At 62.3% G+C, this 51,495-nt stretch carries 45 protein-coding genes, 1 tRNA gene and 1 rRNA gene (1 of these 47 cut by a window edge); 20 read left to right on the forward strand and 27 right to left on the reverse strand.

The window, feature by feature from the left end:
* Positions 1-152, reverse strand: the 5' portion of a protein-coding gene (locus tag OC537_RS14670) for a sensor domain-containing diguanylate cyclase (RefSeq protein WP_262112329.1). It extends 850 nt beyond the left edge of the window; 152 of the gene's 1,002 nt are visible here — the first part of the coding sequence; its start codon is at positions 150-152; its stop codon lies beyond the left edge, outside the window.
* Positions 153-552: 400 nt separating this feature from the next.
* Here OC537_RS14670 and glnK point away from each other — a divergent pair, with 400 nt between their 5' ends.
* Entirely contained in the window at positions 553-891 is a 339-nt protein-coding gene (gene glnK / locus OC537_RS14675; RefSeq protein ID WP_025328566.1) for a P-II family nitrogen regulator, read from the forward strand.
* A gap of 25 nt (positions 892-916) precedes the next feature.
* Positions 917-2,158 (forward strand): ammonium transporter, encoded by a 1,242-nt coding sequence (locus OC537_RS14680; protein WP_262112331.1) that lies wholly within the window; start codon positions 917-919, stop codon positions 2,156-2,158.
* 62 nt (positions 2,159-2,220) lie between these two features.
* Here OC537_RS14680 and OC537_RS14685 read toward each other — a convergent pair whose 3' ends face one another.
* Positions 2,221-3,156 (reverse strand): helix-turn-helix transcriptional regulator, encoded by a 936-nt coding sequence (locus OC537_RS14685; RefSeq protein ID WP_262112333.1) that lies wholly within the window; start codon positions 3,154-3,156, stop codon positions 2,221-2,223.
* A 75-nt stretch (positions 3,157-3,231) separates the two neighbouring features.
* Between OC537_RS14685 and OC537_RS14690 the strand changes: the two genes are divergently transcribed.
* Positions 3,232-3,642 carry a VOC family protein gene (locus OC537_RS14690; RefSeq protein WP_262112335.1) on the forward strand — a complete coding sequence of 137 codons (411 nt, stop codon included), beginning with the start codon at positions 3,232-3,234 and terminating at the stop codon, positions 3,640-3,642.
* Between the two features lie 234 nt (positions 3,643-3,876).
* Here OC537_RS14690 and OC537_RS14695 read toward each other — a convergent pair whose 3' ends face one another.
* The 8 genes from OC537_RS14695 to OC537_RS14730 all read right to left on the reverse strand — a co-directional run bounded on the left by OC537_RS14695 (position 3,877) and on the right by OC537_RS14730 (position 16,800).
* Positions 3,877-4,356 carry a GNAT family N-acetyltransferase gene (locus OC537_RS14695; RefSeq protein WP_234676137.1) on the reverse strand — a complete coding sequence of 160 codons (480 nt, stop codon included), beginning with the start codon at positions 4,354-4,356 and terminating at the stop codon, positions 3,877-3,879.
* A gap of 506 nt (positions 4,357-4,862) precedes the next feature.
* Positions 4,863-5,894, reverse strand: coding sequence for a hypothetical protein (locus OC537_RS14700; RefSeq protein ID WP_234676139.1), 1,032 nt, complete (start codon positions 5,892-5,894; stop codon positions 4,863-4,865).
* A gap of 94 nt (positions 5,895-5,988) precedes the next feature.
* A complete protein-coding gene (recD, locus tag OC537_RS14705; protein ID WP_262112341.1) occupies positions 5,989-8,028 on the reverse strand; it encodes an exodeoxyribonuclease V subunit alpha in 2,040 nt (679 codons plus the stop codon).
* Between the two features lie 8 nt (positions 8,029-8,036).
* Positions 8,037-11,639 carry an exodeoxyribonuclease V subunit beta gene (gene recB / locus OC537_RS14710; protein WP_262112343.1) on the reverse strand — a complete coding sequence of 1,201 codons (3,603 nt, stop codon included), beginning with the start codon at positions 11,637-11,639 and terminating at the stop codon, positions 8,037-8,039.
* Positions 11,639-15,040: an exodeoxyribonuclease V subunit gamma gene (gene recC / locus OC537_RS14715; protein WP_262112344.1), complete on the reverse strand. Its 3,402-nt coding sequence runs from the start codon at positions 15,038-15,040 to the stop codon at positions 11,639-11,641. Before recC ends, recB begins: the two co-directional genes overlap by 1 nt.
* Positions 15,041-15,271: 231 nt before the next feature.
* A complete protein-coding gene (locus tag OC537_RS14720; RefSeq protein WP_289980842.1) occupies positions 15,272-15,730 on the reverse strand; it encodes a DoxX family protein in 459 nt (152 codons plus the stop codon).
* Between the two features lie 18 nt (positions 15,731-15,748).
* Positions 15,749-16,435, reverse strand: coding sequence for a pirin family protein (locus OC537_RS14725; protein ID WP_025328577.1), 687 nt, complete (start codon positions 16,433-16,435; stop codon positions 15,749-15,751).
* A gap of 32 nt (positions 16,436-16,467) precedes the next feature.
* Positions 16,468-16,800, reverse strand: coding sequence for a hypothetical protein (locus OC537_RS14730; RefSeq protein ID WP_262112348.1), 333 nt, complete (start codon positions 16,798-16,800; stop codon positions 16,468-16,470).
* Between the two features lie 257 nt (positions 16,801-17,057).
* On the opposite strand from OC537_RS14730, the gene OC537_RS14735 reads away from it, so the two are divergent.
* Entirely contained in the window at positions 17,058-17,972 is a 915-nt protein-coding gene (locus OC537_RS14735; protein ID WP_111911758.1) for a LysR family transcriptional regulator, read from the forward strand.
* Positions 17,973-18,408: 436 nt separating this feature from the next.
* Positions 18,409-19,173, forward strand: coding sequence for a helix-turn-helix domain-containing protein (locus OC537_RS14740; protein ID WP_005330085.1), 765 nt, complete (start codon positions 18,409-18,411; stop codon positions 19,171-19,173).
* 44 nt (positions 19,174-19,217) lie between these two features.
* On the opposite strand, the gene OC537_RS14745 is transcribed toward OC537_RS14740, so the two are convergent.
* Positions 19,218-20,030: a UTRA domain-containing protein gene (locus OC537_RS14745; protein WP_262112353.1), complete on the reverse strand. Its 813-nt coding sequence runs from the start codon at positions 20,028-20,030 to the stop codon at positions 19,218-19,220.
* A gap of 182 nt (positions 20,031-20,212) precedes the next feature.
* Between OC537_RS14745 and OC537_RS14750 the strand changes: the two genes are divergently transcribed.
* The 6 genes from OC537_RS14750 to OC537_RS14775 are packed head-to-tail and all read left to right on the forward strand — an operon-like array spanning position 20,213 to position 25,483.
* Positions 20,213-21,259, forward strand: coding sequence for an ABC transporter substrate-binding protein (locus OC537_RS14750; protein WP_047440511.1), 1,047 nt, complete (start codon positions 20,213-20,215; stop codon positions 21,257-21,259).
* A 9-nt stretch (positions 21,260-21,268) separates the two neighbouring features.
* Positions 21,269-22,102, forward strand: coding sequence for an alkaline phosphatase family protein (locus OC537_RS14755; protein WP_262112357.1), 834 nt, complete (start codon positions 21,269-21,271; stop codon positions 22,100-22,102).
* Positions 22,102-23,001 (forward strand): ABC transporter permease, encoded by a 900-nt coding sequence (locus OC537_RS14760; RefSeq protein ID WP_262112359.1) that lies wholly within the window; start codon positions 22,102-22,104, stop codon positions 22,999-23,001. Before OC537_RS14755 ends, OC537_RS14760 begins: the two co-directional genes overlap by 1 nt.
* The gene (locus OC537_RS14765; protein WP_042053433.1) at positions 22,994-23,770 is read left to right on the forward strand and encodes an ABC transporter permease; all 777 of its coding nucleotides are present in this window, start codon (positions 22,994-22,996) and stop codon (positions 23,768-23,770) included. Before OC537_RS14760 ends, OC537_RS14765 begins: the two co-directional genes overlap by 8 nt.
* A gap of 6 nt (positions 23,771-23,776) precedes the next feature.
* Positions 23,777-24,784 (forward strand): ABC transporter ATP-binding protein, encoded by a 1,008-nt coding sequence (locus OC537_RS14770; protein WP_262112363.1) that lies wholly within the window; start codon positions 23,777-23,779, stop codon positions 24,782-24,784.
* A gap of 39 nt (positions 24,785-24,823) precedes the next feature.
* Positions 24,824-25,483, forward strand: a complete 660-nt coding sequence (locus OC537_RS14775) for an HAD family hydrolase (protein WP_262112365.1) — start codon at positions 24,824-24,826, stop codon at positions 25,481-25,483.
* Between the two features lie 23 nt (positions 25,484-25,506).
* Here OC537_RS14775 and OC537_RS14780 read toward each other — a convergent pair whose 3' ends face one another.
* Positions 25,507-27,117 carry a sensor domain-containing diguanylate cyclase gene (locus OC537_RS14780; protein ID WP_262112367.1) on the reverse strand — a complete coding sequence of 537 codons (1,611 nt, stop codon included), beginning with the start codon at positions 27,115-27,117 and terminating at the stop codon, positions 25,507-25,509.
* A gap of 109 nt (positions 27,118-27,226) precedes the next feature.
* Here OC537_RS14780 and OC537_RS14785 point away from each other — a divergent pair, with 109 nt between their 5' ends.
* Both OC537_RS14785 and OC537_RS14790 read left to right on the forward strand, forming a co-directional pair.
* Positions 27,227-27,670 carry a DUF2214 family protein gene (locus OC537_RS14785; protein ID WP_262112369.1) on the forward strand — a complete coding sequence of 148 codons (444 nt, stop codon included), beginning with the start codon at positions 27,227-27,229 and terminating at the stop codon, positions 27,668-27,670.
* Positions 27,671-27,790: 120 nt separating this feature from the next.
* Positions 27,791-28,702, forward strand: a complete 912-nt coding sequence (locus tag OC537_RS14790) for a DMT family transporter (RefSeq protein ID WP_106885589.1) — start codon at positions 27,791-27,793, stop codon at positions 28,700-28,702.
* 226 nt (positions 28,703-28,928) lie between these two features.
* Here OC537_RS14790 and OC537_RS14800 read toward each other — a convergent pair whose 3' ends face one another.
* The gene (locus OC537_RS14800; RefSeq protein ID WP_163149403.1) at positions 28,929-29,786 is read right to left on the reverse strand and encodes a GyrI-like domain-containing protein; all 858 of its coding nucleotides are present in this window, start codon (positions 29,784-29,786) and stop codon (positions 28,929-28,931) included.
* A complete protein-coding gene (locus tag OC537_RS14805; protein ID WP_262112409.1) occupies positions 29,783-30,271 on the reverse strand; it encodes a GNAT family N-acetyltransferase in 489 nt (162 codons plus the stop codon). The genes OC537_RS14800 and OC537_RS14805 overlap by 4 nt, the downstream gene beginning before the upstream one ends.
* Positions 30,272-30,434: 163 nt before the next feature.
* Here OC537_RS14805 and OC537_RS14810 point away from each other — a divergent pair, with 163 nt between their 5' ends.
* Positions 30,435-31,883 (forward strand): catalase, encoded by a 1,449-nt coding sequence (locus OC537_RS14810; RefSeq protein WP_262112374.1) that lies wholly within the window; start codon positions 30,435-30,437, stop codon positions 31,881-31,883.
* 664 nt (positions 31,884-32,547) lie between these two features.
* Here OC537_RS14810 and OC537_RS14815 read toward each other — a convergent pair.
* Entirely contained in the window at positions 32,548-32,865 is a 318-nt protein-coding gene (locus OC537_RS14815; RefSeq protein WP_262112376.1) for a YnjH family protein, read from the reverse strand.
* A gap of 223 nt (positions 32,866-33,088) precedes the next feature.
* Here OC537_RS14815 and OC537_RS14820 point away from each other — a divergent pair, with 223 nt between their 5' ends.
* Entirely contained in the window at positions 33,089-34,402 is a 1,314-nt protein-coding gene (locus tag OC537_RS14820) for a hypothetical protein (protein ID WP_262112378.1), read from the forward strand.
* Positions 34,403-34,479: 77 nt separating this feature from the next.
* On the opposite strand, the gene OC537_RS14825 is transcribed toward OC537_RS14820, so the two are convergent.
* Positions 34,480-34,857: a hypothetical protein gene (locus OC537_RS14825; protein ID WP_106885584.1), complete on the reverse strand. Its 378-nt coding sequence runs from the start codon at positions 34,855-34,857 to the stop codon at positions 34,480-34,482.
* A gap of 195 nt (positions 34,858-35,052) precedes the next feature.
* Between OC537_RS14825 and OC537_RS14830 the strand changes: the two genes are divergently transcribed.
* Positions 35,053-36,432: a bifunctional NUDIX hydrolase/phosphatase PAP2 family protein gene (locus tag OC537_RS14830; protein ID WP_262112380.1), complete on the forward strand. Its 1,380-nt coding sequence runs from the start codon at positions 35,053-35,055 to the stop codon at positions 36,430-36,432.
* Between the two features lie 10 nt (positions 36,433-36,442).
* Complete coding sequence (ydiK, locus tag OC537_RS14835) at positions 36,443-37,531, forward strand: AI-2E family transporter YdiK (RefSeq protein ID WP_171275278.1); 1,089 nt, start codon at positions 36,443-36,445, stop codon at positions 37,529-37,531.
* A 273-nt stretch (positions 37,532-37,804) separates the two neighbouring features.
* Here ydiK and OC537_RS14840 read toward each other — a convergent pair whose 3' ends face one another.
* The 5 genes from OC537_RS14840 to OC537_RS14860 all read right to left on the reverse strand — a co-directional run bounded on the left by OC537_RS14840 (position 37,805) and on the right by OC537_RS14860 (position 43,151).
* Entirely contained in the window at positions 37,805-38,344 is a 540-nt protein-coding gene (locus OC537_RS14840; protein ID WP_262112384.1) for a hypothetical protein, read from the reverse strand.
* Between the two features lies 1 nt (position 38,345).
* Positions 38,346-39,401 carry a YaaC family protein gene (locus OC537_RS14845; RefSeq protein WP_262112386.1) on the reverse strand — a complete coding sequence of 352 codons (1,056 nt, stop codon included), beginning with the start codon at positions 39,399-39,401 and terminating at the stop codon, positions 38,346-38,348.
* A 402-nt stretch (positions 39,402-39,803) separates the two neighbouring features.
* Complete coding sequence (locus tag OC537_RS14850; RefSeq protein ID WP_262112388.1) at positions 39,804-40,925, reverse strand: agmatine/peptidylarginine deiminase; 1,122 nt, start codon at positions 40,923-40,925, stop codon at positions 39,804-39,806.
* A gap of 18 nt (positions 40,926-40,943) precedes the next feature.
* Entirely contained in the window at positions 40,944-42,056 is a 1,113-nt protein-coding gene (locus OC537_RS14855) for an extracellular solute-binding protein (protein WP_262112390.1), read from the reverse strand.
* 42 nt (positions 42,057-42,098) lie between these two features.
* The gene (locus OC537_RS14860; RefSeq protein WP_262112392.1) at positions 42,099-43,151 is read right to left on the reverse strand and encodes an agmatine/peptidylarginine deiminase; all 1,053 of its coding nucleotides are present in this window, start codon (positions 43,149-43,151) and stop codon (positions 42,099-42,101) included.
* 115 nt (positions 43,152-43,266) lie between these two features.
* On the opposite strand from OC537_RS14860, the gene OC537_RS14865 reads away from it, so the two are divergent.
* Positions 43,267-44,166 carry a LysR substrate-binding domain-containing protein gene (locus OC537_RS14865; RefSeq protein ID WP_262112395.1) on the forward strand — a complete coding sequence of 300 codons (900 nt, stop codon included), beginning with the start codon at positions 43,267-43,269 and terminating at the stop codon, positions 44,164-44,166.
* A gap of 247 nt (positions 44,167-44,413) precedes the next feature.
* Positions 44,414-46,315 carry a dihydroxyacetone kinase operon transcriptional regulator DhaR gene (gene dhaR / locus OC537_RS14870; RefSeq protein ID WP_262112411.1) on the forward strand — a complete coding sequence of 634 codons (1,902 nt, stop codon included), beginning with the start codon at positions 44,414-44,416 and terminating at the stop codon, positions 46,313-46,315.
* Positions 46,316-46,366: 51 nt separating this feature from the next.
* On the opposite strand, the gene dhaM is transcribed toward dhaR, so the two are convergent.
* The 4 genes from dhaM to OC537_RS14890 all read right to left on the reverse strand — a co-directional run bounded on the left by dhaM (position 46,367) and on the right by OC537_RS14890 (position 50,388).
* Positions 46,367-47,083 carry a dihydroxyacetone kinase phosphoryl donor subunit DhaM gene (gene dhaM / locus OC537_RS14875; protein ID WP_262112397.1) on the reverse strand — a complete coding sequence of 239 codons (717 nt, stop codon included), beginning with the start codon at positions 47,081-47,083 and terminating at the stop codon, positions 46,367-46,369.
* A gap of 1 nt (position 47,084) precedes the next feature.
* Positions 47,085-47,714, reverse strand: a complete 630-nt coding sequence (dhaL, locus tag OC537_RS14880; RefSeq protein ID WP_033129740.1) for a dihydroxyacetone kinase subunit DhaL — start codon at positions 47,712-47,714, stop codon at positions 47,085-47,087.
* Between the two features lie 15 nt (positions 47,715-47,729).
* The gene (gene dhaK / locus OC537_RS14885) at positions 47,730-48,800 is read right to left on the reverse strand and encodes a dihydroxyacetone kinase subunit DhaK (protein ID WP_262112398.1); all 1,071 of its coding nucleotides are present in this window, start codon (positions 48,798-48,800) and stop codon (positions 47,730-47,732) included.
* Between the two features lie 229 nt (positions 48,801-49,029).
* A complete protein-coding gene (locus OC537_RS14890) occupies positions 49,030-50,388 on the reverse strand; it encodes an NCS2 family permease (RefSeq protein WP_025328604.1) in 1,359 nt (452 codons plus the stop codon).
* Between the two features lie 201 nt (positions 50,389-50,589).
* On the opposite strand from OC537_RS14890, the gene OC537_RS14895 reads away from it, so the two are divergent.
* A complete protein-coding gene (locus OC537_RS14895) occupies positions 50,590-50,922 on the forward strand; it encodes a cupin domain-containing protein (RefSeq protein WP_033130088.1) in 333 nt (110 codons plus the stop codon).
* A gap of 305 nt (positions 50,923-51,227) precedes the next feature.
* On the opposite strand, the gene OC537_RS14900 is transcribed toward OC537_RS14895, so the two are convergent.
* Together OC537_RS14900 and rrf are read right to left on the reverse strand one after the other, a co-directional pair.
* Positions 51,228-51,304, reverse strand: a tRNA-Asp gene (locus tag OC537_RS14900).
* Between the two features lie 97 nt (positions 51,305-51,401).
* Positions 51,402-51,495, reverse strand: a 5S ribosomal RNA gene (rrf, locus tag OC537_RS14905); the annotation flags it as partial.

Here is a 51,495-nt window from a genome sequence, read left to right on the forward strand (position 1 = left end):
TAGCCCAGCATCTGATACCAGCCCGGATTGCGATAGACGAAGCCGGTGTTGGCATTCCAGTCCCAGATCCCGTCGCTGATGACCTCCAGAATGCCGTGTACCGCGGCCTCATTGAGATCCTGGATCCTGATAGTGTCATTGTCCTGCAGCATGGAAACCATCCTTGTTCTGCTCCCCCGCGCCACTGCGGGTGACTCGAGTCCAGCGGTTGAACATCATTGAAAAATGCGGCCGCCTGCCGGGCTACCCGATGGCGACTGCCTGCCTGCAATCCCTGTCATGACAAGGTTATCGGCCGCCCCCAGGCTCCCCTGAATAACAGTAGCAGCAGGGCCTGCCGCCAGTCTTGAGCGCCGTCACGCCTTCCCGCTTTTGTCTGCCCACCCCCTTGCACCAGGGTGGTGCACCCCCTTGGCGCAGCCCTGCCCAAATGGGGCACCTCTCGTCACTCCTTCGGGCAGTGATTAAATAAATCATTGAATAAATAGGGAAAAATTCTTGGCGCAATATTTGCCTTTGTCTTGGTGAACCACCAAGGATTGGGGACATTGCATGAAGTTAATCACTGCCATCATCAAGCCGTTCAAACTCGATGACGTTCGCGAAGCCCTCGCCACCCTCGGCGTAGAGGGGCTGACGGTCTCCGAGGTCAAGGGGTTTGGCCGCCAGAAGGGGCACACCGAGCTCTATCGGGGCGCCGAATACCAGGTGGATTTCCTGCCCAAGGTGAAGCTGGAGATCGCCACCCAGGCCGACAACGTCGAGCCCATCATCGAAGCCATCAGCCAGGCTGCCCACACCGGCAAGATAGGTGACGGCAAGATCTTCGTCTGCGACCTGCTGGCCGCCGTGCGCATCCGCACCGGCGAGACAGACGCAGACGCCCTTTGATACGACTGGAACCGAGGAACACGACATGGAAGAGTTGATCACATCCGTCAGCGAGCTGCGCTATGCGCTCGATACCTTCTACCTGCTGATCTCCGGCGTGCTGGTCATGTGGATGGCCGCCGGGTTCGCCATGCTGGAGGCGGGCCTGGTCCGCGCCAAGAACACCACAGAGATCCTGACCAAGAACATCCTGCTCTACGCCATCGCCTGCGTCATGTACCTGCTGGTCGGCTACAACATCATGTACGTGGACAACGGCGCCGGCGGCTGGTTGCCGAGCTTTGGCAGCCTGATGGGCAGCCAGGCCGAGGATGCCGGCCACTCACTGCACGCCGACTTCTTCTTCCAGGTGGTCTTCGTGGCGACCGCCACCTCCATCATCTCGGGGGCGGTGGCCGAGCGGATGAAGCTCTGGTCCTTCCTCCTGTTCTGCGTGGTGATGACAGGCTTCATCTACCCCATAGAGGGCTACTGGAGCTGGGGCGGCGGCTTCCTGAAAGAGGCGGGCTTCTCCGACTTCGCGGGCTCAGGCATAGTCCACATGGCGGGCGCCGCCGCGGCCCTGGCCGCTGTGCTGCTGCTCGGCCCCCGTCGTGGCAAATATGGCAAGCAGGGGGAGATCCATCCCATCCCCGGCTCCAACCTGCCGCTGGCGACCCTGGGCACCCTGATCCTCTGGATGGGCTGGTTCGGCTTCAACGGCGGCTCCCAGCTGGCGCTCTCCAGCGCCGCTGACGCCACCGCCATCGGCACCGTCTTCGTCAACACCAATGCCGCCGCAGCCGCCGGTGTGGTCGGCGCCCTGCTGGTCAGCAAGCTCACCTGGGGCAAGGCGGATCTCACCATGATCCTCAACGGTGCCCTCGGCGGTCTGGTCGCCATCACAGCCGATCCGGCCTCCCCCAGCCCGCTGTTCGCCAGCCTGATCGGCGCCCTGGCCGGAGCCCTGGTGGTCTACGCCATAGTCGCTTTCGATCGCCTGAAAATAGATGACCCGGTCGGCGCCATCTCGGTACACGGGGTCTGCGGCCTGTTCGGCCTGATGGTGGTGCCCTTCTCCAACGCAAGCGCCACCTTCGGCGCCCAGTTGCTGGGGGCCGCCATCATCTTCGGCTGGGTCTTTGCCGTCTCCCTCATCGTCTGGAGCCTGCTCAAGGCCACCATGGGCCTGAGGGTCAGCGAAGAGGAAGAGATGCTGGGCGTGGATGTCCACGAGTGCGGCGTCGATGCCTATCCCGAGTTCGTCAGCATCAAATCCAGCAGCTGACACAGACTGCTGCTTACGGGGCCCGGGGGACACCTCGGGCCCCGCTCTTTTTTGGGGTGCCCTCAGCGCCCCTTGAAGGCGGGGTGATGCAGTTGGCGATAGTGGCTCGGGGCCAGCCCGTGCTGGCGCTTGAAGGCGGTGGAGAAGTGGTATTCGTTCTTGAAGCCGCACTGGGCGGCCAGCAGCTTCACCGAGTCGGCCCGGCTCGCCAGCAGGAGCGCCGCCCGCTGCAAGCGCAGCCGTTGCAGCAGCGCCATGGGGGCCAGCGCGAAGTGCTGCTGACAGAGCCGATGGAGCTGGCGCTCCGAGAGGTGCAGGGCGGCGGCCATGCGATTGATGTCCCAGCACTCGGCCAGGGAATCTTTGAGCATCAATTCGAGGCGCAGGGCCAGCCGCTCGCCGCGACTCTGCCCCTCCCCCTTTTGCAGCAGGCGGCGCAGATAAAAACCGAGCTGCTCCACCAGCAGCGCGCTGAGCAGCGGGTCCTGATGGCGCTCCTGCTCCGCATAGAGGTTCTCCAAGGTGCGCAGCAGGGTTCCCTGCTGGGAGGTGCACCCCAGACGAGGGCGACTGGCGAAGGCATCCCAGGGGGAGTCCTTGTGCAGCAGCAGCCACACCAGATCCCAGCCGCCCTTTGCCGTCGGCTGTTGCTGCTCCGGCGCTGGCAACTGCGTCTCTGCTAGTCCCGTCTCCGGTAACTGCGTCTCTGGCAACCGATAGCAGAGCGGCTCCCCCGCCGGGATCAGGGCCCACTCCCCCACCGGCAGCCGCACGAAGCCATCCTCCAGCCGCACCTCTCCCTCGCCCCCCAGGGTGAGCAGGAAGCAGTGCACCTCCCCCAGGCGGCGCTCGATGCGATAGCGGGTGCGCAGGCGGGAATAGCCCGCCAGCCAGACCCGCTCCTGTACAAGGGCGGGCAGCAGGCTGTCACAGCAGATCTGCTCGCGGCAGTCGGGGGAGATATCGATGAGATCGGGGTTGGCAGTTTCAGACATCATCAGGACGGGCTCAGCCATGTCGAAGGATTAGGCCAGAGCATAACATCAAGGGCATAGAGTCACAGGAGACAAGCCATGCACATACATCACGTCGCCATCTGGGCACAGGATCTGGAGGCACTCAAGGCATTCTACTGCACCCTGTTTGGCGGGCAGGCCAATGAGCGCTACCACAACCCGACCAAACAGTTCTCGTCCTACTTCGTGCGCTTCGAGGGGGGCGCCAGTCTGGAGCTGATGCACAGCCCCAACCTGTTTCCGGCAGATCTCGGCCCGCACTCCCCACAACCATACCCGCTGCAGGGGCTGGCTCATATTGCCTTCTCCCTCGGCAGCGCGGAGGCGGTGGACCAGATGACGGCACGTCTCAAGCTGCTCAAGGGCGCCGAGGTCAAACACCTGGACGGCCCCCGCTGGACCGGCGACGGCTATTACGAGAGCACCTTCCTGGATCCCGAAGGCAACCGGCTGGAATTGACCCTCTAATGCCTGAATGCTCCCCTCACCCTGGCCCTCTCGTAAGTTCGATTAGCGAAGCGTAATCGGACAGCGGTAACGGCATTGCTCCCCTCTCCCGTTTATTAAAAAAGGAGGAAAAGGGCTGGGGATGAGGGGGCGGAAAAAAGAGATTACGCAGTAAACGTTGGGCTTCGCTTCGCTCAACCACAACCCACCCAATCGGTAGGTTGGTGCTGAGCCAGCGAAACCCAATAGCAGAGCTTATTTTGCCAGTTCAAGTCGATAAAAATCCGTCTCTTCGTGTTTTGGATTGGAACGCAAAAATGTCCAGCCCGAACGCCGGTAATGGTTCAGCGCCCGCAAATTGGTACGACTAACGGATAGCAACGCCCATTTGCAGCCCGCCCCCAGCAACTGCTGGCGGATATACGCCTGCAACTCGGCGGCCAAGCTGGTGCCACGATACTCGGGAAACAGATAGATAAGCTGCACATAGCCGGTCTCGGGCTCATCGGAAAAGCTGCGAAATTCCAGCTGACCCACCAGTTGTTCACCCACCCAGACATGGATGTAATGCCATTGCGCTTGCCCCAACCTTTCATGGATCCGCTCCCGATAGCCGCAGATAAAGTCGGCAAAGCCATTATGGGTATGAAAGCTGCAAAAATAGGCATCCCTGCGCGCCAACAAACAGTATTCGTAATCCCGATCCAGATCGATGGTTTTAAATTCGAGTCGCAATCAATAAGATCCTGTCGCGTGTAGGTAGGGTGTAAAAAGCGAAGCGCATTAAACCTTTTGACAGATAAATAGCAGCGGTGCAATTCACTTCGTTCATTGCACCCTACCCGTCCCTCACCCTGCCCTCTCCCAAAGGGAGAGGGGATCATCCGACATCGAGGATATAGCGTTGGCAATCGGGAAAAGTTCGGGAGTGGCGGATTGCACGAATTTTCGATGATGCAATATTCGATTGCATGATGCTTGATTACGCGATCGTCCGATTACGCTTCGCTAATCGAACCTACAAATATCCGATAAACCTGTGGTGCAAACCAACTCAAAGGGAGTCAAATCTCCCTTCTCCCCTTGCGGGAGAAGGGCCGGGGATGAGGGGAAGGAAAAAAGAGATGATGCAATAAACGTTGGGCTTCGCTACGCTCAGCCACAACCTACGCAATCGGTAGGTTGGTGCTGAGCCTGCGAAGCCCAACATTCGGGATGAAATAAATGTGTCATTTGTCGAATCAATATGCACATGTAGTTTGTGAGCCCAGTAATTTCCTTCGAGATATGAAAATGGCATCTGTTAATTTACGTAAATAACTCCCAAGCTCCATATCAACCTGATCTATTCCAGGCCAGAAAAATGGCACTTTTTCATTTTGAAGACTTTCAATAAACATGATATGTGTTAGTGCCAAAATTATCCTTGGAAAATTTGATGGTTCGTGAAAGTCATTTTTCAAAAGATGAACAATCAAATGTCTATTAAAACCGTTCAGTGTTCTATCTGAACCACTTGGCTTATATAAAACTGATGAGAAGAATATTCTAAATGCATTTATTACATCGCATTGGGGATTAACATGTGTTAGAAAGTCTATTTCTACCTCGCTGTTATAACCTTTCCCTGGATGCCAGATATATGGCGACATGTAATTCCTACCCCGTTGCATTATTAACTCTTTAAGACCTTTTTCAAACTCTGCTGTACTGACAGTATTTATCCCTTGATTGAGGATACTGACCTGAATATTCCTCAACCCAGCTTCAAAAACAGGGAAAAGAGACATGATAGCTATGTGGTCCAACCCCATATGATGGGCTTCGATGGCTTCAAATATTATTGTCTTATAGTCTGCTAATGAGTCACTTACAGAGAAATACTTATTGAAGTATGCTGCATAAACATCAGGCGTGAAGTTTTCATGCAGCCATTCACTAGCTGATTTATATGGATCATCAGTTTTATTAATGCGACCTATATCTCTTACAATTGTGCCTTCTCCAATAAAAAGTGGAACTGGTATTAACAAGTTAAGCATTCGTTCCTGAAGCGCTGTTACCCTGCCCCACTTCTTGTTCAAATCTGATATTGGCCGTTCTGTTACATAACATCTGCCTTCATCAGTTTGAATGTCAAACCCATCTCGACCTAAATTTTTCTTTGTTACTTCCACATCAACCGAATCCCGTTTTTTGAAAATCAACTTAATCTGTTCTTCAGTTAGTTTAGGTGTCTGACAAAGAGATTTTAAGGTCTTCTCATACTTCATATATGATATTTATCCTATGAATTAATTTAATGGCAGCTTAAGTTATTCAAGCGCAATTGAACGGCGATCAATCTCTTTACCGCCCCCCAATTCATCACTCCCCCAACCTCTCCGCCAATCCGGAATAACGCTCGGTCTTCTTCCGCACCGCCTGTGCCAGCAGGGCGCGATCGCCGTAGAGATCGAGGCGCGCCTTGGCCCGAGTGATGCCGGTATAGACCAGCTCGCGGGTCAGCAATGGGCTGGGGCTGTCGGGCAGCACCAGCACGGTATGGGCAAACTCGGAGCCCTGGGATTTGTGGATGGTCATGGCGTAGACCGTCTCGTGAGGCGGCAAGCGGCTTGGCAAGAGCGCGCGCAGGCTGCCGTCCGGCTGCTCGAACCACACCTTGAGGCGGCCGGTTTCATCGGGCAGGCAGAGCCCCATATCGCCGTTGTAGAGGCCGATGCCGTGGTCGTTGCGCACCACCATCACGGGGCGGCCCGCATACCAGTCGCCATCCCGGGCAATCAGCCCGGCCCGAGACAGGGCCAGTTCGAGCCGCTCGTTAAGCCCCAGCACCCCGAAGGGGCCGTCCCGCAGGGCGCAGAGGATCTGGAAGCCGTTGAACGCCTTGAACACGGCAGACGCCTCTTCTCCGGCGCGGGCCGCCTTCAGATAGCTGCCGTAGCCGGCCACCCCCTGGGCAATCAGGGCCTCGTAGGCCTCTCCCGCCCAGGGGTGCAGGCTGATGTCCTTGAATCCCGCACTCCAGACCGATTCCACCGCGGCGGCATCGCCGTCGTTGCAGGCCCGCGCCAGCTGGCCTATGCCGGAATGCTGATCGAAGCGCCAGCTCTTGGAAAGCAAACAGAGGCTGTCGCGCACCGGTGCACCGGCAGGCGAACCCTGCAGGTGGTAGCCGGTCTGGCGGGAGAGCCAATCCGCTTGCGCTGGGCTGATGCCCTGTTCGATAAAACTGCAGATATCCCCGAGCACAGCCCCCGCCTCCACCGAGGCGAGCTGATCCTTGTCGCCGAGCAGGATCAGGCGGGCGTGGCTCGGCAACGCATCGAGCAGGCGCGCCATCATCGGCAGGTCGACCATGGAGGCCTCATCCACCACCAGCAAGTCGAGGTGCAGCGGGTTGCCCGCGTGGTGGCGGAACTGGCTGCGCCCCGGGATCACCCCGAGCAGCCGGTGCAGGGTGCCCGCCTCTGTGGGGATGGCCTGGGCCCACTCCGGGGGCAAGTCCAGCGCCTGCAGGGCGGAGCCTATACTCTCGGTGAGGCGCGCCGCCGCCTTGCCGGTGGGGGCCACCAGCCGGATCGCCGGGGCCTTGCCTGCTTGCAGGCCTGTCTCCACCAGGATGGCCAGGAGCTTGGCGACAGTGGTGGTCTTGCCGGTGCCGGGGCCGCCTGAGATGACTGCAAAGGGGCGCGCCGCCGCCGTGGCTGCCGCCAGCTTCTGGCCATTGCAGCAGAGCGACTCGGGCACCAGGGTATCCAGCTTGCCAAGATCGCTCGCCGCCTGGGCGCTGGTCAGCAGCGCCTCTATGGCGGGCCAATCCACTTCATTGGGGAACACCAGATCCAGATACTTCTCGACGAAGTGGCGGGCCGAGAAGTCGGGGGCGAGGCGGGCCTTGAGCAGCGCCCCGAACACCAGACCGTGGTCGCGGGCAAAGAGGCGCGACAGGGCCGGGGCTATCTCGGGCCATTCGGCGCGTTCACTTAACGCGCGCAGATGGCGAGCCACCCCCAGCTCAAAATCGTGGTAGCGGGTGAGGTAGAGGCGCCCGTGCCAGAGCCGCAGCGGCCAGCGGGGGGCCTCCCCCTCATGCTGTTCAGAGCCAACCAGCGGACTTGCCGCAAAGAGGGCGGGCCAGCTCGCAGGATCCGCCAGATCCCCCAGCAGATCCCGGCTCTGCTGGGGATCCAGCCCGAAGGGGCGCAGGGATCCGGCAGCGAGCATTTCCAGCGGCAGGCAGACATGGCCGCGCCCCAGCTCGAAGCAGGCGAGCGCCGCCCCCAGTACCAGCTCGGGGCTGCCGCCCAGATCGGCCACCAGTTTGGCAAATTGCAGATCCAGCTGGCGGATACGCCCCGCCAGCGCCAAGGCTTTCAGCCGTTCGATCATACCGTCGCTCTTCATCTCGCCCCTCATGCCTCTGCCTTGTTTGGTTTTTCTAAACGATGATCGTCAGGCATCACACCTTTACTAAACAACTTGTCGAGCCCCAGCACCAGTTCACGGCTCGGACGGGTATGGAATACCCCCCCTTGCGGCATGCCGCGCAGGAAGAGATAGAAGACCCCGCCAAAGTGCTGGTCAAAGTCGTAGCCCGGCAGCCGCAACGAGAGCAGCCGATGCAGCGCCAGGGAATAGAGCTGGTATTGCAGGTCGTAGCGATGATCACACATGGCCCGCTCCAGCGCCGGACGGCTGTAGTCGGTCGGGCTCATGCCGAGGTGGTTGGATTTGTAGTCGAGCAGATACCAGCGCCCCTGCCACTCGAACACCAGATCGATAAAGCCCTTGAGCATCCCCTGCACTGTGGCGAAGCCGAGCGGCTTGTTGCCCCGGGACAGGGGGTCGTGCTGCTGGCAGAGGGCGGTCAGCGCCGGTGCCGTCACCCGCCCCATGGGCAGGAAGAACTCCAGCTCCACCTGCTTGCGGTCGGCGCTCAAGTCCCTCAGCCGCACCGGCTCGTCAAAGCCGGTATCCAGCGGGGTATCGAGCACCGCCTCCACCTGCTGTTGCAACACAGGCGCCCAATTCTCGTCGAAGCCATCCTGCGCCAGCAGGGTGGCGATATGCTGTGCCAGCGGCTCACCAGCGGCGCTCTGAAAGTCGATGGTCTCGAACAGGCTGTGCAGCAAGGTGCCGGGGCGGGCCCCTTTCGGGAAGGTGAAGATGGAGGGCTGGGGCGCCTCCTCTTCCTGCGCAGCGGCAGCCGCCTCGGTGACGACCTCGTCATCGAAGCCGGGGTTCGCCAAGACCCCCTTGCCGTGGCCGTTCCCCTGGGCAGCCAGCCCGGAGTAGGAGCTGATCCACCAGTCCCGCTCCAGCCGACCGGTAAAGTGGCGCACCTGGTGCTCGCCCAGCTGCTCTTCCTCTGGCGGCAGTGGGGCCGGACGGGTGAGCGAGGGCTCATAGACCACCACCCCGGGCAGCGCCTGGGCAAGCTCGGTGAGGGCGGTCGCCAAGGTTTCGGCGTCCCCCTCTTCCCCCTTTTGCAGCAGGTAGCCGATGGCGGTGTGGTGCAGCTCTGTCTTCTCCGACTTGCCGTTGCCCGAGCGCACCGGGGCCAGCCCCAGCCAGGTGGCGTAGACGCCCCGGGTCAGTGCCACGTAGAGCAGACGCAAATCTTCGGCGAGGCGCTCTTTGTCCGCTTCGGCCAGCGAATGGTCGGCACCGGTCAGATCGAGAATGGTGCGATTGCCCGCCTCATCCGCCTCGTGATAGAGCGGGGTCTCGGCGGTTCTGTGGCTGCAGATGAAGGGCAGGAACACCAGGGGGTACTCCAGCCCCTTGGATTTGTGGATGGTGACTATCTGCACCAACTTGCGCTCGGATTCGAGCCGCAGTACCTGCTCCGCATCCTGGCCGCCCGGGCGGCTCACCGCCTCCCCCAGCCAGCGCAGCAGGGCATATTCCCCGTCCAGCTCGCTGCTTATCTGTTGCAGCAGCTCGCCGAGATGGAGGAAGTTGGTCAGCCGCCGCTCGCCATAGGGGCTCGCCAGCAGGGAGGAGGCGAGGTTGCGCCTGTGCAGCAGGGCCCGCAGCATGGCCAGCACGCCACGGCGATGCCAGATCTGGCGGTACTCCATAAACTCCTGCACCGCGCTCTCCCAGGCCCGCTCGTCCGAGGCCAGCGCGTCGAGCGCCTTGGCATCCAGATCGAACAGCCCGGTGGCCAGAGCCGCCCGCAGGCTCCGCTCTTCACTCGGGTTCTGGCAGGCGTGTAGGATCAGCAAAATCTCCCGCGCCTCCACCTGCTCCAGCACGCTCTCGCGATTCGACAGGTAGACGGAGGCGATGGCGAGCCGTGCCAGCTCCTGCTGCACCAGCTTGCCCTCGGCGCCAGTGCGCACCAGCACGGCGATATCCCCGGCCTTCACCGCCTTGTCACCTATCTGTGCCTTGCCCTCGCGGGCCAGGGTCAGCAGGCGGTGGATCTCGGCGGCGGTGGCGCGGGCCATCTTGCTCTGGTAATCCCCCCGATTGAAGGTGGGCTGGCCGGTCAGCTGCCAGCAGTGGAGCACGGGTGCGGTAACGCCACCCAGCAGCAGCGCCTTGCTCTTGCCCTGCGCCTCCACCGGCAGGAAGGGGATGTCCGCTTCGTAGATAAAGGGATCCCTGGCCCGCTCGAACAGGCCGTTGACCGCCCCCACCAGCGCACCGCTGGAGCGCCAGTTGCGCCCCAGGGTGTAGTGGGCACTCACATTTCGCCGCGCCTGGATGTAGGTAAAGATGTCGGCGCCGCGAAAGCCGTAGATGGCCTGCTTGGGGTCACCGATCATCAGCAGCGCCGTGTCCTGGTGGCCGCCGTAAAGGCGATGGAAGATGCGGTACTGCTGGGGGTCTGTATCCTGAAATTCATCGATCATCGCCACCCGGTAGGTGGCGCGAATGCGCTCGCAGAGCCGCTCGCCCAAGCTGGAACCGAGCGCCCCGTCGAGGTCTTTCAGCAGGTCATCGAAGGAGAGCTGATGAGCCTGGCGCTTGCTCGCCTGCATCCGGCTGCGCACCACCCTGGCCGCCCGTTGCAGGATAAGGTCGCGAATACCGGGGCGGCTCGCCAGCAGCTCGTCGATCTGGCTAAACAGCGGCAGGGTCGGCACCGCGCCCCCCTTCTTGAGGTTCTCCTCCAGCACGCGTTGGCCGAAGCGCTCCAGCTCCTTGGGGATGGCGTAACCGCTCCCCTCGTCCTGTGCCCAATCACCTATCTTGGCGAGCCACCCTTCGTAGTTCTTGCCGGTGTAGCGGCTGATCTGGCCGTCGGTCTGGCGGCGGATCTCGTCCCTTTGCGCCAGCCATTCGCTCTTCACCGCAGCGATGCGACTCATGGCCGCCTGATGGCGGGCGGCGAGGGTCTCATCCCCCAAGGCCGGGTGTATCTCCAGCTCGCTATTGTCGAGCCAGCCGTTCATCTCCCGCAGCAGGGCGGCGGGGCTAGGCCAGAGCGCGCGCACCGAACTCGCCAGGGTTTTATCCACCGGATAGAACTCGGCGCGCCAGTAGTCGCTCACCGCCTGCAGCCTGAGCTGGCTGTCGTCGGTCAAAAATTCTGTCTCGAACAGGGCGCCCGACTCGAAGGCGTTTTGCTTGAGCATCCGCTGGCAGAAGCCGTGGATGGTAAAGACAGCCGCCTCGTCCATCTGCCGCTCGGCGGCCAACAGGCGACGGGCCGCAAGCTCGTGATCCTCCACCTCGATCAGCAACTGGGCCAGCAAGTCATCCTTGCTCTCACCCCGCATAAAGGCGAGCCGCGCCTCGTGGATGCGGGCGCGGATCCGCCCGCGCAGCTCGGCGGTGGCGGCCTCGGTAAAGGTCACCACCAGGATCTCGGTCACCGAGAGCGGCCGCTCGTGGGCGCTGGACTGACCCACATCGGCCCCCTCTTCGATCAGCGGGCCGTGCCCCAGCAGCAAGCGCAGGTAGAGGCCGGCTATGGTGTAGGTCTTGCCGGTGCCGGCGGAGGCTTCGATCAGTCGTTCACCATGGAGGGGAAAACGCAATGTATTGAGCGGGTTGGCCATTATTTCAGCTCCTCCAGGGTCTTGAGCAGCGGGGTCAGATGTTCCCGGGCCAGGGTCTGCAACTGGCCCAGCACGGCGTCATCCAGCTCGGGGAAGCAGCGGGCGACGTAAACGTCTTGCCCCTCCCCCGTCACCATGTAGCCCCCGTTGAAGCGGGTGAGGGCCGCCTTGTCGGCCGCCTCCGGTTTGTCCGGATCCTTCTCGATCGCCCTGAACCACTCCCAGGCAGTATTGGGGAAAAACGGCAGCGGCCGCTTCATCCCCTGGGCCCAGAGGGAGACCAGGGCCGCCAGCCTGGGGCGCGCCTCCTCGGCCGGAAGAACTGGCAGCCGCAGACTCTGCTTGGCATCGAACAGCAGGGTGTCGCCAGGGGCGCAACTCAATGAGAGGCAGAGGTGCTGAACCCAGCCCAGCAGCAGATCCTTGCCGTTGAAGCTGCCGGGTTTGACCACCAGCAAGCGCCCCTTCTGGGTGTCTATCCACCCCTGCAGCTGGCCCTGGGTCAGGGAGATATCGATCTCCACCGCCCGTTTTTCTGCCTCATTGGCCGCAACCCAGGGGCGCAGCCGATCCGCCAGCTTGCCCATCTCGGCGTCCAGATCCTCCAGCAGCAGGCTGCCGAACCAGCCTTGGGGCAGCAGGCCGGTGAGCTGCAACCGCTCGCGACGCACTGAGCTATCCCCCTGTGCCAGATGGGCATCGAGCAGCAAGGCCTTGAGCTGGTAGTGCTGCAGGCCGTCCAGCTCGAACGGCTCGCTGTCTTCGATGTTGGCTTCGTTCAGCTCGAACCACACCTTGAGGCGACGGTTGAGGAAATACTTGGTGGGCTGGCGATAGAAACGCAGCAGCTCCGCCAGCTCCAGCCCCTGCTCCTTGCCCCATTCGGGAGGTAAAGGCAGCTCGCCGCTCTGGAAATTCGCCGCGCCGCGCACCGGATTGAGGGCGGGCAGCCAGTCGGCGGCATAGGTAAAGAGGCCGGACCCCGCCTGTGGGTAGAAGTAGTTGCGGCTGTAGGGGGTGAGCGGGTGCGGCACTATCAGATGTTCGAGCAGCCGCTTGCCGGAAGTTTCATCGTCGAGGCTCTCATCCCCCGCCAGCACGAAGCCCTGTCGCACATAGTCGATCAGCTCCGCCAGCAGCACCGAGGGCACCTTGTCGCTGTTGTCCTGGGCGCTGAAGCCCTGATAGCTGATATAGAGCCCCTGCTGGGCGCTGAGCAGCGCCTCGAGGAAGAGGTAGCGGTCGTCATCGCGGCGGGAGCGATCACCGCGCCGCGATGCCACCGCCATCAGATCGAAGCCCATGGGGGCCAAAGTGCGCGGGTAGACGCCGTCGTTCATGCCGAGCAGGCAGACCTGCCTGAAGGGGATGGAGCGCATCGGCATCAGGGTGCAGAAGTTGACCTGACCGGCGAGGAAGCGCTGGCTGGAGCGGGACTCCCCCAGCACGCTGCCGAGATAATCCTGCAACAGGTCGGCGGTGATGGGCTGATCGAAGCGAGCCTCCCCGAGCTGGGTCTGCCAGTCGGCCAGCTGGCTGCGAATGAGCTGCAGCTGACGCTCTTCATCCTCGTCGGCCAGATAGAAGCGCTCCAGCAGTGCCAGCAGGCAGGCGTTCCACTCTGCCAGCGGCTGCGCCTGTTGCAGCCGGGGCAAAAATTCCGCCAGGGAGTCGACAAACCAGGCGAGCTTGCCGAGCGCCAGTCCCTGCTGACCCTCGATCTCGGCGTAGGGCAAGATGCTGGCCAAGGGGCCCTGCTGACCTGCACCATGATCGGCACAGGGCAGGATGCCAGCCACCGGCTCCCCATCCCCCATGGCAAAGCCGAGCAGCATGCGGCGCAGGCCGAACAGCCAGCTGTTGCCGGACATGGGCGGCAGATCGAAACGCGTGGGGTAACTGTCATCCAGCCCCCAGCGAATGCCGGTCTCCTGCACCCAGACCCGCAGCTGGTTGAACTCGTCGTCATCCAGCTCGAAACGGCGCAGCACGGCGGGCACCTCGAGAATGGCGAGCAGCTCGCCGGCACCGAGGCGGGCGTTTGGCAGGTGCAGCAGAGCGAGGAAGCTTTGCAGCAGCGGGCTCTCCTGGCTGGCGGCTCTGTCCGATACAGCGAAGGGGATCTGGCCACGGGCGCCAAACACCGCCTGAATGTAGGGGCCGTAGCTGTTCACGTCCGGCATCATCACCACCACATCTTTCGGAGTGAGGGACGGGTCCTGCTCGAACAGCGCCAGCAGCCGGTCGTGCAGCACTTCAAGTTCCCGCATAGGGCCGTGGCAGGCGTGGATCTGCAGGGATCCATCCGCCGGACTGATGGGACTCTTGTGGTGGCTGCTGTCGAGATCGAACTGACCGGCGCCCCGTTCTGCCAGCTCCAGCACATCCTGCTGGATGGCGCGCAGCAGGCTGACATGGCCCTGCTCATCCACCTCGTCGATGTCGACGAAGGCCTCGATTTGCGGCACCTCCAGCTCCATCAGCTGATGCAGGTAGTCGCGCCCCAGCTTGCCCATGGAGGCGAGTAGCGGGTTGGCAGGGCCCTGCAAGGTCTCGATATCGGTACCGGGCTTGAGCCTGGTTTCGAGCCGCGCCAGGGTTTTTCTGTCCAGCAGATCCCCCCAGTAGTAGCGGCAGGGGTTGGTGACGAATAGATGCACCTCCACCTCGGGTCTACTGCCGAGGGCCAGCAGGGCCTCCACATAGCGGGGTGGCAGCGCCGAGATGCCGAACACGAAGACCCGCTGGGGCAGCTTGCCCGGCAGATCCCGGGTGCGCGCCAGCTCGTGGATAAATTCCTCGTAGAGGTTGGCTCTGTGGTAGCCGCTGGGCGCGAGGGCCAGGGTGCGGGCCACCAGCTCGCGCCACAGCTCCGGCTGCCAATCCTGACCGCTCACCCCAGACAGTTCCAACCCCAATCCCTCCCCCTCTTCCCAGCGGGCTATCCAGTCCGGCCGATAGACCAGATATTGGTCAAAGAGATCCGCCACCTTCTGGCAGAGCTGCCACAGCCTTACTTGCTCGGGATCCTGGGCAGGGTCCTCGTCATCCCCCCCCAGATAGGCGGCCAGCGGCGCGAAGGCGGGCCTGTCCAGCAGGGCGGGCAGAATGGTCATCAACTGCCAGCTCATGGATCCCTTGTTATAGGGGCTCTGGCGGGGCACGTCTGCCAGCACCTGGGTGAACATCTCCCAGATGAAGCTGGCTGGCAGCGGGAAGTCGATATTGGCGGCGATGCCGAAGGCCTTGGCCAGCTCCAGCTTGAGCCACTGGGCCATGCCGGGACTCTGCACCAGGATCTGCTCGTGCTCGAAGGGGTGAGAGAGGGGCGCCTGCCGGATGCGGCTCACCAGCAGCTCCTTGAGCAGATCCAGCTGATTGGAGTGGTAGAGGGTAAACATGGACGACTCCCGCCAATTTCATGAAGAGGGGTGCGCGCCGGAAAAGGCGAGCCATTTCCGTCACTTCACACGAAATGGGATTGTCGGGGATCGGGGGGTAAGATGCAAAAGGCGCTTGCCACCGCCAGGCTGGCCTCGTCACAGTACCGGCATTCGCCACTTGGCGGGCATAAAAAAGCCGGTGCTGCAGCACCGGCCGAAAGGCGTTGGAAAACTTGAACTATCAGGGTATTACCAGCACTTGCCGAGGCGGGCATCCAGGCTGAAGGCACCAGGACCGGCTGCCGCCAGGGCCAGGAAACCACCGGCCACCGAGAGGTTCTTCATGAACATCAGCATCTGCATCTGTTCTGCAGGCTGATAGTGGAAGATGAAGGCGGCCATCAGGGTGAAACCGGCCAGCAGCACAGAGAGGCTGCGGGTAAAGAGACCCAGCACTATGGCCAGACCGCCACCCAGCTCCAGCAGGATCACCAGGGGCAGCATGAACCCGGGCACGCCCATGGCTTCCATGTAACCCTGGGTACCGGCATAACCGCCGATCTTGCCCCAGCCTGCCATCACGAACATCAGCGCCAGCAAAATACGACCCGCCAGCAGTGCCACATCTTTCATCTTGTCCATCGTCAGATTCCTTTGATTACCCATCTTGGTAATAACAGTGTAAGTGCTAATTGTTAACTCATTCATTTCGCCGAGATTTATCTATCAGGGCAGATCAAACAGCAGGGCTTCACTCCCCTCTGAGGCGGTGAGCGTCCAGGACGCCTCATCGCGACTGAGCAGGCCGTCGCCGGGTCGGGCAGCCAGACCGTTGCCAGTCAGCTCCCCTGAAATCATATGCAGGTAACCATGACGCCCTTGCAATGCCCATTCGAGGGTTTCCCCTTCGGCAAGCTGCAGTCGCCAGATGCGGGCCTGCTGGCGGATCCTGAAGGATCCCGCCTCCCCATCCGGTGACGCGACCAGCGTCAGCCCGGGCTGGGTGGCTATCTTCTTCTGCTGATAACCCGGGGTAGTGCCGACCTCATTCGGCTCTATCCAGATCTGCAACAGGGAGAGGGGCTCGGTCTGCGAGGGGTTGTACTCGCTGTGCCGGATGCCGGACCCTGCGCTCATCAGCTGGAAATCCCCCGCCGGTATCTGCTCGGCATGACCGAGGCTGTCCCTGTGCTCTATGGTGCCGCTCAGCACGCAGGTGAGGATCTCCATGTTGGCATGAGGGTGGGTAGCGAAGCCGCCACCCGGCGACACCAGATCCTGGTTGATGACCCGCAGGACAGAGTGCCCCATCCAGTCCGGGTCATAGTAGTGACCGAACGAGAAGCTGTGGCGTGCATCCAGCCAGCCGAAGTTGGCATGACCCCGTTCAGCTGCGGCTCTCAATTTCATCATGGTGTGCTCCTCCAATACCTGTAAACGGTTGATTAACGCTGGCGACCGTCACCCAGACCGAACGGGATGCGGTAGCTGCTGCTTTCGCTGCCCAGGCTGACCGTCAGGTTGCCCTGGGTGCGGCTCGGGATCTTGACCTGCTGGGTGCCCATCAGGTTGGCGTGAACCGATGCCAGCAGATCGCCAGACTCATCGCGCACCTCCAGCATGGGGTTGGCCTTGCCAGCCATGGCGGCGGTCGCGTTCCAGTTCACAAACAGCACGCCCGGGGCGGCGTTGATGTCGGCCGGTACGGCAGCCTGGGCGAAACCTGCGGTCATCAGGCCTGCAACGGCCAGCATCTTGATTACGTTTTTCATGTTCATTCACTCTCTTGGTTTTTATGTCATTGCCAAGGCCGTTTCGGCCCGAATCAATGCATCCATGCAAGAGGTTATTCAAATAGTGTGTTGTTCTTTCACCTACAGCAGACATCGTTCTGTGTGATGTCTCAGCCTGGAACTACCTTTTATTTGGCCGCTTGGCCTTCCTGCCTAAGCGTTGATTGAATATTAAAGTCACTTGCCCTAAGTTGTTAGCGAGATAATCTGGCAAACATGTTCAAAAAAATTGAAGGTTAGATATGGCCAAGGAATCGAACAAGGAGCGGGCGCTGACCCTGGAGGCGATCCGGGTGCTGGACGCCATAGACCGCCGCGGCAGCTTCGCGGCGGCCGCCGACGAGCTGGGCAAGGTGCCCTCGGCGCTGAGCTACACGGTGCAGAAGCTGGAAGACGAGCTGGACGCCATGCTGTTTGATCGCAGCGGCCACAGAACCAAGTTCACCCCGGCCGGGCGCATGCTGCTGGAGCAGGGTCGTCTGCTGCTGGAGGCTGCCGAGCACCTGGTGGGAGAGACCCGGGCCCTGGCCCGGGGCTGGGAGACCGACATCACCATAGCCGTGGATGCCCTGGTGCCGCTGCAGGCGCTCTACCCCCTGGTGGAGCGGCTGGCCGAGCAGACGGATACCCGGCTGCGGCTGCGAGCCGAGGTGCTGGCGGGCAGTTGGGAGTGTCTGGAAGATGGCCGGGCGGATCTGCTCATCTCCTCCCTCAACCCCGACATCATGATGACGGGCATCAAGCATCAACCCTTGCAGGAGGAGGTGATGCTCTATGTCGCTCACCCGGATCACCCCCTGCACCTGGAGCCCGAGCCCCTGGCGGACGAGACCTTGCGCCGCTACCGCGCCATCGCCATCGCCGACACGGCACGGCGCAAGCCCGCCCTCACCTATCGCCTGCTGGACAAGCAGCCGCGCCTGACCGTCAGCACCATGGGAGAGAAGCGCGATGCCCTGCTGGCGGGCATTGGCGTCGGCACCATGCCCCTGAGCTGGATAGAAGAGGACATCAAGGCGGGACGCCTCAAGGTGATCGGCCCCGAGTATCGCCATCAGGTGCAGGTCGTGCTGGCGTGGCGCCGGGATACCATGGGCAAGGCCAAGAGCTGGCTGGTACGGGAGATCCCCAAGCTGTTCCCCTGCAAAGGGGATTAACCCCTAGGGAGGGCGGCGCGGGAGGTGCCAAAAAATGCGCCCCTTCCTTGACGGCGGGCTCAAATTCGGAGAAAAGAAAAAAAGCGGACCTCTTGCGAGTTCCGCTCAATGCCAGGAAAGAATAAAACCTTGCGGTTAAAAAAACCCTTAAATTGGAAGCAAACAATCGTTTTCTCAACCAGGAAGGTATTGAATCCGATTCGTGTTGGATTATGTGCGATGTAATATGCATCACCAGCAAAATGTTGAAAGGTTGAAGGATATGCACCATCGAGTGTCATTTTCTGCCACCTTGCACCATGACTGGTCAGGCCATTTCAGCCGTTATCGCCGGACGTATCCCCTCTGGTTTTTCTAGGTGTCAAAAACTGAGCCCGATACAGACAAATCTCTCATTTTCTGGCACGACTAAAAATGCAGATAAAGGAATAGTTGCATGACCTACAGCCAGACCCTGGCCAATCACATTCTCGACACCCTGAAGAAGACCCTGACCGACAAGGGGATCCGCTATCAGACCCTGGCGGAAGCCATGGGGGTCTCCATCGCTACCGTGAAACGGATGATGAACAAGCCCTCCCTGCCGTTCGACACCCTGCTGGAGATCTGCCATCTGGTGGGGCTCTCGTTCGAGGAGCTGCTGGATCGCACCCAGGACGCCCAGAGCCGCCGCGCCGTCTTCACCCAGGAGCAGGACGAGGCATTTCACAAGGAGCCGGGGCTCTACGCCTTTCTCGCCAACATCTTCTGGCGCGACAAGACACTGATCGATCTCAAGCGGGAATACGGCCTGACCGATGCCTCCTGCTACCTCTATCTGCGCAAGCTGGAGAAGCTGGGCATCTTGCAGCTCGGTATCGACAACAGCTACCACTTCCTCATCAGCGAGCGCATCAGCTTCGAGCAGCACAGCCGCTTCGCCCGCCAGCAGGCACGCCAGGCCATGTCGGTGCTGGGGGACTATCTGGTGGAGAACATGCACAAGTCCAACAACTACATGGCGCTCTGCCAGCTCCACCTGGACGAGAGCGAAGCCATGGCCCTCATCGATCGCATGAAGGAGTACTGGCATCAGGAGCTCAAGCTAAACCGCCCCGCCATAGGCCAGCGGGAGGGCAGCAAGACCTACACAATGTCGCTGCAACTGGCGGACTGCGGCTACCAGAGCTTCGACGACCTTATCCCCAATATCGACAACTGATCCCGGCGGATCCTGCGGGATCCGCCACGCTGGCTGTCTGCTACCTAATCAGCAAGCTGAACTCGCTGCGGCTTGCCGACAATCGGCTGCAGCACCCTCGTATCGAGGCAGATGCGTATCGCATCCGGCCGCCAGTGCTCGATATCGCAATCCACCAGCCCGCCCCGTTCGTCGTAGTTGACCCGCACCAGTCTGAGCACGGCGCTCCCCTCCGCCAGATTGAGGGCGCGGGCTACCTCTCCCCGGGCCGCCGAAGGGGTGATCTCGAGGCTGGCCCCGCCCTGGCCTATGCCATAGCGCTGCTGATAGAGCTCGGTGAGGGAGCTCGCCAGGGGCGCGCTGGCGATATCGGGGAAGCGGCTGGCCAGCAGATGGTGACTGACGTGGAGCACGGGGCGGCCGTCGATCAGTCGCTGGCGACGGATTTCATAAAGCGGGGTGAAGGGCGCCAGCCCCATCCAGTGGCACAGTTCGCTGCTGGCAAGCTGACCGCCGTGGGCCAGCACCCGGGTTTCGGCGGTGCGCTGCTGCTCGCCTATCCACTGGTGAAAGTGGGTGTGGATGGCGGGATCGTAGGTGAGGCGCGGCGGCGCCACGAACCAGCCGCGCCGCTCGGCCCGGTAGATGAGGCCGTCTGCTTCGAGGCTGGAGAGCGCCTCCTTGATGGTGATGCGGGTGGTGGCGAAGCGCTCGCTCAGGGCCCGTTCGGCGGGCAGCTGCTGCCCCGCCCCCAGCTGGCCGCTGCCGATATAGCGGCGCAGGGTCTGGCAAATCTGTTCGCACTTGGAGGGGCTGCGGCCATCGGCCAGCCCCTGTTCCCTCAATCGCTCTGTCACTGTCACGTCCCTGTCGGTCATTCCGGTTTGCGCCACCTGGAGTAGACCAGCGGCTGTCGGCCCCGAGTTGTAACCGCTGCTGATGACAGCGCCATGACAGGCCGATTGTCACGAAAACGCCATCAAAGCGCCCCGCCACCGTCATATTTCCCCTCTAGCATCCCTCTCGAACCTTAACTGACCTAGTCCAGAGGGATGGGATGATGAAAAGCGTGATCGCAAGTGCACTGGCCCTGGTGGCCATCAGTCAACCGCTGTTTGCCGCCGAGAATATCGCGGATCTCGAAAAGGCCGCCCGTGGCGAAGGCCAGCTCCACAGCATCGGCATGCCCGACAGCTGGGCCAACTGGAAGGATACCTGGCAGCAGCTGGGCAGCATCTACGGCATCAAGCATCAGGATACCGACATGAGCTCGGCGCAGGAGATCGCCAAGTTTGCCGCCGAGAAGGCCAATGCCACCGCCGATATCGGCGACGTGGGCGGCGCCTTCGGCCCGGTTGCGGTCAAGCAGGGGGTCACCCAGCCCTACAAACCCTCCACCTGGGCCGATATTCCCAACTGGGCCAAGGATGCGGACGGTCACTGGATGCTGGCCTATACCGGCACCATCGCCTTCCTGATCAACAAGGATCTGGTCAAGGCCGCCCCCACCAGCTGGCAATCCCTGCTGGGTGGCGACTACAAGGTGACCCTGGGTGACGTGGGTGTCGCCTCCCAGGCCAACAACGGCGTGCTGGCGGCAGCCTATGCCACCGGTGGCAGCGAGAAGAACCTCAAGCCTGCATTGGAGCTGTTCGGCCAGCTGGCCAAGCAGGGTCGCCTGTCACTGAACGACCCGACCATAGCCAACATCGAGAAGGGCGAAGTGGAAGTGGGTGTGCTGTGGGACTTCAACGCCCTGAACTACCGCGACCAGATCGACCCCAAGAAGTTTGATGTGGTGATCCCGAGCGACGGCTCCGTCATCGCCGGTTACACCACCATCATCAACAAGTGGGCCAAGAACCCCAACGCCGCCAAGCTGGCCCGTGAATACATCCTCTCCGATGCCGGTCAAATCAACCTGGCCCGTGGCTATGCCCGCCCGATCCGCAGCAACGTGACCCTGCCGGATGACGTCAAGGCCAAGCTGCTGCCAGCCGAGCAGTATGCCAATGCCAAGCCGGTGCAGGATCATGCAGCCTGGGAGCAGAGCTCCAAGGCCCTGCCGCGCCAGTGGCAAGAAACCGTCATGATCAACATGCAGTAAGGGGATCCAGTGCAACACAAGGTGATAGTGGTACTTGTGGATGGTCTGGCAGCCGAGGTAGCCCATTGTATGGGCTACCTTTTTGGCATGGTGGAGGCGGGGCGAGGTCTGCATACGACCCTGAGCTCTGCCCTGCCCTCCCTCTCCCGGCCCCTCTACGAGTGCATCCTGACCGGCGTGCCGCCGGTGGCGAGCGGCATCACCCACAACGGGGTGACGCGCCTCAGCCAACACGACTCCATCTTCCATCTGGCCCGCGCGGCAGGCAAAGGCACCGCAGCCGCGGCCTATTACTGGGTGAGCGAACTCTACAACCGCAGCCCCTGGCTGGCGGCCCGGGATCGCTATACCCATGACGAGCAGTTGCCGATCCAGCACGGCTGCTTCTACTGGGATGACAACTACCCCGACAGCCATCTGCTGATGGATGGGGAGTGGCTCAGAACCCAACATGATCCCGACTTTCTGCTGATCCACCCCATGGGGGTGGACGATGCGGGCCACAAGTTTGGCCTCGATTCCCGCCAGTACCGTAACCAGGCGCGCCGCATGGACAGCCTGCTGGCCGATCTGCTGCCCCTGTGGCTGGCAGAGGGGTATCAGGTGGTGATCACCTCGGATCACGGCATGAACGCAGATCTCAGCCACGGTGGCACCCTGGCCGAGGAGCGCGCCGTGCCGCTCTGGCTCTTTGGCGATGCCTTCGTCGAGCACTGGCCGGATGGGGTGGTGATCGCCCAGGCCCAGCTCTGCGCCCTGATGGCCGACCTGCTGGGCATTCCCCACGACAAGCCGGTGGCTCCCCCGCTGCTCAAGGCGGCCTTTATGCGAGAGGTGCACTGATGATGCCTGCAACCACCGAGATCCTGCTGGATCAACCCGTGGCCACCAAGCACAAGGCGCGCCGCCACTGGCTGCCCGCCCTGGTGCTGCTGCCCTTTATCCTCTTGATGATACTGTTCCAGCTCGCCCCCATGGTGTGGGTGCTGGTGGGGAGTTTCCAGACCCCCGATGGCTGGGGCTTCGACTACTATCGGGAGATTTTGAGCTCCCCCTTCTACCTGCAATCCTTCGCCAACTCATTGCGCATCGCCGGTGTCGCCAGTCTGGCGGGGCTCGCCATCGGCACGCTCGGGGCGGCGGCGCTGCGCCACAGCGGTGAGCGGGTCAAACGGCTGCTGCTGGCCTTTGTCACCATGACCGGCAACTTCAGCGGGGTGCCGCTGGCGTTCGCCTTTATCATCATTCTCGGCATCAACGGTGCCGTCACCCTGTTGCTGAAATCCTGGGGTCTCATCGACGGCTTCAACCTCTACTCGGGGTCGGGCCTGATCCTCATCTACACCTATTTCCAGATCCCCCTCGCTCTGCTGCTGCTCTACCCGGCCTTCGATGCCCTGCAGGATGAGTGGCCGCAGGCGGCCGCGCTGCTCGGCGCCAGCAAGGGCCAGTATGTGTGGCATGTGGCGCTGCCGGTGCTGACGCCTGCGCTGCTCGGCACCCTGATCATCCTGTTTGCCAACGCTGTGGGGGCCTATGCCTCCGCCTATGCCCTCACCACAGGCAACTTCAACCTGGTGACCATACGGGTGGCCAGTCTGGTCTCCGGCGACATCTTCCTCGAGCCCAATATGGCGGCGGCGCTGGCGGTGATCCTGATGGTGCTGCTGGGGGTGGTGACGGCCGCCAACCAGTGGCTGCTGAAAAAGAGCTATGTGAACAGGGGGCAATCCCATGCATGATTTGACGCCGCGCTGGCCCAAGTGGGTGTTGGGTGGGCTGGTCGCCACCCTGCTGCTGCCGCTGCTGGCTACCTTTCTCTACTCCATATCCACCCGCTGGGGGGCGACTCTGCTGCCGGATGGCTTCACCCTCGACTGGTATCTCAAGCTGTGGGGGGATCCGCGCTTTCTCGCGGCCTTTGGCCGAAGCCTCTTGGTCTGCTTCGCCACCCTGCTGCTGGGCACCCTGGTGCTGGTACCCACCGTGCTGGTGGTGGCCTACTACTTCCCCAAGCTGGATCCCTGGATGAACCTGCTGATCCTGCTCCCCTTCGCGGTGCCGCCTGTGGTCTCCTCGGTGGGGCTGCTGCAGATCTACGCCGACGGCCCGCTGCCGATTATCGGCACGCCGTGGATCCTGATCGGCACCTGGTTCACAGTGGTGTTGCCCTTCATGTACAGGGCACTGGCCAACAGCCTGCAGGGGGTGCCGCTCAGGGATCTGATGGATGCCGCCCACCTGCTGGGGGCAAGCAGCCGCCGCGCCTTCCTGCTGGTGGTGATCCCCTGCCTGCGCAAGGGGCTGCTGGCAGCGCTGTTTCTCTCACTCTCCTTCCTGCTCGGCGAGTTCGTGTTTGCCAACATGCTGGTGGGCACCCGTTACGAGACCCTGCAGGTCTACCTCTACAACATGCGCGCCACCTCGGGCCACTTCACCAGTGCGCTGGTGATGAGCTACTTCCTGCTGACTCTGCTGCTCACCTGGGCGGCCAACAGATTTCATCGGTGATCCAAGATGTTTCATTTAGAAGTCAATCAGTTGCACAAATCCTACGGCGACACTCCTGTGTTCGAGGGGATAGAATTCGGCATCCGCAAGGGGGAGCTGGTGACCCTGCTTGGCCCCTCCGGCTGCGGCAAGTCCACCCTGCTGCGGGCATTGGCCGGGCTTACCCCTGTGGATGGCGGGCAGGTGCGGGTGGCCGGTGAGGACATCACCTGGCAGGCGCCCCAGAAGCGGGGCATCGGCATGGTGTTCCAGAGCTATGCGCTCTTCCCCAACATGACGGTGTGGGACAACGTCGCCTTCGGCCTCAAGATGAAGCCCCAGCCGGGGCGTGAGCTGGCGGCCAGCGTGCAGGAGGCGCTGGCGCTGGTGGAGCTGACCGGCTTCGAGCGCCGCTATCCGGGGGAGCTCTCCGGCGGTCAGCGCCAGCGGGTGGCACTGGCGCGCGCCCTGGTGGTACGGCCAAGGATCCTGCTGCTGGACGAGCCGCTCTCGGCGCTGGATGCCCGCATCCGCCGCAGCCTGCGCCAGCAGATCCGCGAGATCCAGCAGCGCCTCGAACTCACTACCATCTTCGTGACCCACGATCAGGAGGAGGCGCTCACCCTGTCGGATCGGATCTTCCTGATGAACAAGGGAGCCATAGTGCAGAGCGGCACGCCGGAGCAGATCTACACCCGCCCCGCCAGCGAGTTTGTGGCGGGCTTTATCGGCAACTACAACCTGCTCGGCGCAGAGCAGGGCAAGTCGCTGTTCGGCCCCCGTTTTCAGGGCAAGCTGGCGCTGCGGCCGGAGTCCATCACCCTGCTGCCCGCCGGGGCGACCAGCAGCGAGCCCAGTCTGCCCGGTATCGTTCGCCAGCAGCAGCTGCTCGGCAACGTCATCCGCTATCAGGTGGAGTGCGAGGCGGGGCTCTTGACGGTGGATTGCCTCAACCGCTCTGCCGGCGATCTGCTGGCTGTGGGGAGCGCCGTGACCCTGGCGGTGGCCCGGGATCAGCTCTGTGAGGTAGCATGACGCCTCGTTTCATTTTCGTTGTTACCGCAAGGAGCCCTCATGGCACTGGCACTGTTTGATCTGGACGAGACCCTGATTGCCGGGGATTCCGCCAGCCTCTGGCTGGAGTACATGGTGGCCGAGGAGCTGGCCCCGGCGGGCATGGTGGCCGAGGAGCAGGGGATGATGTCTCTCTACCATCAGGGCAAGATGGACATGCATCAGTACATGGCCTTCACCCTGCAGCCCCTGGCGGGCAAGTCGCGCCAATGGCTCAACCAGCAGTGCCACCACTTTGCCGAGCAGGTGCTGCGCGAGCGCCTCTACCCCGAGGGGTTGGCGCGCATCGAGTGGCATAGGGAGCGGGGCGACGAGCTGGTGCTGATCTCCGCCTCCGGCGAGCATCTGGTGGCCCCCATGGCAAAGATGCTGGGGATGGATCACTGCGTCGCCATACTGCTCGACGAGGAAGAGGGGATGTTGACCGGCCAGACCCGCGGCACCCTGAGTTTTCGCGAAGGCAAGGTGACCCGTATCAACCAGCTCTTTGCCGGACGGGACAACCTCTGGCAGGGGAGCTTTGGCTACAGCGACTCCCACAACGATCTGCCCATGCTGCGGGCTGTGACTCATCCCCACGGGGTCAATCCGGCCCCCGCCCTGCGCCAGTGCGCCTCGGAGCTGGGTTGGCCCCTGTGGGAGTGGCAGTTGCTCCCTTGAGCCGCTGAATGAAGAAGAGGCCCTCAGGCCTCTTCTTTGCTCAGCACCCCATCGTCTGCCGGCGGCACCTCGTGCTGCGCCAAGGGGGCGACTCCCCCCAGATAGATGCGGTTCTTGCCATCCCGCTTGGCGCGATACACCTCGGCATCGACGATGTCGAGCAACCCCTTGGCATCCAGACCGGGGACGCTCGCCACCAGACCGCCGCTGAAGGTGATCCCGAGACCGGGTTCACGCCAGTCCAGGGACGCGACCCCTATCCTGTACTGCTCCAGCAGCATCTGGCAGAAGTGGATGTCAGGGTTGGCCAGCAACACCACCAGCTCCTCGCCCCCGTAGCGGCAGACCCAGCCGTGATCCTCCAGCAGCTGGTTGCCCAGCTTGGCCACCCGCTTGAGCACCACATCCCCGGTCTGGTGACCATAGTTGTCGTTGACCAGCTTGAAGCCATCCAGATCGATCATGGCCAGACAGAAGGCGTGCTGCTCCAGCAGCAGCCGGTTCAGGCGTTCGTCGAAGAAGCGGCGGTTGTAGAGGCCGGTCAACTTGTCCAGGTTAGCGTGCTGGCGCGCCTCGTGGTAATCCTTGCTCACCTCCGCCAGCTCGGCATAGACATGCCTGAGTTCGTGCATTCCCCCCTGGGGTACCCCATCGGGCGGCATCCTGCTGGCGCGGATCATGGTGGAGATCTCGTCCAGCATCCGCCTGAAGTAACGGGACCAGACCAGGGCCAGCAGCGCATAGAGCACGCTGGCCAGCACCACAACCCCGAGCACGTTGAGGGAGGCCCGCGCCACCACGGCCTGGATGCTCGACGCCGGCAGCACGCTGATCAGCACCCAGTTGCGCTCGGGCAGGCGGCTGTAGGCCACAAACTGCCGGGAATCCTGATCCAGGAAGATGCCATCCTCCTGGCTGAAGCGGGAGAGCCAGCTCGGGTGGGCCATGGGCTTGAGCAGTTGGGACGGGTCAGGGTGGGCCAGCACCTTGCCGGACTGATTGACGATCATCTGGTAGCCGTCATCCAGGTGCCGGTTCAGCTGGGCGGAGAAGGGGGCCAGCACGGCATCCACCGCGAACACCCCACGCACCTTGCCCTCCTTGTCGGTGATGGCCCGCGCGAGCGCGATGACCAGGTTGCCGTTGGTGTAGTCGTAATAGGGCTCGGTCCAGACCATCTTGCCCAGATGCTGGCTGGCCAGCTGATACCAGGGGCGCGTCCTGGGATCGAAGCCCGCATCCGCCTGCCACTCGGGGTAGATCAGCATCTGGCGCTCGGCGGTGCCGACATAGATGTAGATGAGGTCTGCCATGACCCCCTTGTAGAGGCGCCACTCCTTGAGGTAGGACTCGGCATTGTTCAGTCGGGGACCGCTGATGTCGTCCACCTTCACCTGGTCGTAGATGAGGGTGAACTGGCGTTCCATTTCGTGCAGATAGGGTTCGATGAAGACGTGACGCAACTGGTGGTTGGTGGCGAGCAGGCGCTGTTGCAACTCTTGTTGCAGGCTGCGCTCCATGTGCAGGTAGTAGATACCCCCCAGCATCAGCACCGGGATGAACAACAGCAACAGGCCCAGACGCATCCGGGCAACCAGGGACCAGGTCTTTTTGGAGACTGCTCGCTTATCCAACCCTGACTCCTGCTATCCCCCGACGTCGTGTAGTGTCAGAATATCAGCCCCGCTCTATGGCGTCCAAAGGGAAGCTTGCCATGTGGCCAACGAGAAGGAACTGGCTCGGATGTTGAACCCGGAACTGCTGACAGCGCTCCATTATTGCGCCGTGATCACCCTGACCGGCGCCATCACCTCGGAGTACTTTCTGTTCAGGCGCGGCATGTCCATCGAACAGGTACGCAAGCTGCTGCTGGCGGACAGCCTGGCGGCGCTGGCGCTGCTGCTCATCTTCATCACAGGCGTGCTCATGGTGCTCGCCCACCCGCTGCAACCGGCGGCCCTGCTGGCCAATCCCGGCTATCGCACCAAGCTGCTGCTGTTCTTCGCCATGGCCCTCAGCTTCGGCTACCCCAGCCGGCTGTTCCATCACTGGCGCCGCTCCCTGCGTCAGGGACGCGCCCCCATAGTCTCCATCCAGCAGCAGTTCTGGGTGATCTGGATCCTCAGGGGCAACCTGCTGATGCTCGCCCTGCTGCCCCTGCTCGCCAGGCTGGCAAGCGGCGGATAGCGTCCCCGGGCTGGCCCCCATCTGATTGCAAATCACCGGCGACAACCCCCCCCGCAGACGGGTATCGTACTGACAGGGGCCCGAGTGCCCCTGTCACTGCTCTCTCAGGGATGAATCCGTATGCGTTCAAACATGATGTTATTGATGGCCGCCGCCATCTGGGGGTTGGGCTTCGTCGCCCAACGCCTGGGGATGGATCACATGGGGCCCTTCACCTTCAACGGCCTGCGCTTCCTGCTCGGTGCCGCCTCCCTGCTGCCGCTGCTGTGGTGGCTCAAGTCGCGCCAGCCCAGGCCGCAAACCGGGTCACCCGCAGGCGATCGCCGCCTGCTGCTGGTCGGGGGCCTGATCGCCGGGGGCGTGCTGTTCAGCGCCGCCTCCCTGCAACAGGTGGGGCTGCTCTACACCACGGCCGCCAAGGCGGGCTTCATCACGGGTCTCTACATCATACTGGTGCCCGTCATCGGCCTGGCCCTGCGCCACAAGACAGGGGCCAACACCTGGATTGGTGCCCTCATCGCCATGGCCGGGCTCTACTACCTCAGCGTGACCGAGGAGTTCACCATAGGCTACGGTGATCTGCTGCAGGTGATCGGCGCCCTGTTCTGGGCCATTCACCTGCTGGTGCTGGATCACTACTCGAACCGGGTCGCCCCCATACGCCTGGCGGGTGTGCAGTTCGTGGTGTGCGGCCTGCTCAGTCTTGGCACTGCCTTTGTCATCGAAACCCCGACCCTCGGCGGTGCCGTGGCGGGCTGGCAGGCCCTGCTCTACGCGGGGCTGGTCTCGGTCGGCATCGGCTACACCCTGCAGGTGGTCGGTCAGCGCGGTGCCCATCCGGCCCACGCCGCCATCATCTTGAGCCTGGAGACAGTATTCGCCGCCATCGGCGGTGTGCTGCTGCTGGGGGAGCATCTGGACGAGCGGGCCATAGTGGGTTGTGCCCTGATGCTGGCTGGCATGCTGATTTCCCAGATCCGCCTGAGATGGTGGTGGAAATCCCGTCGTGACAAGGTGCCCAGCCAGCCCTGAACGAGCGCACCTTGGTCGGCTGCGCCCTGATGCTGGCGGGCATGCTGATCTCCCAGATCCGCCTGAGATGGTGGTGGAAGTCCCGCCGGGACAAGGTGCCCAGCAAGCCCTGATACGGGCAGTATGCTGCGCGGGGAAGAGGGTGCCGCCGGGATGGGGCCACCCACCCCCAATAAAACGAGGCGCCTTTGGGCGCCTCGTTTTATTGTCACTTGTGGCCACATGCCTAACGCACGCTGGAGCAGAAGCTGACATCGTCCTGCAGGGGATCATTGCTCACGCTGTGATAGAGCTCGAAACAGGGGCCGCTGCCAAACTCCAGCCCGGCGGACACTATGTCGCCTATGTGCTCCTGCCAGCGCGGCCCGTACTGATTGCGATCCGTGATGAGGTAGCGGGACTGGGCGTAGCGCCCGGCAGGGATAAGCTGGGTTTCCACCTCCCCCGTCCCCTGGGTCCCCACCGGCACAGTGACACCTATGTCGGTGCGACACTGGGCCGGCGGTGTCACTTGCGGGTTGTCATGGTAGATGAAGATCCACTCCCCCCCTTCCAGAGCGCGGGGCGCGGCCCACTGGTGCAGGCGGTTGCAGACGGCGTCATAGCCTTCACCATAGGGGCCTGTGACCCGGATATAGGCCAGGGTGCGGGCATCCATCTCGACGGTTTTCATGGTGTTGCTCCTTGCTGATGAGTGGCCTTCAGCATAAGGGAGGGGGGCATCCCATGCGTGTCCATCCTTGCGCTCATGGTGTCCATTCTTGCCCTTGTCACGGCGAAACTCCCCCGGGGTGCAGCCATAGTGACGGCGAAACGCCTTGGCAAAGGCCTGGGAGCTGGCGAGCCCCGCCCCCAGGGCGATGGCGGTGACGCTGGCATCCGTGTAGCAGAGCTGCCAGGCCGCCCGCTGCATCCGCAGCCGCCGGCACATCTCCCCCGGCGCCTCCCCCACCACGGCGGTGAACACCCGATGGAAGTGGTAAAGGGAGAGGCAGGCGCGGCTCGCCAGCTCCTCGATGGAGAGATCCGGCTCCTGCTCCAGCGCCCGCAGCACGGGAGTCAGGCGCTCGCGATAGTCGATCATGACAGACGGACCCGCCCCATATGCAGGGCATCGACGAAGCGCCCTTCACGAAACCCATAGGCGGGTGAGCAACCTTCCTGCTCGAAGCCGAACTTGCGGTAGAGCGCGATAGCGGCCGCGTTGTCGCTGTAGACCGTCAGTTCGAGCCGCTGCAGGTTGAGCCAGTTGTCCGCCAGATCCACCGCCGCCCCCAGCAGGGCCGAGCCCACCCCGCGGCCGGCCCAGTCATCCCGGACCCCCATGCCGATGCCAGCCACATGGCGACGACGTGGATTCGGCTCGAGCCAGAGCCCCAGATCGCCGACCAGCAGCTCATCCACTATGGCCACCAGGCCGTAGCCGCTACGCTCGGCCAACCGTTTCTGCCACATGGCCAGGGTCGGATAGGGCATCTGCAGGGTGCCTGCCTGAGCCTTTGGCATGGCATAGAGATCCCGCAACCCCTGGGCATCCCCGGCCTCCGCCTGACGAATCCTGATATCAATCATCCCCTCTCCTCCCTGATGCGTGAACGTCCGTCCAAAATAGCGCCCTTTGTGTCCGTAGCCAACTCCATTAGGGCCACCTATCAAACACTTAGAGCTGACCGATTGGCCCCGCTCGCGCCCCTTGCCGTATCGTGCCTCCATCATCACAAGGAGATGCCCCATGACTGACAAGACCCTGCACAGCGCCAACGGTGCCCCCGTCGTCGACAACAACAACAGCCTCACCGCCGGCCCCCGCGGCCCGGTGCTGATGCAAGACATCTGGTTGATGGAGAAACTCGCCCACTTCGACCGCGAGCGTATTCCCGAGCGAGTGGTTCACGCTAAAGGCTCCGGCGCCTACGGCACCTTTACCCTGACCCACGACATCAGCCAGTTCAGCAAGGCCGACCTGTTCAACACAGTCGGCAAGCAGACCCCTGTCTTCCTGCGCTTCTCCACCGTGGCCGGTGAGAAGGGCGCCGCCGATGCCGAGCGGGACGTGCGCGGCTTCGCCCTCAAGTTCTATACCGAGCAGGGCAATTGGGATCTGGTGGGCAACAACACCCCGGTCTTCTTCATCCGCGATCCCCTGAAATTCCCCGACTTCATCCACACCCAGAAGCGGGATCCGCGCACCAACCTGCGCAGCGCCACCGCCGCCTGGGACTTCTGGTCACGCCACCCGGAATCCCTGCATCAGGTCACCATCTTGTTCAGCGATCGCGGCATCCCCAGGAGCCTGCGGGAGATGAACGGCTACGGCAGCCACACCTTCAGCTTTATCAACTCGGCCGATGAGCGCTTCTGGGTCAAGTTCCACTTCAAGACAGAGCAGGGCCACAGCTTCTACACAGATGAAGAGGCGGCCAATGCCGTCGGTCAGGATAGGGAGACCAGCCAGGCAGACCTTTTCAACGCCATCGAGCAAGGCAACTTCCCGCGCTGGAAGGTCTATGTGCAGGTGATGCCGGAGGCCGAGGCCCAGACCTACAAAATCCACCCGTTCGACCTCACCAAGGTGTGGCCGCACAGCGACTATCCGCTGATCCCGGTCGGCGTGCTTGAGCTCAACCAGAACCCGGACAACTACTTCGCCCACGTGGAGCAGGCGGCCTTCACCCCGGCCAACCTGGTGCCCGGTATCGGCTTCTCGCCGGATCGCATGCTGCAAGGGCGACTCTTCTCCTACGGTGACACCCAGCGCTATCGCCTCGGCGTCAACCACGGCCTGCTGCCGGTCAACGCCCCGCGCTGCCCCTTCCACCACGGCGCCCATCGTGACGGTGCCATGCGGGGGGACAGCAACGGTGGCGCCAGCCCCAACTATCAGCCGAACCGCTTCGGCACCCAGCAGCCGAGCGAGCAGCACGAACCGGCCCTGAGTCTGGAAGGGGCCGCCCTGCACTACGATTTTCGCGACCATGACAGCGACTACTACAGCCAGCCGGGGGATCTGTTCCGCATCATGGACGAGGGGCAACGTGCTCGCCTCGCCGCCAACCTGGCGCGCTCCCTCATCCATGTGGAGGATGACGCCATAGTCGCGGCCCAGCTCAAGCACTTCGAGCAGGCCGACCCCGAGTATGCCAAACGGGTCGAACTGGCACTGGCCGCCTTGCAGCGCTAAGCCGCCGATCTGAAAAAGCAAAACGGGGGCCTGATGGCCCCCGTTGTCATGATGCTGACGGTGATAAATGCATAACGGAGCCCGAGGCTCCGTTTTTCAATGCGGTATCAATCCCGGACGCAGCGCCCTCGCGCTCTTCCCGCTCCCTTGCCAACAAGCGTTTGTACCGCCCGTTACGGCAACCAAGCTGTGCATTGGCAGAGCGACACCATTATCCACCTGCGGTAATAAACCTGCCTGTGGTAATGAACCAGTGGTAATGAATAGGAAACGGAGCTCGAGGCTCCGTTTTTCAATGCAGTATCAATCCCGGACGCAGCGCCCTCGCGCCCTTCCCGCTCCCTTGCCAACAAGCGTTTGTATCACCAACTCACTAGGGCAACGACCTTGTGCATTGGAAGAGCGACATCATTATTCACTCGTGGTGATGAATAAGAAACGGAGCTCGAGGCTCCGTTTTTCAATGCAGTATCAATCCCGAACGGAACGCGCTTCGCGCTCTTCCCGCTCCCTTGCCAACAAGCGTTTGTACCACCAGCTACTGCGACGACGTTGTGCATTGGAAGAGCGACGAGCCATTTCTTAGGTTCCAGCCAAGAGAAGAAAGGAGCTGCATTATGCGACAGGGATCACGGCCGTGTCTGTAGCTGGATCAAGAAAAGGCTCACTGACCCACCCTGATCGTCTCCCTGTTGGCCGTCCCTTCGTCGACGGGCTCGTAGATGGCGGGTTCGCGCCAGGCCAGGGGCCCGTTGCTCTCCTGCTCGTTCTGCGGGCCGCACTCCAGCCAGAGATCCCCCTGCTGGATGCGAGATCCGAGGGAATATTTCTGATCCTGATACCAGCAGACCCGCTCGGGCAGTGAGCCCAGGGGCAACACCAGATCCGTGCCCACCGAGTGGCTGAGGGTGTTCGACGCCGGGGCCGCCTGGACGGGGAGCAGGCCGCCGAGGGCAAACAGACAAAACGCGGTTCGGATCATGAGTGACACTTGTGACAACGAGAGAGTGATCCCCTAAAGCGACCACCAGCGTCGCCGACTTGACCAATAAGTGTCGGCTCATCTGGCATTCCGGAAGCAATATGATAGCCTGCCAGCGCCCGCCGCTCCCCATGTGTGAGGAGCCGGGCCAGTTCGGGTCATGCTGTCGGGAAAAGACAGTATATAACCTTATTAATCAAATAATTACTTGGATATGTTGTCGATGCGTATCATGCCGTTGCTCAAGGCCGCCTGCCTGAGTCTGATGTTGTCCGCCTGCGTGGCCCCCTTGCTGATGATGAGCCCCACCAGCCAGTTGATGTGGGCCCTGCTCAAACCCCTGGTCGGTTTCGATCCGAACGAGGCCAACCTGTTCGAGCAGCCGCTGATCAAGGACAGGATGACCGCCATGCTGGGGCCCAACTACGACAGCACCATGCAGCTGCTCAAGACGGCCAACGAGTTGCAGCAGGAGGGGCCGCTGTTTTATGTGGTCTCCCGCTACGCCCCTGTGCCGGATGTGGCCAAACAGGCCGGCATGGTGTGGAACGCCGACACCAACCAGCTCTCCGTCATGTTGCAGAAAGGAGACGGCGCGACCCAGGTCTTCGGCGAGAATCTGACGGCGGCGACCCCGGCCTGGCCGAGCGCCATGCAGGAGTGGCAGGCCGGCAACCCGACCGCCACCGCCCTCACCGACGCCGGCAAGGTGATGACGGGAACCAGCGGTTCCCTGCTTGGCAATGTGATGGGCAACCTGCAACAGAGCGCGACCCAGGCCCTGGCCGACTCCACCAGCCAGGTGATCGGCAGTGCCACTGCCCAGGCGCAGCAGCAGGCGAGCAAGGCGGTGAGCGATTCAGCCACCCAGGCTGTCGGCAACGTCACCACCAAGGCGCAGCAACAGGCCAGCAAAGCGGTGAGCGACTCGGCCACCCAGACGGTCGGCAGCGTCACCACCCAGGCGCAGCAGCAGGCGGCCAAAGCGGTGAGCGACTCGGCCAAACAGGCGGTCGGCAGCGTCACCACCAAGGCGCCGCAGCAAGCGAGCAAGGCCGTGAGTGACTCAGCCACCCAGAAGGTGAGCGATGCCACCGATCTTCTGCGGCAAGCCAACCAGGCCGTGAGCCACTCCGCCCAGCAGGCGGTCAGCGACACCGCCAAGCAGGCGGCAGCCAGTGCGCAGCAACAGGCGGGCAAAGCCGTCAGCGACACCGCCAAGCAGGCCGCAGCCAGCGCGCAGCAACAGGCGAGCAAAGCCGTCAGCGACACCGCCAAGCAGGCCGCAACCAGCGCGCAGCAACAGGCGAGCAAAGCCGTCAGCGACACCGCCAAGCAGGCCGCAACCAGCGCGCAGCAACAGGCGGGCAAGGCCGTCAGCGCCGCAGCCAAGACACAGCAACAGCTGAGCAAGGTGGTAAGCGGAGCGACCGGCACTGTACAGGCGCAGGCCGACAAGGTGGAAACCCAGGGGATGAAGCAGAGCGATCAGGCCAGGGCGGATGCCGAAGCCGAGCTGGAGAAGCTGCTCAACTAAGAGGGCGAACCCGTTCACCATGCAAACAGGCCATCCTAGGATGGCCTGTCGTTTATCTGCGAATGGGCAGGGGAGCCTTACAGGTGGCGGTCCTGCTCGGTGGGCTTGGCCACCTTGTCTTCGCTGTGCTCGATGGCGGTGCGAATGAGGTCGACCCCGGCCCGGATGATCAGCACCCCCATGTTGACCAGCTTGACACAGACCCACATGAAGGTGATGAGCAGGATCAACTTGAGCACCGTCTGGAAGGCTTCCAGGAAGTTCTGCTCCAGCTGGCTGGTGAGGCCATTGGCACTGGTCATCAGCCAGGTGTAGACCTCGCGCACGAACGGAATGCGGCTCGGCATCTCCAGCACGTCCAGTGCGGCAGGCAAGGCCTGGAAGATGACGATGCTGCCAAACAGTATCAGGATGACGCCGATGGCAATCCCCAGGAAGAAACCGAACTGTCGCATGAAAGGCCCCAAGATGTGTTGAATGAGAAGAACAATAGCCGCCAATACTAGGGACTGCCCGCGCCGACGGCAATCCTTGCGCCCCAGATTGGGCCGAGACGCCCCCTGCCGGCGCCGGCCATCCACCGGAAGTCATTGCCCAAGTATCTGATTTCTGTGACCCTTGTCCCCATCTATTCCCTTAGTCGCGCCATCATGCTCAGACCCGCTCTTTTACTGCTTCTGCTGCTCGGCTCCCTGTCATCTTCCCTGTTCGCCGCCGAGGCGCCCCCCGGGGCGGCCGCCTGCGTGATCCGCCATCAGCAGGAACTGTTGCTGGTCCAGGACAGGATCTCCGATCGCTACAGCCTGAGTGGCGGCTACATAGACGGGGGCGAGACACCCGCCCAGGCGGCTCTGCGGGAGCTGTTCGAGGAGACTGGGCTCCATGGCCGGATCACCGGGGAGCTGGGGCGCTGGCAGCGCGCCACCGTATTCGCCTGCCAGACGCTGACCCCCATCCGGGCCCAGCGCGGCTCGGGTTTTGTCTCCCTGCTCCAGGCCCCCAACCTAGGCGGCGAGATCCTCAATGCCAGGCTGATCGATGCCGCCCGCCTGCCCCATGATCAGCGTCGCTTCCCGACGCAACTCGACTGGCTCACTCCCAGGCTGGCCCAGGTCCCCGAGAGCGAGGTGCTGTGGGTGTCGGACTTCAGTCGCGAAGGCAGCGCCCTGCACAGGGCAGAGCTGCCGCTGATCCAGCGTCTGCAGCAGTGGCTGGGGCCAAACGCAAGCTGGCTCGAGGTCGGCAACCTGCTGGGATCGGCGGCCTTCCAGCTGGCCCTGCTCCCCTTCTTGCTCCCCCTGCTGGGCTGGCCAAGGCTGCGCAACCTGCTGTTTGCCATGGTGCTGCTCACCCTCTTGGTACAGCTGCTCAAGGAGGGGATAGCCTGGCCCAGGCCCTTCCACCTCGACCCCATGCTGGGGCAGCGGAGCGCACAGGGCTTTGGCATGCCGAGCGGCCACACCGCCTCGACCCTGCTGTTCTGGGGCCTGCTGCTCGGCGCCCTGCCCACCCTCAAAGCCTGGCAGGGCATGGGGCTGGCCCTGCTGCTGGCGGCCCTGGCCGGGCTGGCCCGCGTCTGGCTCGGCGTGCACTTTATCTCGGACGTGGCGGCCGGCCTGGGTCTCGGTGCCCTGCTGCTGGCGCTGCGCTCCCCCCTGGCGGCACTGGCGCAGCGCCAAGCCCCCTGGGTGCTATTGTTGCTGGCCAGCGCCCTGGCGGGCTGGCTGACCCAATCCAGCGCCCTGGCAGGGCTCGCCATGTTCACCCTGGGGCTGGTATCGGGTAATCTGCTACAACTCGAACGACACCCAGCTCCCGCCCTCCATGCCACTCTGCTGGCCCTGGCGGGCGGCCTGCTCATCGCAGGGGGGCTGTTCGTGCTCCCTGTGCTGACCGACAGCTCGCTGCTGATCCTGGCGGGAAAAGGGTTACTCTATGGCTGCCTGGGGTTCTGGCTAAGTGCCGCGCTCTGGTGGCTGCTGTCTTTTATCAATACTGGCGCCGGATCCCGACGCCCCACCCCTCGTTAAAGGGAACGCAATGCATATGAAAAAAGTGGATTTGGCCAAGATCACCCTGGGCCTGCTGTTTCTCAGCCTGCTCATCATCTCGTGCTTCATGGTGCTGCGCCCCTTCCTGCCCGCCCTGGTCTGGGCCACCATGATCACCATAGCCACCTGGCCGCTGATGCAGATGGCCCAGCGCCTGCTGTGGGGCAAGCGCGCCCTGGCGGCCCTGCTGATGAGCTGCATCCTGCTGCTGATGTTCGTCATCCCCCTGTTCATGGCGCTGGCCAATGTGGCGGAGAAGGCCCCCATGCTGATCGAGCTGGGCACCCGCATCAGCCACTCCCCGCCCCCCGCGCTGCTCTGGCTGCAACAGGTGCCTCTGGTCGGCGACAAGCTGTTTGAGTTCTGGCAGCAGATACTGGCGAGCGGCGGCCAGGTGCTGTTCACCAAGCTGGCCCCCTATTTCGGCCAGACAGCCCGCTGGCTAGCCTCCCAGGCGGGCAACCTCGGCCTGCTGTTCGTCCACTTCCTGCTGACGGTGGCCATTTGCGGCCTGCTCTATCACTCTGGGGAAAAAGCCGCCGACGGCATTCGCCGCTTCGCCCACCGCCTGGCGGGCCAGCGTGGTGACAACGCCGTCGTGCTCGCCTCCCAGGCCATCCGCGCCGTCGCCATGGGAGTGGTGGTGACCGCCCTGGTGCAATCCTCGGTGGCCGGGATAGGCCTGCTGATTGCCGGCATTCCCTACGTCATGATCCTGGTGGTGCTGATGTTCCTGCTGATCGTCGCCCAGATAGGCCCCTTCCCGGTGCTGCTGGCCAGCGTGGGCTACCTCTACTGGAGCGGGGATACCACCTGGGGCACCTTCCTGCTGGTCTGGTCCCTGCTGGCGGGTACCATGGACAACTTCCTGCGCCCCTTCCTCATCAAGCGCGGGGCCGATCTGCCGCTGATCCTGATCCTGGTCGGTGTCATCGGCGGCCTGCTGGCGCTCGGCATCATAGGGCTCTTTATAGGCCCAGTGGTGCTGGCGGTGGGCTACACCCTGCTGGATGCCTGGATAAAAGAGGGGGAGCAAACGCCCGCCCTGGAGGCGCCCGCGTCGCCCCCGGCGGAGTGACGATTCAGCCATAAATAGCTGATACACAGAGCCGCCCATCGGGCGGCTCTGTTATTTGTGGTGATTGTGATTATGGCGATCGTGTCAGGCTGGCTGATCCGCGCCAACCTGCATTCACCGCATATTAGCGTCCCATGTAGGTTCGATTAGCGAAGCGTAATCGGACGAACGAGATGCCGCTGTCCCGGTTTTATCCGTTAGTCAGCGGCATCTGCCAGAGGGGAAATTCGAGTAGCCGTTATAGCGGGGGAATTGATTTACGCGAACGTCCGATTACGCCTTACGGCTAATCGAACCTACGGGCTCATTTAGTACTCCAAGAAGCCTAAGTGTTTCTAAGAAACATTCACGCTCATCAGAATACGGAACCAAAGAAAACAGGTTTGGTAAACCCAATGCCATCAACGATATGTAGCCGTCGCCAATTTGGAGTTGATACTGCTGGTTGTCAGGGTTCTCGTAGAATTTTTGATGGCTTCTTTTTGACTCAGACTGTTCAAAGCACAATATCACTGGAATATTGTTCATCTCTGCAATCTGCAGCTCAATTCCGAGGCCAATCGATGGAAATGATGCTTCCGCGACAACCACGTCTGCATCTTCAACCATCTCTCTATCCCAGAGATAGCAAAGTCGAGGTTTATCGCGAGAAGGTTTTGTTGCAAGTTGTGGATCGCTATTCATCAATGCATACAGCACCTGATTCTGCCCTTGATCACTTAGGGCGGATGCAAACCTGTGAAGCATTGATGTGTAGTTCAGGAATTCGTTTTCCGGAACGTGTGTAAGCGCGCTGGCGAGGTAGATCTTCACTTTACGTTGCCGCCCTAATATTTGGTACCATGATCTTATGCCCTGTCATTTCAGATGCGATTTCATCAATGAATTGGTCTGGTGATTGCTGAATAAACTCTGAAATTAACCAGTTCTTTTGTCCTCCTAGAAACGACGAAAGCTCTACTGGCTTATAGCGACATAATTCACTCAGCCTATGCATGGCAGCGAGCGTCATAGTTGCAGGCATCCGAGCCAATGTCGTTGGCCCAGCTACCGATGAGCGTATGTACCAAAGTGTTTCGCTGCCGTTGATATAAAACAGGTCTCGGCGTAAATCATCTTGAAGGGATGCGAGCGCTGTCAGATCAGCTGTTGTCGGTTTTTGCGGGCGAGTAAACGGACGGCTCGCGGCAGAGACAACCTCATATTCAGCGGCGTTTGCGGTAGTGTCCAGAATGAATTTCGGCGCAATTCTTCTTATTACATTGTGTGATTGGAAGTTTTTGGAAATCTGCGCATGGAGCCGAACCTCGTTGGTAGCGGCATCATGTCTAAAACGAGGTTTCACAATCGGTATGAACATCTCAGTCTGATTTGGATAAGTCAGGCAGTATGTTCGGTGGACATGAGGCAAATTGAACAGGAGTTCTTGCAAGCTATGTGTAGTGCTCGTTTCAGCTTCTCCGAAGTAACTGGAGAGTGCAGGAAGAATCCCATTGTTAAGGATTCTGACTCCCTCATTTACGATGCTGATTTTCGAGCTTGCACCGTTCATGTTATGTGATCGCACACCGTGCATAGGCGAAAAAGATATCCCTTTCGCTGATAACAAAGCCTTTGTTGCATTCATGAAAGAGTAATAGTGCAACAAAGGGGCCGCTTGAGTTGGTAAGCCAATAGCAGCCTTTCCAAACTGGCTAGCTTGGCCCCAGAAGAAAAGTGCCTCCTTCTTTCTATGTCTCTTGAGCCACAGTTCAACGAATTGCCATGGACTGTTAGTAAGTACAGTTCGCGAAGTGAAATTTGGATCTTTCACACTCTTGTGCGGCTGTACGTCTCTGCCGCTGACCTCGATGCTCTGGAGTGTCGTCATTAAAAAAAAACCTAGTTGTGATTAGATGGACGTCGGTACGAACAGATAATAGAGCCTTACATATCACTCCAAACCGCCCGGATAACAGTCACGAAAAACGCATTTTAAGTGCAAAGTTCTAACGGTCAGTCTCTGGCGCTGAACGTATTCGCCAGTCATCCTCTCTTGGCTCTAATTTCGGCCGCCGAGCAAAAAATACACCCCTATAGTGGCAATGGAAAGCGCCATCCCGTCTCAGCAACTTGAATAACTCGGGAGTGTGATCGAGGTGACACCCCATATGGCGTAGTGGGCCAATATGCGGAACGGCGGCGGTTCAGGGGGGCGTGGTTAACAAAAATGGACGTGGGGCAATAACCCGGGGCGTTGCAACGCCCCGGGTTATCAGTGGGTAGATGAGGGTCAGGCCGGTTGATGCAGGGTGATGCAGTGAATGCCGCCGCCCCCCGCCGCCACCGGGTCTATGTTGACCGCCACCACCTTGCGCCCCGGGTAGAGGCGGGCCAGCAGATCCTGGCAATAGCGGTCGGCCGCCTTGTCGCCGAACTCGGGGACTATGACGGCCCCGTTGATCGGCAGGTAGTTGATGTAGCCGGCGGCAAAGTCCCGGCTGCGGCTGAATTTATTGTCCCGCCCACCCAGGGGAGGCGGCAGCTGATGCAGTTCCAGCTTGTTGCCATCGGCGTCCGTCGCCTGCTGCAAGATGGCCAGATGCTGGCGGGTCACCTTGTAGTCATAAGAATCGGGATCGTTGTCCATGTTGATCACCACCACGCCGGGGCGCACGAAGCGGGCGTAGAAGTCCACGTGGGCATCGGTGATGTCACGACCCTTGATGCCCGGCAGCCAGATGATTTTGCGCAGTCCCAGGTTGACCTTGAGCTCCGCCTCCACTTGCGCTTTGGTGAGGCCCGGATTGCGATTGCCGTTGAGCCAGCAGCTCTCGGTCAGGATGGCGGTGCCCTTGCCATCCACCTCTATGCCCCCACCTTCGCCAGTCAGCCTGCTCTGCAGATAATGGGCATCTGCCTGGGTGCTGACCCACTCGGCCACCCCCCCATCCTGCTCGTGCTCCTGCTTGTCGCCCCAACCGTTGAAGTTGAAGTCCACCAGCCCGAGCGATCCCTGTTCGTCTTGCACGAAGACGCCGCCGGTATCCCGCAGCCAGATATCGTCCAGCTCGGCGTTGATGAAGCGGGTGTTGTGCTCGCCGCACAGCTGGCGGGCCAGCACCTCCTCCTCTTCGCGGCAGAGCACGTTCACCTCGGTATGGGGCGCCATGGCCTGCACCAGCCGTCCTATGGTGGCCTGTACCTCCTGGTAATCGCGACCCCAGATGTCACGGCTGGCACCGAAGGCGACCCAGACCCTGGCCTGGGGCCCGGCCTCGTCCGGCATATGGTAGCGGCCGACGGCGCTCGCCTTGGCCTCCGGGGTGGCGGCCTGAGCCCGCGGCAGGGCACTCAGTCCGGCCAGCGCCCCCATGGCGACCAGCTGTTTCAATACTTGGCGTCGGGATGACATCTCTTTTACTCCTTGGATTCAGAAACTGCTCTTGAAGCGGGTCCAGGCTCGCATGCGGGCACGCATCTGGGATTGTGCAAGATCCTGGCCCGGGATGAGGCGTCCGTAGCTGGCCTCATCCAGATAGATATCCGGGTTGGCTGTCATGGTGGCATCCACCATGGATCTCGCCTTGGCACTGGCGGTGGGATAGCCGGTGCTGTTGGTGATGGCGGCCATGTTGGCCGGGCGCATCACGAAATTGATGAAGGCGTAGGCATAGTCAGGATGGGGGGCATCCACCGGGATCGCCATGGTATCCATCCAGATAGTGCTCCCCTCCTTCGGCAGCCGGTATTCAAAGTCGCTGCGCTTGCCCGCCTCGGCGGCGGCGCGCCTGGCTTGCGTCATGTCGCCGCTGTAACCCAGCGACAGGCAGAGGTCGCCGTTGACCAGCTGGGTCACCGGCTGGGACTGGAACTTGCGGATATGGGGCTTGATCCCCTTGAGCAGCGCCAGCGCGGCATCCAGATCCTCGGCCTTGCCGCTGTGGGGATCCCGCCCCAGATAGTGCAGCACCACAGCCAGCACCTCATCGGGGGAGTCGATGATGGAGATGCCGCAGTCGGCAAATTTTGCCGCCAGTTCGGGCTTGAACAGCAGGTCGAGACTGCCCACCGGGGCATCTGCCATCCGCTGCCGGATCATGGCTGCGTTATAGGTGAGCCCTATGGTGCCCCAGGTGTAGGGCACCACCGCATCCCGTGAATGGGGATAGGCCTGCTGCAGCCGCCGCAAGCCTGGCTCTATGTCCGCCAGGTGCTCTAGCTTGCCCTGATCCAGCGGTTGCAGGCTGCCCGCCCGCATCAGCCGCTCCGCCACCGTATCGCCGGGAAAGATGAGGTCATAACCGCTGCGACCGGCCATCAGCTTGGCCTCCAGGGTCTCGCTGCTGTCCATGACGTCATAGATGACCCGGATCCCTGTCTCTTTGGTAAAGGCGCTGAGGGTATCGGGGGCGAAGTAGTCGGCCCAGTTGTAGAGCCGCAGCACCTTCTCCTCCCCTGTTGCCGCATCGGCCTCCCCGGCTTCGGCCGCAAGACTCAGCAGCAGGGCCAGACAGCCCATCCACCCGAGTGTCTTCCTGATCATGATGTGGTTACTCCCCTGTGATTGGCCGCCGCCGTGCAACTATCAGCCCCGCAGCGGCCAGGCGGGCTGCTGCTGGGTGATGCAGTGGATGCCGCCGCCGCCGTGGGCCAGCCGGTTGATCGAGACCGGCACCACAGCCCTTTGCGGGAAGGCGCCTTGCAGCACAGCCGCCGCCTCCCGGTCGCTCGCCACCCCGTAGGCGGGCATGATGACGGCGCCGTTGGCGAGGTAGAAGTTGGTGTAGGAGGCGCAAAACACCTCGGCCTCCGTGTCTATGGCCTCGCTCGCGTCGTACAGATCCTGCAACTCGAAGGTGCGCCCCCTGGCATCCGTGGCCAGGGCCAGGGCGCGGCGGTTCTCCCGCACCACAAGGCCGTAGGTCGAGGCGGCATCCCGGGTCGCATCCACCAGCAGCTGGCCGGGGCGACTGAAGGCGCAGACCCCGTCCACATGGCCGTCCGTCATGTCGCCGGTGACGTGGTCGGGATCCCCCGGCAGCCAGATGGTCTTCTCGACGCCGAGCAGGCGACCGAAGATCTGCTCGATCTCACCCTTGCTGATGCCCGGGTTGCGGTTGCTGTTGAGCAGCACGGACTCAGTGGTGATCAGGGTGCCTTCGCCGTCCACATGGATGGCGCCCCCCTCGTTGGCCAGAAAGCTGCCGATACACTCCAGCTCCAGGCTGTTGAGGATGCGGCGAGCCAGCCCTTCGTCCAGCTGATGGACCGACTTGCCGCCCCAGGCGTTGAAGCGCCAGCTCACCCCGGCGCTGCCCAGTTCGGGGTGGCAGATGAAGGTGGGGCCGGAGTCGCGGCACCAGCTGTCATCCACCGGGAGGGGGATCAGGGTCACCCTGCCGTCACAGAGGGCGCGCGCCTCGGCCAGCGCGGAAGGGTCGACCACCAGCTTGACCGGCTCGAACCGGACAATGGTATTGACCACCCGGGCGAAGTCCTGCTGCACCTCGGCCAGGGTGACGCCCCAGCCGGATTCCCACAGCGCCTTGTTGTGGGGCCAGACCATCCAGGTCGCGGCGTGCTGGCACCATTCGGCGGGCATGAACCAGCCCTTTGCCACTATTCCCTGTTCCCGCATATTGCCTCTCTGATTAGGTACTATTAAGGTTGCTGACGATGGGAATAGACTATTCCCACATAACACGGCGAACAAACGATCGATTTTCAGTGCAAGTGATAAGTGGAGCTAATCAATGATGTTCAAACACTGGCCCCCGCTCAACGTGCTGCGGGGCTTCGAGGCGGCGGCTCGCCTCGGCAGTTTTCATCAGGCGGCGCAGGAGCTGCACCTCACCCAGTCCGCCATCAGCCAGCAGATCCGCTCCCTGGAGGAGCTGCTCGGCCAGCCGCTGTTTCACCGGCAGGGGCGCTCGGTCGCCCTGACCGATGCGGGGCAGGATCTGCTGGAGACCACCCAGAGCGTGCTGCTGCAACTGGCAGTGGGGATCCAGCGCCTCGAGCAGTACCGCAAGCCGAACCAGCTGGTGCTCAACACCAGCACCGCCATCGCCCGCCACTGGCTGCTGCCCCGACTGGGGGCGTTTCATCGCCAGCACCCCGACATCGATCTCTGGCTCTTCACCAGCGACGAGGTGCCCGATCTGGCCGAACAGACCATAGATCTCGCTCTGCGCTGGGATCTCGCGCCGCAGGCCGAGTGTCGCCATCAGCCACTGCTGGCGGACAGGTTGCTGCCGGTGGCCGCGCCTGCCGTGCTGGCCCAACCGGCGGCACAGCGCACTACCCTCCATGGTGAACGAGAGCTGGACTGGCACCACTGGACGCTCAAAGGGGGAGAGGATCTGCAACTGCAGACCCGGGGGCTCAACTTCTCCGACCCCGGCCTGCTGCTGGAGGCAGCCAGCGCCGGGCTCGGGGTGGCGCTGGTGAGCGAACGGCTCTCCCAACCGGCCAGGGAGCAGGGGCAGTTGCTGCCGCTCTCCACTTGCCGGGTCAAGGGGCCCCAGTGGAGCTTGCTTATCCACCAGGAGAGCGAAGGGATGCCGGAGTGCCGCGCCTTCTGCCACTGGCTCGGCCAGCAATTTGCCGAGGAGACAACGGGCGGGGATCGAGATGCCATTGCCGCCCTCTGAGGCAGGTCACTGAATCTGGCGGACGGGCATGGTTAAATGGTCGGCCTCTCTCTATGCCGGATATTGCATGTGACCCTGCCATCTGACCGCCCGCCACCCCAGCCCTTTCCTGACTATGGGTATGCCTTCTGGCTGCGCGCTTATCGGATACTGCCGTGACCCTGCCATCTGACCGTCTGCCACCCCAGCCCTTTCCTGACTATGGGTATGCCTTCTGGCTGCGCGCTTATCGGATACTGCCGTGACAATGCCATCTGACCGTCTGCCACCCCAGCCCTGCCCTGACTATCTGCAGGCCTCCTGGCTGCGCTGCGCCCACCAGACCAGCGCCACCCTCTGGCATCCGCCCCACAGTGCCAAGGGGCAGACCTTGCAGAGCCTGCGCCAGCGCAAGCGGGACCTGCTCACCACAGGCGAGATGGCCCTCGAGGATCTCTACGAATTCATGGAGGGGCGCCCCTGCGCCCTGCTGCTCACCGACGAGAGCGGCTGCCTGCTGGCCCGCACCGGCCATCGCGAGACGCTGGCAGAACTCGAAGCCCTGGGCTTTGGCCCCGGCACTTTTTTTAGCGAGGGGCGCATCGGCACCAATGCCATCAATCTGGCGGCGCTGGAGGGAGTGCCGCTCTGCGTCAGCGGCCCCCAGCATTTCAACCAGACCCTGCACCCCTGGCACAGCTGCGCCAGCCCGGTCTACAACAGCAATGGTCGTCAGGTCGCCATCATGGCCCTGGTCTGCCGGGTGGAGGAGGCAACGGTCGGGGATCTGGCGCTCACAGTCAGCGCCGGTCGCGAGCTGGCCCATCTGCTGCAGATGGAGACCCTGATGCAGGAGTCCCAGCACCATCTGAGCGAGCTTTACGCTTTGCTGGACGGCATGGATGACGGCGTGCTGGCCTGGGATCCGCAAGGTAGGCTGCGCTACCTCAACGCGCTGGCGGCCAACCGACTGCGGCTAGATCCGGCGCTCTGTCTCGGCCAGCCGCTGGAGCAGCACCTGCTGCTGCCCCAGCGGTTGCAGCTGGCCATCAAGGAGCAGACGCCGCTCAGTCATGTGGAGGTGACGCTGGAGCGGCTCGGGGTGCATTCCGGGGAGTTCATCAATGCCCTGATAAGCCTCAAGCCGCTGCCGGGTCCGGAGGGGGTCAGCTTTATCGCCCTGCTTCACCCGGTCGATCGGCTGCGGGCCATCCACCAGCTGCGCCAGACGGTGCCCGAGCTGTCGGCACTGGTGGGGGAGTCGAGCGCCATGCGCAAGCTGCTGCGCCACGCCAGACAGGCGGCCCAGAGTCAGGGGCCGATCTTGCTGCGCGGCGAAGAGGAGGTGGGCAAGGCCCAGTTAGCGGAGGCGATCCACTTCGGCAGCGAACGGGCCGCCGGGCCGCTTATTACCCTCAACTGCAAGGCGCTGCCGAGCGAGCGGATGGCGCTGGAGCTGATGGGCTCCGACGAGGCGGGGCAGGAGCGGGCGGGCAAGTTCGAGCTAGCCCACGGCGGCACCCTGGTGCTGGAGCAGGTGGAGTGCCTCTCCGCTCCCATGCAGGCGGCGCTGCTGCAACTGCTCAAAACCGGTCGCATCCAGCGCTTCGATTCGGCCCGTATCCTGCCGCTCAAGGTGCGGATCATCGCCACCAGCAGCGCCCCGCTGGAGCAGCTGGTGCAGGAGGGGCTGTTTGGCCGCCAGCTGCTCTATGCCTTGCAGGCGTGCGAGTTATGGCTGCCGGGGCTGCGAGAGCGCGCGGCGGATCTGCCGGGCCTTATCAGCCAGCAGCTGGCGGCGCAGGGGCGCGAGCCGGTGCGCCAGTTCAGTCCGGCGGCCCTCGATTGTCTGCTGGCCTATCCCTGGCCCGGCAATCTGGGGGAGCTGCGCAGCGCCGTCGAGCATGCCCTGCTTCACGCCGGTCAGGGGCCGATCCCGCCGGAGGCGCTGCCCGCCGCCATTCGGCACGGCTATCAGCGGGTAGCGGATGAGGTGGTGGGGCAACCGCTGCTCACCCTGGCGGAGCTGGAGCGCCAGGCCATCTTGCGCTGCGCCCATGCCTGCAAGGGGCAGGTGAGCCAGATGGCCCAGCATCTGGGCATCAGTCGCACCACCCTGTGGCGGCGACTCAAGCTGCTCGAGATCGATCCTGCCGACTACCACGGATAGCTAAACGACAAGGCCCCGCACTGGCGGGGCCTTGATACAGCAATATGAGCCTCAGTCGCCGAAGCGTTCCGCTGCCAGCTGCTGGAAGCAGCTCAAAGCCGCATCGGCATCCTCCCCGCGCGCCAGCAGGGTGAGTCTGTCGCCCTGACGCACGTTGAGCATGGCGAGCCGGGTCAGGCTGCGAGGGTTGGCCTCTTTATCCCCCTTTTGCAACTTGAGTTCAGCGGCAAAGGGCTTGAGGGCGGCCACCAGTCGAGCGGCGGGGCGCACATGCAGGCCGTGGGGGTTATCCACCACCACCTCGCAGCGCAGCCAGCCGTCGTCGGCTGCCGGTGCTGTCTCAGTGGCGGCTTGCGCCGCGCTGGCAGGCAGCATCGCCTGTTTCGGGCCCAGGGCACCGAGCGCTTCGGCGGCCACCTCATCCAGCGTCATACCGTAACCGGCCGCCACCACGGCGGCCAGGGTGCCTTCGACCAGCGGGGCGGGACAGAGCCGCACCCGGGCGCTTAACTCGGGGGGCAGCAGTTCGAGGGCTGTCTCGGCGCTGAGCAGAGCGCTGCCCAAGTCCATCAGCACCAGCACACCGCTACCATCGTCCGCTTCTTCGATCGCACTCATCACCGCGATGGCATCTGTGCCTATGGGGTGGTCGGGGTCATCGACCCCGGCCGCCAGCAACAACCTAGCCGGGCTGCCGAGCTGATCGGCCAGCGCTTTCAATCCGGCCGCAAGCTGGGCGCTGTGAGAGACAACGACGATTCCGATCATGTCACAACCTCGCTCTGTCACGCAGGGCGGTCAGCAGCAACAGGGTCGAGGTGGCCCCGGCATCCTGATGGCCTATGCTGCGCTCGCCCAGATAGCTGGCGCGCCCCTTGCGGGCCTGCATCTGTATGGTGGCCTCGGTGCCGGCTGCGGCAGCCGCGACTGCCTTGTCCAGCGCATCATTGAGGGAGAGCTCTTGCTGCTGGGCCTGTTGCAGGGCGGCCAGTGCCGGCCACCAGGCGTCGCACATTGTCTTGTCCCCCGGCTCGGCGCGGCCGCGGGAGACTATCCCCTCGACCCCGTCGCTCAGCATCTTGCCAAGCTGGCTGAGGCTGAGGCTCTGACAGGCGTCGGTACTGGCCGCAGCCCGGATAAAGAAGGTGCCGTAGAGGGGGCCGCTGGCACCGCCGACCGAGGAGAGCAGTGTCATGCCGGTGGTTTTCAGCACCTGACCTATGTCCTTGTCCGCCACAGCGGGCAGCTTCTCGGCCACCTTGGTAAAGCCGCGCTGCATGTTGAGGCCGTGGTCGCCGTCACCGATGTCGGTATCCAGCGCCGTGAGGTAGTCACGCTGCTCGGCAAAGATGTGCTCGCAGTCGAGCAGCCAGTTGACGATCTGATGTTTGCTTAGCATGAGAATGAGGGCTCCTTAGCAGCCGCGACGCAGGGCTGGGGTGTGAACGGGGGCATCCCACAGGGTCATCAGCTCATCATCCACCTTGAGCAGGGTGATGGAGATGCCTGTCATGTCGAGGGAGGTGCAATAGGGGCCAATCAGGTTGCGCACCAGATGGATGCCCGCCTCTTCGCACAGGGTGGCGAGGCGGCCATAGACGCCATAGAGCTCGGAGATGGGGGTGCCGCCGAGGCTGTTGACCAGGGCGATGACCCGATCGCCCGCATTCAGCGGCTCGATAAAGGTGTGCTCTTCCTGCCAGCTGCCGGAGGCTCTGTCCCAGTGGCGCAGGGTGCGGCCATAGGGAGTGTTGTCAGAGAGCTCTTCGAACATGTCGTCCACCAGGGTATTGAGGTCGGTGAAGGGGCGGCGCTCTATGCCCGGTTCGCCGTGGATGCCCACGCCGAACTCCATCTCGTTGTCGGCCAGGGTGAAGGAGGGCTTGCCGGCGGCAGGCACTGTGCAGGCGTGCATGGCGACGCCTATGGTGCGGCTCTGGTTGTTGATGCGGCGAGCCAGCGCTTCGCAGCGGCTCAGGTCATAGCCCGCTTCGGCGGCGGCCCCCACCAGTTTCTCGCACAGCACTGTGGTGGCAACGCCACGGCGACCGGCGGTATAGAGGCTGTCTTTCACCGCCACGTCGTCATCGATCAGCGAGAAACCAACCTTGACCCCGTCGCCGTGCAGCAGCTCGACTGCGGTCTCGAAGTTGAGCACATCGCCGGTGTAGTTCTTCACCAGGAACAGCACGCCAGCGCCGCCATCGACGGCCTGACCGCACTCGTACATCTGATCCGGGGTCGGGGAGGTAAAAATCTCGCCGGGGCAGGCGCCATCCAGCATCCCTTTGCCCACCAGACCGCCGTGCATCGGCTCATGGCCGCTGCCACCGCCGGAGACCAGCGCCACCTTGCCCATCACGGGGGCGTCGGCACGGGTGATGTAGTGGGGTTCAATACGGACCTTGAGCTCGGGGTGGGCGGCAGCCATCCCCATCAGTTGTTCACGGACCACGGCATCGACGGCATTGATCAGCTTCTTCATGGCTCACTCCTTGGCTTGCCACCGCACGGGTAGGCAGATGGTTGATGAAGCCAGTCTAACGGGATAAATCGGGAGAAAAATGACGGCCTGTTCGGTTCGGATTTGAAACAGGAGAAGGGGCATTGGCGTTTCAATCTGAAACGGCGCGGGGCAAACGGGCGGGAAACTGTTAACGGCCTCACAGCCATGAAAAAGGGCCCCGCAGGGCCCTTCGCTATCACCGGAAGCCTTAGATGGCCCAGCCACCGGCATAGAAGATCACCAGCGCCACGGCGATGATGACGGTGCCGACGTTGAGTTTCTTCCACTCGGCAGCAAACAGACGACCCACGACCAGCGCCACGAAGCCCAGCATGATGCCGGTGACTATGTTGCAGGTCAGCACTATGAAGACGGCGCACAGCATGCCGGCGAGGGCATCGACCGAATCGCTGAAGTCCAGCTTGGTGACGTTGCCCAGCATCAGCAGACCGACGTACATCAGGGCCGGTGCTGTGGCGTAGGCCGGTACCAGATAGCTCAGCGGGGAGAGGAAGATCATCAGCAGGAAGAGCACGCCGACCAGTGCAGCGGTCAGACCGGTTTTGCCACCGGCTGCGGTACCTGCGGCGGATTCGATGTAGACTGCAGCCGGAGCACCACCCACCACGCCAGCCACCATGCTGCTGACGGAGTCGGCAGTCAGGGCCTTGCCGCCGCTGATGATGTGGCCACGCTCGTTGATGAGGCCCGCCTGACCGGCCACGGCACGTATGGTGCCGGTCGCGTCAAACACGGCTGTCATCACCAGCGCCAGCACGGTCGGAATGACCACCGGGTTGAGGGCGCCCAGCAGATCCATGCTGCCTACCAGCGAACCTTTCTCGCCGGTCAGGCTCGGCATGGCGAAGAAACCCTGCCAGGTCACTTTCGGGTCGAAGATGAGGCCGAGGATGGAGATGGCGATGATCACCATCAGGATGCCGCCCGGCACCTTGCGACGCTCCAGACCGAAGATGGCGGCCAGACCCAGCACCGTCATGATGACCGGGAAGGAGGTCACTTCACCCAGCTGAACCGGCAGACCGGCCCCTTCGTTCTTGATCACCATGCCAACGCCGTTGGTGGCGATCAGCAGCAGGAACAGACCTATACCTATGCCGGTACCGTGGGCGATGCCGGAGGGGAGGTTATCCAGGATCCACTGGCGCACGCCGGTGACACTGATCAGGGTAAACAGCACACCCATCAGGAAGATGGCACCCAGCGCGACCGGAATGCTCAGTCCCTGACCCAGTACCAGACTGAAGGCGGTAAAGGCGGTGAGGGAGATGGCGCAACCTATGGCCATCGGCAGCTTGGCCCAGAGGCCCATCAGCAGGGAGCCGAAGGCGGCGATCAAGCAGGTCGCCACGAAGACGGGGCCCTGCTCAAAACCGGCAGCACCCAGCATGTTCGGCACCACTATGATGCTGTAGACCATGGCCAGGAAGGTGGTCAGTCCGGCCAGCAACTCCTGGCGGACTGTGCTGCCACGCTGGGTGATGGAGAAATAGGAGTCCAGAAACCCGCTATTGCCGGTGCGGGCCGTCATTTCTTGCGTTGCCATAACTCATCCTGAATGTGTGAAGGAAATCGTTTGCGTAATGGCGCGCAAAATAGCAAGAATTTGGCGAGATTGCAGCGGATCAGCCACCATTTTCCCGAACTTTTCCATTTAAAGCCTCATTGGAGGCCTCAACTTCCCCATGGGAAGCTCCCCTTCAGCTTCTACACTCTTAGCTAGCCCCCATCAGCCGGAGACAAGCCCATGCACACAGGCAACCTGCTTGGCCAGATCCCCTCCCCCCTGCCCAATGAGGTGTTCACCGACCTGGTCAGCACCAATCACTTTCGCATCGAGCGTATCCTCTCCCAGGGACAACAGACCCCCACGGGGGAATGGTTCGATCAGGATGAACACGAGTGGGTAGCGTTGATACAAGGCGAAGCCATTCTGGTCTTCATCACACCGGATACCGGGCTCCAGGAGCGCGTTCACCTTGGACCCGGGGACTACATCAACATCCCGGCGCACCTTCAGCACAGGGTGGAGTGGACTCATCCTACCGAGACCACCGTCTGGCTCTGCATCTACTACTAGGGAAGTCCCTTGGCACAATGACAAAGCACAACGAAAGAAGCCCAATCGACAGGTTGGCCTTCTTGGACTCAGATGCTGAATGCGCACAGCAAAAAGGCCTTCCCGTGAGGGAAGGCCTTTCAAATTAGTGGCGGAGCGGACGGGGAGACGGGCACGGTCCGGCTCAAGCACAAGGGACCACAGGCAGGGACCGAGTTGCCAGTGGCAAGTCGCAGCCCTGTCTGTGGTCCCTTGTTTCCTTAATCCCGTTCACGAATATCCAAAAGCAAAAAGGCCTTCCCGTGAGGGAAGGCCTTTCAAATTAGTGGCGGAGCGGACGGGACTCGAACCCGCGACCCCCGGCGTGACAGGCCGGTATTCTAACCGACTGAACTACCGCTCCGCTGTCTGGTTAGCATTTTGCTAAATTGTCTGCCGTTTCAACGAGGTGTCATCCTCTCGGCCAGTCATGCAATGTGTGCACAACTGTTTAATTGGGTGCCTGGCAGTGTCCTACTCTCGCATGGCGAATGCCACACTACCATCGGCGCTACCGCGTTTCACTTCTGAGTTCGGCATGGGATCAGGTGGTTC

The organism is Aeromonas sp. Marseille-Q5825 (genome assembly GCF_946892685.1).
GTDB classification, from domain to species: domain Bacteria; phylum Pseudomonadota; class Gammaproteobacteria; order Enterobacterales; family Aeromonadaceae; genus Aeromonas; species Aeromonas rivipollensis.

Excerpts from the sequence above, each read along its gene's own strand:
- dhaR (WP_262112411.1), top strand. The coding sequence starts at position 44,414 with ATGCCATCTGACCGTCTGCCACCCCAGCCCTGCCCTGACTATCTGCAG.
- recB (WP_262112343.1), bottom strand. The coding sequence starts at position 11,639 with ATGGCCAACCCGCTCAATACATTGCGTTTTCCCCTCCATGGTGAACGA.
- OC537_RS14730 (WP_262112348.1), bottom strand. The coding sequence starts at position 16,800 with ATGAACATGAAAAACGTAATCAAGATGCTGGCCGTTGCAGGCCTGATG.
- OC537_RS14765 (WP_042053433.1), top strand. The coding sequence starts at position 22,994 with ATGCATGATTTGACGCCGCGCTGGCCCAAGTGGGTGTTGGGTGGGCTG.
- OC537_RS14865 (WP_262112395.1), top strand. The coding sequence starts at position 43,267 with ATGATGTTCAAACACTGGCCCCCGCTCAACGTGCTGCGGGGCTTCGAG.
- OC537_RS14775 (WP_262112365.1), top strand. The coding sequence starts at position 24,824 with ATGGCACTGGCACTGTTTGATCTGGACGAGACCCTGATTGCCGGGGAT.
- dhaK (WP_262112398.1), bottom strand. The coding sequence starts at position 48,800 with ATGAAGAAGCTGATCAATGCCGTCGATGCCGTGGTCCGTGAACAACTG.
- recC (WP_262112344.1), bottom strand. The coding sequence starts at position 15,040 with ATGTTTACCCTCTACCACTCCAATCAGCTGGATCTGCTCAAGGAGCTG.
- OC537_RS14860 (WP_262112392.1), bottom strand. The coding sequence starts at position 43,151 with ATGCGGGAACAGGGAATAGTGGCAAAGGGCTGGTTCATGCCCGCCGAA.
- OC537_RS14740 (WP_005330085.1), top strand. The coding sequence starts at position 18,409 with ATGACCTACAGCCAGACCCTGGCCAATCACATTCTCGACACCCTGAAG.
- OC537_RS14895 (WP_033130088.1), top strand. The coding sequence starts at position 50,590 with ATGCACACAGGCAACCTGCTTGGCCAGATCCCCTCCCCCCTGCCCAAT.
- ydiK (WP_171275278.1), top strand. The coding sequence starts at position 36,443 with ATGCATATGAAAAAAGTGGATTTGGCCAAGATCACCCTGGGCCTGCTG.
- OC537_RS14855 (WP_262112390.1), bottom strand. The coding sequence starts at position 42,056 with ATGATCAGGAAGACACTCGGGTGGATGGGCTGTCTGGCCCTGCTGCTG.
- OC537_RS14790 (WP_106885589.1), top strand. The coding sequence starts at position 27,791 with ATGCGTTCAAACATGATGTTATTGATGGCCGCCGCCATCTGGGGGTTG.
- OC537_RS14845 (WP_262112386.1), bottom strand. The coding sequence starts at position 39,401 with ATGACGACACTCCAGAGCATCGAGGTCAGCGGCAGAGACGTACAGCCG.
- OC537_RS14850 (WP_262112388.1), bottom strand. The coding sequence starts at position 40,925 with ATGTCATCCCGACGCCAAGTATTGAAACAGCTGGTCGCCATGGGGGCG.
- OC537_RS14810 (WP_262112374.1), top strand. The coding sequence starts at position 30,435 with ATGACTGACAAGACCCTGCACAGCGCCAACGGTGCCCCCGTCGTCGAC.
- OC537_RS14760 (WP_262112359.1), top strand. The coding sequence starts at position 22,102 with ATGATGCCTGCAACCACCGAGATCCTGCTGGATCAACCCGTGGCCACC.
- OC537_RS14725 (WP_025328577.1), bottom strand. The coding sequence starts at position 16,435 with ATGATGAAATTGAGAGCCGCAGCTGAACGGGGTCATGCCAACTTCGGC.
- OC537_RS14735 (WP_111911758.1), top strand. The coding sequence starts at position 17,058 with ATGGCCAAGGAATCGAACAAGGAGCGGGCGCTGACCCTGGAGGCGATC.
- OC537_RS14690 (WP_262112335.1), top strand. The coding sequence starts at position 3,232 with ATGCACATACATCACGTCGCCATCTGGGCACAGGATCTGGAGGCACTC.
- OC537_RS14720 (WP_289980842.1), bottom strand. The coding sequence starts at position 15,730 with ATGAATGAGTTAACAATTAGCACTTACACTGTTATTACCAAGATGGGT.
- OC537_RS14745 (WP_262112353.1), bottom strand. The coding sequence starts at position 20,030 with ATGACCGACAGGGACGTGACAGTGACAGAGCGATTGAGGGAACAGGGG.
- OC537_RS14800 (WP_163149403.1), bottom strand. The coding sequence starts at position 29,786 with ATGATCGACTATCGCGAGCGCCTGACTCCCGTGCTGCGGGCGCTGGAG.
- OC537_RS14815 (WP_262112376.1), bottom strand. The coding sequence starts at position 32,865 with ATGATCCGAACCGCGTTTTGTCTGTTTGCCCTCGGCGGCCTGCTCCCC.
- dhaM (WP_262112397.1), bottom strand. The coding sequence starts at position 47,083 with ATGATCGGAATCGTCGTTGTCTCTCACAGCGCCCAGCTTGCGGCCGGA.
- OC537_RS14820 (WP_262112378.1), top strand. The coding sequence starts at position 33,089 with ATGCGTATCATGCCGTTGCTCAAGGCCGCCTGCCTGAGTCTGATGTTG.
- glnK (WP_025328566.1), top strand. The coding sequence starts at position 553 with ATGAAGTTAATCACTGCCATCATCAAGCCGTTCAAACTCGATGACGTT.
- recD (WP_262112341.1), bottom strand. The coding sequence starts at position 8,028 with ATGAAGAGCGACGGTATGATCGAACGGCTGAAAGCCTTGGCGCTGGCG.
- dhaL (WP_033129740.1), bottom strand. The coding sequence starts at position 47,714 with ATGCTAAGCAAACATCAGATCGTCAACTGGCTGCTCGACTGCGAGCAC.
- OC537_RS14785 (WP_262112369.1), top strand. The coding sequence starts at position 27,227 with ATGTTGAACCCGGAACTGCTGACAGCGCTCCATTATTGCGCCGTGATC.
- OC537_RS14700 (WP_234676139.1), bottom strand. The coding sequence starts at position 5,894 with ATGAAGTATGAGAAGACCTTAAAATCTCTTTGTCAGACACCTAAACTA.
- OC537_RS14825 (WP_106885584.1), bottom strand. The coding sequence starts at position 34,857 with ATGCGACAGTTCGGTTTCTTCCTGGGGATTGCCATCGGCGTCATCCTG.
- OC537_RS14750 (WP_047440511.1), top strand. The coding sequence starts at position 20,213 with ATGAAAAGCGTGATCGCAAGTGCACTGGCCCTGGTGGCCATCAGTCAA.
- OC537_RS14680 (WP_262112331.1), top strand. The coding sequence starts at position 917 with ATGGAAGAGTTGATCACATCCGTCAGCGAGCTGCGCTATGCGCTCGAT.
- OC537_RS14685 (WP_262112333.1), bottom strand. The coding sequence starts at position 3,156 with ATGATGTCTGAAACTGCCAACCCCGATCTCATCGATATCTCCCCCGAC.
- OC537_RS14770 (WP_262112363.1), top strand. The coding sequence starts at position 23,777 with ATGTTTCATTTAGAAGTCAATCAGTTGCACAAATCCTACGGCGACACT.
- OC537_RS14830 (WP_262112380.1), top strand. The coding sequence starts at position 35,053 with ATGCTCAGACCCGCTCTTTTACTGCTTCTGCTGCTCGGCTCCCTGTCA.
- OC537_RS14890 (WP_025328604.1), bottom strand. The coding sequence starts at position 50,388 with ATGGCAACGCAAGAAATGACGGCCCGCACCGGCAATAGCGGGTTTCTG.